The sequence below is a fragment of the Elioraea thermophila (ex Habib et al. 2022) genome, assembly GCF_003336755.1.
GTDB lineage: Bacteria > Pseudomonadota > Alphaproteobacteria > Acetobacterales > Acetobacteraceae > Elioraea > Elioraea thermophila.
Genome location: NZ_QMDI01000006.1, coordinates 163,770 through 217,639, shown reverse-complemented (window position 1 = coordinate 217,639; position 53,870 = coordinate 163,770). Strand labels below are relative to the sequence as shown.

The 53,870-nt window shown below is 71.3% G+C and carries 59 protein-coding genes, 1 tRNA gene and 1 pseudogene (2 of these 61 cut by a window edge); 27 read left to right on the top strand and 34 right to left on the bottom strand.

The window, feature by feature from the left end; translation table 11 throughout:
* The 7 genes in view from DWB05_RS10880 to DWB05_RS10855 are tightly spaced (at most 30 nt apart) and all read right to left on the bottom strand, a layout consistent with a single transcriptional unit that may run on beyond the window.
* Positions 1–314 carry the 5' end (the start) of an NTP transferase domain-containing protein gene (locus DWB05_RS10880; RefSeq protein WP_114377227.1) on the bottom strand. Its footprint begins 1,324 nt before the window's first position, so 314 of the gene's 1,638 nt are visible here — the first part of the coding sequence; its start codon is at positions 312–314; its stop codon lies beyond the left edge, outside the window.
* On the bottom strand, positions 311–1,036 hold the full coding sequence (locus tag DWB05_RS10875) for an XdhC family protein (protein WP_114377226.1): 726 nt from the start codon (positions 1,034–1,036) through the stop codon (positions 311–313). Before DWB05_RS10875 ends, DWB05_RS10880 begins: the two co-directional genes overlap by 4 nt.
* Positions 1,033–1,356: an XdhC family protein gene (locus DWB05_RS10870; RefSeq protein WP_114377225.1), complete on the bottom strand. Its 324-nt coding sequence runs from the start codon at positions 1,354–1,356 to the stop codon at positions 1,033–1,035. The genes DWB05_RS10875 and DWB05_RS10870 overlap by 4 nt, the downstream gene beginning before the upstream one ends.
* A complete protein-coding gene (locus tag DWB05_RS10865; protein WP_114377224.1) occupies positions 1,353–2,558 on the bottom strand; it encodes a vWA domain-containing protein in 1,206 nt (401 codons plus the stop codon). Before DWB05_RS10865 ends, DWB05_RS10870 begins: the two co-directional genes overlap by 4 nt.
* A 30-nt stretch (positions 2,559–2,588) precedes the next feature.
* Positions 2,589–3,494, bottom strand: coding sequence for an AAA family ATPase (locus DWB05_RS10860; protein ID WP_114377223.1), 906 nt, complete (start codon positions 3,492–3,494; stop codon positions 2,589–2,591).
* 9 nt (positions 3,495–3,503) lie between these two features.
* A complete protein-coding gene (locus DWB05_RS15250; RefSeq protein ID WP_269815575.1) occupies positions 3,504–3,635 on the bottom strand; it encodes a hypothetical protein in 132 nt (43 codons plus the stop codon).
* Positions 3,632–4,231, bottom strand: coding sequence for an SRPBCC family protein (locus tag DWB05_RS10855; RefSeq protein WP_114377222.1), 600 nt, complete (start codon positions 4,229–4,231; stop codon positions 3,632–3,634). The genes DWB05_RS15250 and DWB05_RS10855 overlap by 4 nt, the downstream gene beginning before the upstream one ends.
* A gap of 137 nt (positions 4,232–4,368) precedes the next feature.
* On the opposite strand from DWB05_RS10855, the gene DWB05_RS10850 reads away from it, so the two are divergent.
* The 4 genes from DWB05_RS10850 to DWB05_RS10835 all read left to right on the top strand — a co-directional run bounded on the left by DWB05_RS10850 (position 4,369) and on the right by DWB05_RS10835 (position 9,648).
* Positions 4,369–5,802 (top strand): sodium:proton antiporter, encoded by a 1,434-nt coding sequence (locus DWB05_RS10850; RefSeq protein ID WP_114377221.1) that lies wholly within the window; start codon positions 4,369–4,371, stop codon positions 5,800–5,802.
* A 94-nt stretch (positions 5,803–5,896) separates the two neighbouring features.
* On the top strand, positions 5,897–6,820 hold the full coding sequence (gene prpB, locus DWB05_RS10845) for a methylisocitrate lyase (protein ID WP_114377220.1): 924 nt from the start codon (positions 5,897–5,899) through the stop codon (positions 6,818–6,820).
* A gap of 14 nt (positions 6,821–6,834) precedes the next feature.
* On the top strand, positions 6,835–7,209 hold the full coding sequence (locus tag DWB05_RS10840; protein ID WP_114377219.1) for a YraN family protein: 375 nt from the start codon (positions 6,835–6,837) through the stop codon (positions 7,207–7,209).
* A 66-nt stretch (positions 7,210–7,275) separates the two neighbouring features.
* On the top strand, positions 7,276–9,648 hold the full coding sequence (locus DWB05_RS10835; RefSeq protein WP_114377218.1) for a xanthine dehydrogenase family protein molybdopterin-binding subunit: 2,373 nt from the start codon (positions 7,276–7,278) through the stop codon (positions 9,646–9,648).
* Here DWB05_RS10835 and DWB05_RS10830 read toward each other — a convergent pair.
* The 7 genes from DWB05_RS10830 to DWB05_RS10800 form a co-directional block, all read right to left on the bottom strand.
* Entirely contained in the window at positions 9,621–10,007 is a 387-nt protein-coding gene (locus tag DWB05_RS10830; protein WP_114377217.1) for a gamma-butyrobetaine hydroxylase family protein, read from the bottom strand. The genes DWB05_RS10835 and DWB05_RS10830 overlap by 28 nt on opposite strands.
* On the bottom strand, positions 10,007–10,231 hold the full coding sequence (locus DWB05_RS10825) for a Trm112 family protein (protein ID WP_114377216.1): 225 nt from the start codon (positions 10,229–10,231) through the stop codon (positions 10,007–10,009). Before DWB05_RS10825 ends, DWB05_RS10830 begins: the two co-directional genes overlap by 1 nt.
* A 9-nt stretch (positions 10,232–10,240) precedes the next feature.
* Entirely contained in the window at positions 10,241–10,912 is a 672-nt protein-coding gene (locus DWB05_RS10820; protein WP_198669143.1) for an LON peptidase substrate-binding domain-containing protein, read from the bottom strand.
* Positions 10,913–10,926: 14 nt separating this feature from the next.
* Positions 10,927–11,859 (bottom strand): thioredoxin, encoded by a 933-nt coding sequence (gene trxA / locus DWB05_RS10815; protein ID WP_114377214.1) that lies wholly within the window; start codon positions 11,857–11,859, stop codon positions 10,927–10,929.
* A 102-nt stretch (positions 11,860–11,961) separates the two neighbouring features.
* Positions 11,962–12,483: a prolyl-tRNA synthetase associated domain-containing protein gene (locus tag DWB05_RS10810; RefSeq protein WP_114377213.1), complete on the bottom strand. Its 522-nt coding sequence runs from the start codon at positions 12,481–12,483 to the stop codon at positions 11,962–11,964.
* 32 nt (positions 12,484–12,515) lie between these two features.
* Positions 12,516–12,821, bottom strand: coding sequence for a hypothetical protein (locus DWB05_RS10805; RefSeq protein ID WP_114377212.1), 306 nt, complete (start codon positions 12,819–12,821; stop codon positions 12,516–12,518).
* Positions 12,822–12,902: 81 nt separating this feature from the next.
* A complete protein-coding gene (locus tag DWB05_RS10800; protein ID WP_114377211.1) occupies positions 12,903–14,138 on the bottom strand; it encodes a UbiH/UbiF/VisC/COQ6 family ubiquinone biosynthesis hydroxylase in 1,236 nt (411 codons plus the stop codon).
* A 189-nt stretch (positions 14,139–14,327) separates the two neighbouring features.
* Between DWB05_RS10800 and DWB05_RS10795 the strand changes: the two genes are divergently transcribed.
* Positions 14,328–14,666, top strand: a complete 339-nt coding sequence (locus tag DWB05_RS10795) for a P-II family nitrogen regulator (protein ID WP_114377210.1) — start codon at positions 14,328–14,330, stop codon at positions 14,664–14,666.
* Between the two features lie 25 nt (positions 14,667–14,691).
* Entirely contained in the window at positions 14,692–15,993 is a 1,302-nt protein-coding gene (locus DWB05_RS10790) for an ammonium transporter (protein ID WP_114377209.1), read from the top strand.
* A gap of 92 nt (positions 15,994–16,085) precedes the next feature.
* Here the strand turns inward: DWB05_RS10790 and argB are convergent, their stop codons facing one another.
* Genes argB through rpmH form a run of 6 tightly spaced genes read right to left on the bottom strand, consistent with a single transcriptional unit; the run spans position 16,086 to position 20,248 of the window.
* Complete coding sequence (argB, locus tag DWB05_RS10785) at positions 16,086–17,006, bottom strand: acetylglutamate kinase (protein ID WP_114377208.1); 921 nt, start codon at positions 17,004–17,006, stop codon at positions 16,086–16,088.
* A gap of 50 nt (positions 17,007–17,056) precedes the next feature.
* Entirely contained in the window at positions 17,057–17,725 is a 669-nt protein-coding gene (gene yihA / locus DWB05_RS10780) for a ribosome biogenesis GTP-binding protein YihA/YsxC (RefSeq protein ID WP_198669171.1), read from the bottom strand.
* Positions 17,725–19,506 (bottom strand): membrane protein insertase YidC, encoded by a 1,782-nt coding sequence (gene yidC, locus DWB05_RS10775; RefSeq protein WP_114377207.1) that lies wholly within the window; start codon positions 19,504–19,506, stop codon positions 17,725–17,727. The genes yihA and yidC overlap by 1 nt, the downstream gene beginning before the upstream one ends.
* Positions 19,507–19,519: 13 nt before the next feature.
* Entirely contained in the window at positions 19,520–19,759 is a 240-nt protein-coding gene (yidD, locus tag DWB05_RS10770; RefSeq protein ID WP_114377206.1) for a membrane protein insertion efficiency factor YidD, read from the bottom strand.
* Positions 19,756–20,073 (bottom strand): ribonuclease P protein component, encoded by a 318-nt coding sequence (gene rnpA / locus DWB05_RS10765; protein ID WP_114377205.1) that lies wholly within the window; start codon positions 20,071–20,073, stop codon positions 19,756–19,758. Before rnpA ends, yidD begins: the two co-directional genes overlap by 4 nt.
* Before the next feature lie 37 nt (positions 20,074–20,110).
* Positions 20,111–20,248: a 50S ribosomal protein L34 gene (rpmH, locus tag DWB05_RS10760; RefSeq protein ID WP_114377204.1), complete on the bottom strand. Its 138-nt coding sequence runs from the start codon at positions 20,246–20,248 to the stop codon at positions 20,111–20,113.
* Positions 20,249–20,409: 161 nt separating this feature from the next.
* Here rpmH and DWB05_RS10755 point away from each other — a divergent pair, with 161 nt between their 5' ends.
* Together DWB05_RS10755 and DWB05_RS10750 are read left to right on the top strand one after the other, a co-directional pair.
* Entirely contained in the window at positions 20,410–21,156 is a 747-nt protein-coding gene (locus tag DWB05_RS10755) for a TVP38/TMEM64 family protein (protein ID WP_232818507.1), read from the top strand.
* Complete coding sequence (locus DWB05_RS10750) at positions 21,149–22,585, top strand: dihydrolipoyl dehydrogenase family protein (RefSeq protein ID WP_114377203.1); 1,437 nt, start codon at positions 21,149–21,151, stop codon at positions 22,583–22,585. The genes DWB05_RS10755 and DWB05_RS10750 overlap by 8 nt, the downstream gene beginning before the upstream one ends.
* A 9-nt stretch (positions 22,586–22,594) precedes the next feature.
* On the opposite strand, the gene apaG is transcribed toward DWB05_RS10750, so the two are convergent.
* Together apaG and metZ are read right to left on the bottom strand one after the other, a co-directional pair.
* Positions 22,595–23,002, bottom strand: a complete 408-nt coding sequence (apaG, locus tag DWB05_RS10745) for a Co2+/Mg2+ efflux protein ApaG (RefSeq protein WP_114377645.1) — start codon at positions 23,000–23,002, stop codon at positions 22,595–22,597.
* 4 nt (positions 23,003–23,006) lie between these two features.
* Entirely contained in the window at positions 23,007–24,230 is a 1,224-nt protein-coding gene (gene metZ / locus DWB05_RS10740; protein ID WP_114377202.1) for an O-succinylhomoserine sulfhydrylase, read from the bottom strand.
* A 101-nt stretch (positions 24,231–24,331) separates the two neighbouring features.
* On the opposite strand from metZ, the gene DWB05_RS10735 reads away from it, so the two are divergent.
* Both DWB05_RS10735 and hrpB read left to right on the top strand, forming a co-directional pair.
* Positions 24,332–24,405: transfer RNA gene (locus tag DWB05_RS10735), tRNA-Gly, on the top strand.
* 2 nt (positions 24,406–24,407) lie between these two features.
* Positions 24,408–26,879: an ATP-dependent helicase HrpB gene (gene hrpB, locus DWB05_RS10730; protein WP_114377201.1), complete on the top strand. Its 2,472-nt coding sequence runs from the start codon at positions 24,408–24,410 to the stop codon at positions 26,877–26,879.
* On the opposite strand, the gene DWB05_RS10725 is transcribed toward hrpB, so the two are convergent.
* Together DWB05_RS10725 and DWB05_RS10720 are read right to left on the bottom strand one after the other, a co-directional pair.
* Positions 26,845–28,020 carry an MFS transporter gene (locus DWB05_RS10725; RefSeq protein WP_114377200.1) on the bottom strand — a complete coding sequence of 392 codons (1,176 nt, stop codon included), beginning with the start codon at positions 28,018–28,020 and terminating at the stop codon, positions 26,845–26,847. The genes hrpB and DWB05_RS10725 overlap by 35 nt on opposite strands.
* 99 nt (positions 28,021–28,119) lie before the next feature.
* Entirely contained in the window at positions 28,120–28,452 is a 333-nt protein-coding gene (locus tag DWB05_RS10720; RefSeq protein WP_114377199.1) for a hypothetical protein, read from the bottom strand.
* Between the two features lie 141 nt (positions 28,453–28,593).
* Between DWB05_RS10720 and DWB05_RS10715 the strand changes: the two genes are divergently transcribed.
* Both DWB05_RS10715 and DWB05_RS10710 read left to right on the top strand, forming a co-directional pair.
* On the top strand, positions 28,594–29,274 hold the full coding sequence (locus DWB05_RS10715) for a winged helix-turn-helix domain-containing protein (protein ID WP_114377198.1): 681 nt from the start codon (positions 28,594–28,596) through the stop codon (positions 29,272–29,274).
* A complete protein-coding gene (locus DWB05_RS10710; protein WP_114377197.1) occupies positions 29,271–30,680 on the top strand; it encodes a sensor histidine kinase in 1,410 nt (469 codons plus the stop codon). Before DWB05_RS10715 ends, DWB05_RS10710 begins: the two co-directional genes overlap by 4 nt.
* A gap of 18 nt (positions 30,681–30,698) precedes the next feature.
* On the opposite strand, the pseudogene bfr reads toward DWB05_RS10710, so the two are convergent.
* The 3 genes and pseudogenes from bfr to DWB05_RS10695 all read right to left on the bottom strand — a co-directional run bounded on the left by bfr (position 30,699) and on the right by DWB05_RS10695 (position 33,256).
* Positions 30,699–31,199 (bottom strand): annotated as a pseudogene (bfr, locus tag DWB05_RS10705) (bacterioferritin).
* A 137-nt stretch (positions 31,200–31,336) separates the two neighbouring features.
* Positions 31,337–31,552, bottom strand: coding sequence for a (2Fe-2S)-binding protein (locus DWB05_RS10700; protein WP_114377196.1), 216 nt, complete (start codon positions 31,550–31,552; stop codon positions 31,337–31,339).
* Positions 31,553–31,726: 174 nt separating this feature from the next.
* Positions 31,727–33,256: an amidase gene (locus DWB05_RS10695; RefSeq protein WP_114377195.1), complete on the bottom strand. Its 1,530-nt coding sequence runs from the start codon at positions 33,254–33,256 to the stop codon at positions 31,727–31,729.
* A gap of 203 nt (positions 33,257–33,459) precedes the next feature.
* On the opposite strand from DWB05_RS10695, the gene DWB05_RS10690 reads away from it, so the two are divergent.
* The 4 genes from DWB05_RS10690 (at position 33,460) to DWB05_RS10675 (ending at position 36,616) form a co-directional block, all read left to right on the top strand.
* Positions 33,460–33,669, top strand: coding sequence for a TOBE domain-containing protein (locus DWB05_RS10690; protein WP_114377194.1), 210 nt, complete (start codon positions 33,460–33,462; stop codon positions 33,667–33,669).
* A 114-nt stretch (positions 33,670–33,783) separates the two neighbouring features.
* Complete coding sequence (locus DWB05_RS10685; protein ID WP_114377193.1) at positions 33,784–34,830, top strand: iron ABC transporter substrate-binding protein; 1,047 nt, start codon at positions 33,784–33,786, stop codon at positions 34,828–34,830.
* Positions 34,827–35,837 (top strand): FecCD family ABC transporter permease, encoded by a 1,011-nt coding sequence (locus tag DWB05_RS10680; RefSeq protein WP_114377192.1) that lies wholly within the window; start codon positions 34,827–34,829, stop codon positions 35,835–35,837. The genes DWB05_RS10685 and DWB05_RS10680 overlap by 4 nt, the downstream gene beginning before the upstream one ends.
* Positions 35,834–36,616, top strand: coding sequence for an ABC transporter ATP-binding protein (locus DWB05_RS10675; RefSeq protein WP_114377191.1), 783 nt, complete (start codon positions 35,834–35,836; stop codon positions 36,614–36,616). The genes DWB05_RS10680 and DWB05_RS10675 overlap by 4 nt, the downstream gene beginning before the upstream one ends.
* Positions 36,617–36,661: 45 nt before the next feature.
* Here DWB05_RS10675 and hpf read toward each other — a convergent pair whose 3' ends face one another.
* The 7 genes from hpf to DWB05_RS10640 form a co-directional block, all read right to left on the bottom strand.
* Positions 36,662–37,264, bottom strand: coding sequence for a ribosome hibernation-promoting factor, HPF/YfiA family (gene hpf / locus DWB05_RS10670; protein ID WP_114377190.1), 603 nt, complete (start codon positions 37,262–37,264; stop codon positions 36,662–36,664).
* Positions 37,265–37,331: 67 nt separating this feature from the next.
* Positions 37,332–38,822, bottom strand: a complete 1,491-nt coding sequence (gene rpoN, locus DWB05_RS10665; protein WP_114377189.1) for an RNA polymerase factor sigma-54 — start codon at positions 38,820–38,822, stop codon at positions 37,332–37,334.
* A gap of 24 nt (positions 38,823–38,846) precedes the next feature.
* Positions 38,847–39,629: an LPS export ABC transporter ATP-binding protein gene (lptB, locus tag DWB05_RS10660; RefSeq protein WP_114377188.1), complete on the bottom strand. Its 783-nt coding sequence runs from the start codon at positions 39,627–39,629 to the stop codon at positions 38,847–38,849.
* Positions 39,626–40,510 (bottom strand): LptA/OstA family protein, encoded by an 885-nt coding sequence (locus DWB05_RS10655; protein WP_114377187.1) that lies wholly within the window; start codon positions 40,508–40,510, stop codon positions 39,626–39,628. Before DWB05_RS10655 ends, lptB begins: the two co-directional genes overlap by 4 nt.
* Positions 40,507–41,187: an LPS export ABC transporter periplasmic protein LptC gene (lptC, locus tag DWB05_RS10650; RefSeq protein ID WP_157967171.1), complete on the bottom strand. Its 681-nt coding sequence runs from the start codon at positions 41,185–41,187 to the stop codon at positions 40,507–40,509. Before lptC ends, DWB05_RS10655 begins: the two co-directional genes overlap by 4 nt.
* Positions 41,188–41,198: 11 nt before the next feature.
* Positions 41,199–42,203, bottom strand: coding sequence for a KpsF/GutQ family sugar-phosphate isomerase (locus DWB05_RS10645; RefSeq protein ID WP_114377185.1), 1,005 nt, complete (start codon positions 42,201–42,203; stop codon positions 41,199–41,201).
* 88 nt (positions 42,204–42,291) lie between these two features.
* Positions 42,292–44,310 carry a 4Fe-4S dicluster domain-containing protein gene (locus DWB05_RS10640; protein WP_198669142.1) on the bottom strand — a complete coding sequence of 673 codons (2,019 nt, stop codon included), beginning with the start codon at positions 44,308–44,310 and terminating at the stop codon, positions 42,292–42,294.
* A 77-nt stretch (positions 44,311–44,387) separates the two neighbouring features.
* On the opposite strand from DWB05_RS10640, the gene DWB05_RS10635 reads away from it, so the two are divergent.
* The 11 genes from DWB05_RS10635 to mobB form a co-directional block, all read left to right on the top strand.
* Positions 44,388–45,119, top strand: a complete 732-nt coding sequence (locus DWB05_RS10635; protein ID WP_114377184.1) for a biotin/lipoate--protein ligase family protein — start codon at positions 44,388–44,390, stop codon at positions 45,117–45,119.
* Positions 45,116–45,676, top strand: a complete 561-nt coding sequence (locus tag DWB05_RS10630; RefSeq protein WP_198669141.1) for a DUF6505 family protein — start codon at positions 45,116–45,118, stop codon at positions 45,674–45,676. The genes DWB05_RS10635 and DWB05_RS10630 overlap by 4 nt, the downstream gene beginning before the upstream one ends.
* On the top strand, positions 45,673–46,701 hold the full coding sequence (locus tag DWB05_RS10625) for a DUF6352 family protein (RefSeq protein ID WP_114377183.1): 1,029 nt from the start codon (positions 45,673–45,675) through the stop codon (positions 46,699–46,701). Before DWB05_RS10630 ends, DWB05_RS10625 begins: the two co-directional genes overlap by 4 nt.
* Positions 46,702–46,703: 2 nt before the next feature.
* A complete protein-coding gene (locus DWB05_RS10620; protein ID WP_114377182.1) occupies positions 46,704–47,213 on the top strand; it encodes a DUF3305 domain-containing protein in 510 nt (169 codons plus the stop codon).
* The gene (locus DWB05_RS10615; RefSeq protein WP_114377181.1) at positions 47,206–47,931 is read left to right on the top strand and encodes a DUF3306 domain-containing protein; all 726 of its coding nucleotides are present in this window, start codon (positions 47,206–47,208) and stop codon (positions 47,929–47,931) included. The genes DWB05_RS10620 and DWB05_RS10615 overlap by 8 nt, the downstream gene beginning before the upstream one ends.
* A 169-nt stretch (positions 47,932–48,100) precedes the next feature.
* Complete coding sequence (locus tag DWB05_RS10610) at positions 48,101–48,706, top strand: TorD/DmsD family molecular chaperone (protein ID WP_232818506.1); 606 nt, start codon at positions 48,101–48,103, stop codon at positions 48,704–48,706.
* A gap of 102 nt (positions 48,707–48,808) precedes the next feature.
* Positions 48,809–49,015: a twin-arginine translocation signal domain-containing protein gene (locus DWB05_RS10605; RefSeq protein ID WP_114377179.1), complete on the top strand. Its 207-nt coding sequence runs from the start codon at positions 48,809–48,811 to the stop codon at positions 49,013–49,015.
* Positions 49,016–49,046: 31 nt separating this feature from the next.
* Positions 49,047–52,001, top strand: a complete 2,955-nt coding sequence (locus DWB05_RS10600; RefSeq protein ID WP_114377178.1) for a formate dehydrogenase subunit alpha — start codon at positions 49,047–49,049, stop codon at positions 51,999–52,001.
* A gap of 25 nt (positions 52,002–52,026) precedes the next feature.
* Positions 52,027–52,623 (top strand): formate dehydrogenase FDH3 subunit beta, encoded by a 597-nt coding sequence (fdh3B, locus tag DWB05_RS10595; protein WP_114377177.1) that lies wholly within the window; start codon positions 52,027–52,029, stop codon positions 52,621–52,623.
* Between the two features lie 68 nt (positions 52,624–52,691).
* Positions 52,692–53,744: a formate dehydrogenase subunit gamma gene (locus DWB05_RS10590; protein ID WP_114377176.1), complete on the top strand. Its 1,053-nt coding sequence runs from the start codon at positions 52,692–52,694 to the stop codon at positions 53,742–53,744.
* 73 nt (positions 53,745–53,817) lie between these two features.
* Positions 53,818–53,870: the 5' end (the start) of a molybdopterin-guanine dinucleotide biosynthesis protein B gene (gene mobB / locus DWB05_RS10585; protein WP_114377175.1), read on the top strand. The gene runs 466 nt beyond the window's last position; only the first 53 of its 519 coding nucleotides appear in the window; the start codon lies at positions 53,818–53,820; the stop codon falls past the right edge of the window.

The following is a 53,870-nucleotide window of genomic DNA, read 5'->3' as shown; positions in this document are numbered from 1 at the left end:
TCGACGCGCGCGCGATCGACCCGAAACAGGCCGCGCGCGGTCGCGTGCAGGTTGACGCGGCCGGTGGCGGCCCGGCTGCGCGAAATCCCCCCGCCGAGACAGGCCCGGGCGATGCGGTCCGCCGCCTCGTCCTCGCCGACATCGGCGGGCTCGAGCCGCGCACAGATCACGCGCGCGATCCCGGCCGCACGGAGGGCGGCGACATCCTCCGCGCTCAGCACGCGGCCCTTCTTCAGCACGCGCCCGCTCGCGCGCAAGGAATGGGCGAGGATCGCGCCCTCGGCGTCGTCGGTCGGAACCTCGTCGAAGATCACGCCGCCGCCTCTGCCGGCGCGCGCGCGACGAGGGCCGCACCGCGACGCACGGCGACGATCTCGGCGAGGATGGCGAGCGCGATCTCGGGCGCGGTGACCGCCTCGATGGCAAGCCCCACCGGGCCGCGGATCCGCGCCAGCGTCTCGGGCGCATGCCCGAGTGCGGCGAGGCGGGCGAGCCGCGCGGCGTGGGTGCGGCGGGAGCCGAGTGCCCCGATGTAGAAGGCCTCCGTGCGCAGCGCGGCATCCAAAGCCGGGTCGTCGAGCTTCGGGTCGTGGGTGAGGGTGACGACGGCGCTGCGCCGGTCGGGGGCAAGCGCGGCCATCGCCTCGTCCGGCCATCGATCGTCCAGCGTGACGGTGGGGAATCGTTCCGAGGTCGCGAAGAATCGCCTGGGGTCGATCACCGTCACCGCGAAGCCCAGCAGCGGCGCCATGGCGGCGAGGCCCTGCGCGATGTGCACCGCGCCGACGATGATCAGGCGAAGGGGAGGGTTGTGCGGATGGAGGAACCAGCGTTCGCCCGCGTGCTCGACCACCCGCGCGGCATCGTCGCGTAAGGCCTGTCGCGCCGCCGCGACGACCGCCTCGGGCACGGCGTCGCCCTCGGCTCCCGCCTCGTCGATCAGGGCCTGCGCGCCGTCCGTGAGCCGCGTGACGACGGCCACGGGTCGTTTCGCCGCCCGTGCCGCCTGCAGCGAGTCGAACAGTGCGCGCCTCATGCGAGCTTCTCGACGAACACGGTGACGGTGCCGCCGCAGGCGAGCCCGACTTCCCAGGCGCGCTCGTTGGTGACGCCGAACGTGAGCAGCTGCGGCCGCCCGCTCGCCATCACCGCGCGCGCGGCCTCGGCCACCGCGCCTTCGATGCAGCCGCCCGAGACTGAGCCGGCAAGGCGGCCGGAGGCGGTGATGGCAAGCCGAGATCCGGGCGGGCGCGGCGAAGAGCCCCAGGTCTCGACCACGGTGGCGAGGGCCACCGTTTCGCCTTCCGCCACCCAACGCCCAGCGATGGCGAGCACGTCCTCCGTTTCCTCCGTCATGCCGCCTTCCTCCGCGGACCGGCCGGTGCGGAGAGGATCCGCACCAGCGCCTCGATGCTCTCGATATTGTGCGCGGGCCGGAAGTCGTCCACGTGCGGCAGCATGGCACGGATCCCCGCCGCGCGAGGTTCGAACCCCTCGTAGCGCAAGAGCGGGTTGAGCCAGATCAGGCGGCGGCAGGAACGGTGCAGCCGGTCCATCGCCTCGGCGAGACCCGTCCCGCCCTCGCGGTCGAGCCCGTCGGTGATCAGCAGCACCACCGCCCCCTGGCCGAGCACGCGGCGTGCCCAGTCGCGGTTGAAGCGCGCGATCGCCTCGCCGATCCGCGTCCCACCCGACCAATCGGGGACCAGCGCGGCGACCATGGCGAAGGCCGCTTCCGGGTCGCGGTGACGCAGCGCGCGCGTGATGTTGGTGAGCCGCGTGCCGAACAGGAACACGTGCGTGCGGGTGCGCGTCGAGGCGACGGCGTGCAGGAAATGGAGCAGCATCGGCGCGTAGCGGCCCATGCTGCCGGAGATGTCGCAGAGCGCGACGAGAGGGGGCGTGCGCGTGCGCCGCCTCTGCCGCGCGATCTCGACCAGCGCCCCGCCTTCCCGCAGCGATTTGCGCAGTGTCGCGCGCAGATCCGCCCGCGGCCCTTGCGGGTCGGGACGGAAGCGGCGCGAGGGAATGGCGTCGAGCGGCAGGCGAAGGCGGCGGATCGCCTCGCGCGCGGCGCGGATCTCGGCCTCGCCCATCGCCTCGAAGTCCATCCGGCGCAGCCGTTCCTGATCCGACACGGCGAGGAAGGCGTCGATCCGGGTCTCCTCGCGCTGAGGTGGCGCTTCGCTCCGCCGCCGTGTCGTTTCGGCGAAAGCTTCCGAGGCACGGCGGGACCCCGGCTTGGCCTTCGTTGGCTCGGCCGGGCGGCGCAGGCCCTCGAGGGCGGCCATCATCGCCTCCGCCGCGTCGCGGTCGGGGTTGCGCCAGAACAGGGCGAAGGCGGCGTCGAACACCTCCCACTGCTCGCGCCGCACCGCCATCACTGCGCGCAACGCGGCGTGCACGTCGGCCCGCCGGGTGAGGTCGATGTGGCCGAGCGCCTCGGTGGCGTCGAGGATCTGGCCCGGGCCGACGGGCAGCCCGGCGCGGCGCAAGAGGCGCGCGAAGTGCATCACGTTGAGGGGGATGCGCCCGGACCGTTCGCCGGCCGCGATCATCCCGCCGCCCTCCCGCCCGCGTCGCTTTCGCTACTGCGCGCGCGCTTCCGCCACCAGGGCCGCCGCCTGTTCGCCGCGGATGCGCGCGATGTCGTCCTGGTACTTCAACAGCACGCCGAGCGTCTCGTCGACGCGCGCGGGGTCGAGTTCGGTCGCATCCAGATGCGCGAGTGCGGCACACCAGTCGATCGTCTCGGCCACGCCGGGCATCTTGAACAGGTCCATCCGGCGCAGGCGCTGCACGAAGGCGACCACCTGGTGCGCGAGGCGTTCGCCGGCCTGCGGCGCTTTCAGTGCGAGGATGGCGCGTTCGCGCGCGGCATCGGGGAAATCGACCCAATGGTACAGGCAGCGGCGGCGCAGCGCGTCATGGATCTCGCGCGTGCGGTTGGAGGTGATGATCACCACCGGCGGTTCGGCGGCGCGGATGGTGCCGAGTTCGGGGATGGTCACCTGCCAGTCCGCCAGCAGTTCGAGCAGGAAGGCCTCGAAGGGCTCGTCCGCGCGGTCGAGCTCGTCGATCAAGAGCACGGCAGGGCCGCCTTCTGGGCTGATCGCCTGCAGGAGGGGGCGTTCGATCAGGAACCGGCGGTCGAAGATGCCGCGCGCGAGGCGGTCCTTGTCGCGCTCCCCGGCCGCTTCGGCGAGCCGGATCTCCAGCAGTTGGCGCGTGTAGTTCCAATCGTAGAGGGCCGAGGCGAGATCGAGCCCATCGTAGCACTGCAGGCGAACGAGGCGACGCCCCAGCGTGCGCGCCAGCACCTTGGCGATCTCGGTCTTGCCCACGCCCGCCTCGCCCTCGAGGAACAGCGGCCGCTGCATGGCCAAGGCGAGGTGCACGGCGGTGCCGAGCGCGCGGTCGGCGACATAGTCGCCGCGCGCGAGCAGCGCGATCGTCTCGTCGACGCCGGAAGGGATGGAGGTGGTTCCGTCCATGCGCGTTCTCTAGCCGAGCGCGTGGCCAAGCGCGAGGAACAGCCCCGTCAGCACGATGACGAGGGCAACCCAGGCAGGCAAGGGCAGGCGGCGGCCATCCGGTGGCGTTTGCCGGGATGGCCCGGCCGCCGGCTCGCTCACAGCACCATCATCAGCACGATCAGCACCCAGACCGCGATCGAGATTTTCACCCACAGCGGCTGGGCGGCGAGTTCCGCCTTCCAATCGATGCCGGCGACGCCCTTGGCTTGCGCTTCGGCCGCCGCGGGGGGCGCCTCTTCCGGCGCGGGCGGGGGCGGGGCGACGCGATTGGCGAAGCGGGTGAAGAACTGATCGCTCAGGTTCTTCGCCGTGCTGTCGATCAGCCGTGCCCCGAGTTGGGCGATCTTGCCGCCGACCTGAGCGTTGACGTGGTAGGTGAGGATGGTGGCGTCGGGGCCGTCCTCGGCGAGCCGCACCCGCGCCGTGCCCTTGGCGAAGCCGGCGACCCCGCCCTGGCCTTCGCCGGTCAGCGTGTAACCGTTCGGCGGGTCGATGTCGGAGAGGGTGACGGTGCCGGAGAAGCGGGCGTACATCGGCCCGATCTTCAGCGCCAAGCGTGCATTGTACTGGTTGTCGCCCGCAGCTTCGATGAATTCGCAGCCTGGAAGGCTGTCCTTCAGCACGGCAGGGTCGTTCAGGGCCTGCCAGACCTTGTCCCGCGGCGCAGGGATACGCCGCTCGCCCGTCATTTCCATGGGTGAACCTCGCTGCGGGAGTGGGAGCAAAGCCCTATAGCCCTGAGGGGAAGGACCGGCAAGGCAGGCTCGCCCTTGTCGCCGATCACCGGCGCGCTAGGGTGCCGGCCCGTCAACGAAACGTCCCCTCCGTCGTGATGCCCCCGCTTCCCCGTCTCCGTCCGCCTGCCGTGGTCGGGCTCGCCCTCGTCGTCCTCGTCGGCCTCTGCTCTCCGGCCGCGGCGGCGGAGAGCGCGATCGACGCGCGCACCCTCTCGCTGTGGTGGGTGGTGCCCTTCGCCGGCGTGCTGCTGTCGATCGCCATCATCCCCCTCGTCGCGCCGCATCTGTGGCATCGCGTGTACGGCCTCGTCATGCTCGGCTGGGCGCTCGCCTTTCTCGTGCCGGCGACGATCCGGTTCGGCTTCGATGCGGTGGTCGATGTCGTCCTGCACACGGTTTTCCTCGAATACATCCCGTTCATCATCCTGCTGTTCGCGCTGTTCACGGTGGCGGGCGGCGTGCACGTGGCGGGGACGCTGCGCGGCACGCCGGGCACCAACACGGCACTGCTCGCCATCGGCACCGCGATCGCCTCGCTGACCGGGACGACCGGAGCCTCGATGCTGCTGGTGCGCCCCGTGCTGCGGGCCAATCGCGACCGCAAGCACCGCGCGCACACGATGATCTTTTTCATCTTCCTCGTCTCCAACATTGGCGGAGCGCTCACCCCGCTCGGCGACCCGCCGCTGTTCCTCGGCTTCCTCAAGGGGGTGTCGTTCTTCTGGCCGACGCAGCACCTCTTCGCGCCGATGTTCCTGCTCGTCGCCCTGCTGCTGCTCGCCTACCACACCATGGACGTGCGCTACTTCCGGCGGGAGGCCGATGAGATCCGCGAGGTGGCGGGCCCCGTGGAGCCACTGCGGATTCAGGGCGGGGTGAACATCCCGCTCCTGATGCTCGTCGTGCTCGTCGTCCTGATGGAAGGCGTGTGGCACCCCGGCGCGGTGACGTTCCTCAAGCAGGAGATCGTGATCGAGGTCGTGGTCGGCGATTTCCTGCTGCTGGCGATCGCTGCCTACTCGATCTGGGCGACGCCCGTTCTGGTGCGCAACGCCAACGGCTTCACCTGGGGCGCGATGATCGAGGTGGCGAAGGTGTTCGCCGCGATCTTCGTCACCATCATCCCGGCCATCGCCATCCTGCGCGCAGGCCCTGAGGGCGCGCTCGCCTGGCTCGTGGCCCTCACCAGCAACCCCGACGGCACGCCCAACCCCGCGATGTACTTCTGGCTGACGGGCGGCCTCTCTTCCTTCCTCGACAACGCACCGACCTACCTGATCTTCTTCAATCTCGCCGGCGGCGATGCCGAGGTTCTCATGGGCCCGCTCGCCAAGGTCCTCGGCGCGATCTCCGCCGGCGCGGTGTTCATGGGGGCCAACTCCTACATCGGCAATGCGCCGAACTTCATGGTGCGCGCCATCGCCGAGGAGCAAGGCGTCAAGATGCCCTCCTTCTTCGGCTATTGCGGTTGGGCGGCGGTGTTCCTCTTGCCCTGCTTCGCCCTGCTGACCGTGATCTTCTACCGCTGAGGCCGCTGCCGGCACGATCGCCCGCATGGCGCGGGGCTTTGTCCTGCGCCGCGGCCTTCGCTAGGCTCGTTCTCGCGCAGAAGGAAAGGCCGCCATGCCCTATCTCGACGCCGCAACGCTGCCGACCGAACCTGCCGGCACGCGCTTCCGCGCCCTGCTCGCGCGCGGGGGCATCCTGCAGATGCCGGGGGCGCATAACGGGCTTGCCGCCATTCTCGCGCGCGACGCGGGGTTCGAGGCGCTCTACCTCTCGGGAGCGGCGATGAGCGCCTCGATGGGCCTGCCCGACTTGGGGATCCTCACCGTCGACGAGGTCTGTTTCTTCATCAGGACCATCACGCGCGCCTCGGGGCTTCCCGTCCTGGTCGATGGCGACACCGGCTATGGCGGCGTGCTGAACGCGATGCACATGGTGCGCGCCTTCGAGGAGGCCGGCGCGGCCGCGGTACATATCGAGGACCAGGAACTGCCGAAGAAGTGCGGACACCTCAACGGCAAGAAGCTGGTCGAACCGGCCGAGATGGCGGCCAAGGTGGCGGCGGCGAAGCGTGCCGCGCGGCATCTGTTCGTCATCGCCCGCACGGACGCCGCCGCCGTCGAGGGCTTCGAGGCAGCGGTGGCGCGCGCGAAACTCTATCTCGAGGCCGGAGCGGATGCGATCTTTCCCGAGGCGCTGACCAGCCGCGAGGAGTTCGCCCGCTTCGCCGAGGCGGTGGACGCACCCCTGCTCGCCAACATGACGGAATTCGGCCGCACGCCTTACATGTCGGCCGCCGAGTTCGAGGCCCTGGGCTATCGCATGATCATCTGGCCCGCCTCCAGCCTGCGCGTGGCAGCGAAGGCGGTGGCCGAGCTCTACGCCACCATCCGCCGCGACGGCGGCACCACCGCCATGCTCGATCGCATGCAGACGCGGGCGGAACTCTACGCCGCGATCCGGCTTGCCGAGTACGAGGCGCTGGACGGTTCGATCGCCGCCACCGTGCTGCCGCCCGAGCTGCGCCCGGCCGCCGAGTAGCGGCCCGGGTGCCGATGGAGACGACGCGTCGTCGCGGTGCGGGCGGGGAACGTTACGGCCGCGCGGCGGAGGAGCGCTGCGCTGCCGCGTTGGCGGCGGAGGGCTTCACCGTGCTGGCGCGACGCCGTCGCACCGCGGCGGGCGAGATCGATCTCGTTGCGCGACGAGGGCCGCTCACCGTGATCGTCGAGGTGAAGGGGCGGGCGCGCGCGGCCGAGGCGGCCTTCGCCCTCTCGCCCCGGCAACGCGGCCGGCTTCTTGCCGCCGCCGAAGCGCTGATGGCCGAGGAACCGACGTGGTTCGGCGAGGAGATCCGGTTCGACCTGATGGTGGTGGGGCGCGACGGCACGGTGCGCCGCATCGCCGATGCGTTCCGCGCGGAAACCTGAGCCTGGCCCTGGCCAAGTCTGCAGTTCGATCGCATCTGTCATCGGCGCGATGACGAGGGGAGAGACATGCCCGAAAGCCCGCTGCCCGAGCCCGGCCTTGGGGGGATGGTGATCGGCGCGGCGCTGCGCCGGTTCGAGGACCCCCCACTGCTCACCGGCCAGGGCCGCTACACCGACGACGTCAATCTCCCTGGCCAGCTCTTTGCCCAGTTCGTGCGCAGCCCGCATGCGCACGGCATCCTGCGCGGGATCGACCTCGCCGCCGCGCGGGCGATGCCGGGTGTGGTCGCGGTCATCACCGGCGAGGAGCTCGCGCAGGCGGGCTACGGCAGCCTTCGCTGCACGATGGCCTTCACCAACGCGGATGGGTCGCCGATGCGCGGACCCGAACGACCCTCGCTCGCCACCGACAAGGTCCGTTTCGTCGGCGATCCGGTCGCCTGCGTCGTCGCCGAAAGCCGCGCGGCGGCGCGCGACGCGGCGGAGGCGGTGTTGCTCGACATCGAACCCCTGCCGGCGGTGACCGAAGCCTCGGCCGCCGTCGCGCCCGGCGCACCCGTGCTCTACGACAGCCATCCGGACAACGTGGTGCTCGACTTCCATTACGGCGATCGCGACGCCGTCGCGGCCGCCTTCGCCGCGGCCGCCCACGTCGTGCGCCTTGCCTTGCGCAACAACCGCGTCGTCGTCTGCGCGATGGAACCGCGCGCGGCCGTCGCCGAATACGACGCCAAGGGCGAACGCTTCATCCTTCATGTCGGCTCGCAAGGGGTGTGGGGACTGCGCAACCAGCTCGCGGATGACCTCCTGCGCGTGCCGCGCGAGCGGGTGCGCGTGCTCACCGGCCATGTCGGCGGCTCATTCGGCATGAAGGCCTCGGCCTATCCGGAATACGTGCCTTTGCTCCACGCGGCGCGGCTCACGGGCCGGCCGGTGAAGTGGACGGACGAGCGCACGGGAAGCTTCGTCTCCGATCAGCACGGGCGCGATCATGAGGTGGTGGGCGAACTCGCGCTCGATGCCGAAGGGCGATTCCTTGCCGTTCGCCTGACGGCCTTCGCCAACATGGGGGCCTATCTCGGCACCGTCGCACCGCTCATGGGCACGCTCAACTTCGTCAAGAACGTGCAGTCCGTCTACGCGACGCCGCTGATCGAGGTCGTGACCCGCTGCGTGGTGACCAACACCTCGCCCGTCTCCGCCTATCGCGGTGCGGGGCGGCCCGAGGGCAACTATTTCATGGAACGGCTGATCGAGGAGGCGGCGCGGGTGACGGGCATCGACTCGGTGGACCTCAGGCGCCGCAACCACATCGCCGCCGACGCGTTTCCGCATCGAACGGCAGCCGGAACGGTCTACGACAGCGGGGATTTCGCCCGTATCCTCGATCGCGCCCTCGCCACCGCCGATTGGGACGGGTTCCCGGTACGGCGCGCCGAGGCCGCACGGCGCGGGCGGCTCAGGGGGCGGGGGATTGGGCAGTATCTCGAATGCACCGCGCCGCCGGCGAAGGAGATGGGCGGCATCCGCTTCGATGCCGACGGCGGCGTGACCATCATCACCGGCACGCTCGATTACGGGCAGGGCCACCGTACCGCCTTCGCCCAGCTGCTGTGCCACACCCTCGGCGTGCCGCCCGAGCGCATCCGCCTCGTGCAGGGCGATTCCGATGCCCTGATCGCGGGCGGCGGCACGGGGGGATCGAAGTCGCTGATGGCCTCGGGGTCGGCGCTGTTGGAAGCGGCGGAGATCGTCATCGCCCGCGGCCGGAAGGCGGCGGCGCATCTCCTCGAGGTGGCGGAGGACGACATCGCGTTCGCGAGAGGTCGCTTTGCCGTTGTGGGCACGGATCGTTCCGTCTCCTTGCTCGATCTCGCCGCCATGCTGCGGGATGGCCGGCTGGCCGGCGAGGGAGTGCCCGCCACGCTCGACGTCGATCACGTCTTCGACTCCGCTCCCTCGGCCTTCCCGAACGGCTGCCACGTGGCGGAAGTCGAGATCGACCCCGAGACCGGCGTGGTCGACGTCGTGTCGTACGTTTCGGTCAACGATTTCGGCACGGTGGTCAATCCACTGATCGTGGCGGGCCAGGTGCACGGCGGCGTCGGACAGGGCATCGGGCAGGCCCTGTTCGAGCACGTCGTGTACGACGAGGCGGGGCAGCTGCTCTCGGGCAGTTTCATGGACTACGCGCTGCCGCGGGCGGCGGATGTTCCGCCGATCGGGGTCGCGTATCATCCGGTGCCGGCGCGCACGAACCGGCTCGGTGCGAAGGGGTGCGGCGAGGCGGGCTGTGCGGGCTCCTTGCCCGCGGTGATGAACGCGGTGCTGGACGCCCTCCGCCCGCTCGGCGTGACGCGCCTCGACATGCCGGCGACACCGGAGCGCGTCTGGCGGGCGATCCGCGCGGCTCAGGCCGAGGGGTCGGCGGCGCGATAGACCTTGCGCGGGTGGCGCGATTTGCCGGCCGCTTCCAGCTCCTCGAGGTAGCGGGCCCAGCGCGCGGCGTGATCGCGCCCGAGCTCGTAGAGATAGTCCCAGGAGTAGATCCCGCTGTCGTGCAGGTCGTCGAACACGATGCGCACCGCGTAGTTGCCGACCGGCTCGAGCTTGAGGATGCCGACCTCGGCCTTGCCCCACACGAGCACCTTCTGGTCGGGCGCATGGCCCTGCACCTCGGCCGAGGGGCTTTCCACCCGCAGATATTCCGCCGGCAGCACGAACCGCGCGCCGTCGTCGAAGGTGACGGTGAGCGTGCGCTCGGCCTTGGAGACGCGCAGTTCGACGGGCTTCGGCATCACGCCTCGGCGGCCGGGTCGCCGAGGCCCTTCGGCAGCGGTGCGGGTGCGTCGAGCGGGCGGGCCTCCTCGGGCAGCATGATCGGTACCCCGTCGCGGATGGGATAGGCGAGGCCCGCTCGTTCGCTGATCAGTTCGTTGCGCTCACGATCGTAGCGCAGCGGCCCCTTGGTGACGGGGCAGACGAGGATCTCGAGCAGGCGTGGATCGATCTCGTCGCTCATCGCATCGCCTCAGGAGAGCGGCGAGCGCGGCCCCCCTTCCGATCCGCCATGGGCGCCGATCTCGATCAGGGTGAGCAGGAGATCGGCGCGGTCATCGACGGTCGGCGCCTCCAGGAGGGCCTGCTTCTCGCACGGCTCGAACGGACAGACCATGGAGAGGGTGGTGACGAGGGTGGCGTTCGACATCTCGCGCACCGCCTGCCAATTGGCGTCGATCCCGCGCGCACGGAAGAAGGCGCGCAAGCCGCGCTCGAGACGGGCGCGATCGAGTTCGGGCCGCTGCGCGAGGTCGAGATCCTCGGCGAAGGCGGAGTAGTCGACGCGCACCCGCCGGTAGCCGCGACGCATCGGCAGTTCGGCCACGATCTCGAAACGGATGATCCCCGTCAGCGTGATCAGGAGCCGCCCGTCCTCCGTCTCGGCGAAGGAGGAGAGGCGGCCGAGGCAGCCGACGCGATAGAGGGCGGGGCCGGTCTCGCCCGGCGGTTCCGCGGGGTTCGGCTGCACCATGCCGAACATGCGCCCTTCCGCCAGCGAATCGAGCGTCATGGCGAGGTAGCGCGGTTCGAAGATGTTGAGCGGCAGCCGCCCCTGCGGCAGCAGGAGAGCGCCGGTGAGGGGAAACACCGCGATCTCGCCCGGCAGGTCCTCGTAGGCCGGGTGCCAGGCGGAGGCGGTCATCACCGGAGTCGGGCTCAACTGAACAGGAGCGACGAGAGGCGTCGCCGCGCGGCCACCGTCACCTCGTCGGTCAGCCCCCAGGCCTCGAAGAACTTGAGCAGCTGCAGCCGTGCGGCCTCGTCGTTCCACTTGCGATCCCGCCGGATGATCTGCAGCAGCTGCTCGGCCGCCTCCTCGCGCTTGCCGAGGGCATTCAGCGCGATCGCATAGTCGAAGCGCGCCTGATGGTCGTCGGCGTTGCGCGCGAGCCGCGCCTGCAGCTCGGCAAGCTTGGCTTGCGCCTCGCGCCCCTGCTCGGCGAGCTCGAGCGCCGATTTCACGCCCTGGATCTCGGCATGCGCCTCGATGTTGGAAGGCAGGGTGGCGACGAGGGCGCGCGCCTCCTCGAGCCGGCCCTGCGCGATCAGCGCCCGCCCGAGCAGGCCGATCGCTTCGGCGTTGTCCGGCTGTTCGGCGAGCAGCGCGCGCAGGATCTCCGCCGCCTCGTCGTGTGCGCCGCGCGCCGCCGCCTCCTTCGCCGCCGCGATCAGCTCCTCGGCCGGCATCGCCCCGCCGGCGAGCTGCACCAGCCGCTCGACCCAGGCCTTGACCTGGCTTTCCGGCAAGGCACCCTGGAACCCATCCACCGGCTGGCCCTGGTAGAAGGCGTAGACGGTGGGCACGGACTGGATGCGCAGCTGGGCGGCGAGGCGCTGGTTCTTGTCGATGTCGACCTTGACCAGGCGTACCTTGCCGCCGGCGGAGCGCACCACGCGCTCGAGCACCGGGGTCAGCTGCTTGCAGGGCCCGCACCAGGTGGCGAAGAAGTCGACGATGACGGGAACCTCGCGGCTCGCCTGGATGACGTCGGCGACGAAGGTGGCTTCCGTCGAGTCCTTGATCACATCCGCCGCCGCGCCGCCGTTGCGCGGGCTGGTGTTGCCTTTCGGGTCGAAGATGATTTCCATGCCGCCTTCCGCGCGCCTTCCGTTGGGTGAGCCGGGGAGGGGCCCGGCGCGCCTTCGATAACATGAGGTGGGAAGGCGCGCGAACAAGCCCCGCCGGCAGGGTCAGGCGGCGCGATCGAGCGCGTCGAGATCGACAAGGCGCGGGGCGTGGCCGACCCGGTCGAGGAAGGCGCGGAAGCCCTCGAGCGCGACACCCGTCGTCGCGCGGTTGGTCAGCGGGTGGGCGTTGATCCGGGCGAAGTGGCCATCGAGCAGGGCGGAATCGACCACGAAGGCGACCCCGCGCGCCGTCTCGTTGGCGAGCGCGAAGGGGGTCACCGAACCCGGTTCCACCCCGAGGATGGCGCGCATGTCCTCGGCGGACGCGAAGCTCATCCGGGGGGCGGCGAGCGCGCGGGCGAGCGCGTTGACCGACACGTTGCGGTGCTCGAGCATGGTGACGAGCCAGAACGCGCCGGCCTTGTCCTTCAGGAACAGGTTCTTCACGTGCGCGCCGGGCAGGCGTTCGGTGAGCCCCAAAGCCTTCGTCTCCGCCACCGTGAACACCGGCTCGTGCCAGATCGTCTCGTGCGCGATGCCCCAGGCGTCGAGCCGGGCGAGGAACTCTTCGGGGGTGAGCGCCATGGGGCGGACCATGCCACGGCGCGCACGAACGGTCAGCGCCCGAACGGCACGGTGAGGCCGAAGGAGAAGTGTCCGTACGGGGCGGGCGGATGGACCGGGTAGGGCCGCCAGGCAGGGTAGGCGTAGGCGCCCGGTGGGATGACGACGACCGGCGGCGGCCGCCGGGGCGGGACGATGATGACGGGCGGCGGCGGGCCGTAGCCCGGGATCACCACCACGTTGGGTGGTGGGCCCCAGCCGCGGTGGGGCTTGCCGTGGCGTCCCCACCAGGGGTCGGCCGAGGCTGGGGTGGCGGCGATCAGGCCGAGGGCGGCGAAAGCGGCGAGGAACGGGCGCATGGGCGGCCTCCGCGATGGGCGACGTCGCATGCGACCATGCGCCGACGGCAGGGCGGAGGCGCAAACGTGGCAGGACTGCCTTCAAGCCGCCCGCAGCGCGCCGAGCGGCGAGAAGCCCATCGCGGTGCGCATGAACACCCGCTTCAGCCCGGGCATCCGGTCGACCGCAGCGAGGCCGAGGTCGCGGATCAGGCGGAGGGGCGCGAAATCGGTCGAGAAGAGCCGATCGAGCGCGTCGGTGGCGGCGAGCATCAGCAGGTTGGCCGGCCGCCGCTCCGCCTGGTAGGCGGCGAGCAGGTCGCGCGCGCCCGGGTCACGCCCCGCCCGTACGGCGTCGATCACGAGGCGCCCGAGCGCGCCCACGTCCCGGAAGCCGAGATTGAGCCCCTGGCCGGCGATCGGGTGGATGCCGTGCGCGGCATCGCCGACCAGGGCCAGGCGGGTGTCGGTGTACCGATGCGCCAGCAGCGCGCCCAAGGGATACCGCCAGCGCAGCCCGACCGGCGTCACCGCGCCCCAGTGGTCGCCGAAACGGCGGCGGAGTTCGCGGGCGAAGCGGGGGGGATCGAGGCGCCAGATCCGCTCCGCCTCCGCCCGTCGCTCGGTCCAGACCACCGCCGATGTCCGCCGGTCGCCCCCCTCGCCCGGCAGGGGCAGGATGGCGAAGGGGCCGGCGGGCAGGAAGTGTTCGATCGCCACATGCTCGTGCGGCCGGTCGTGCCGGACCGCGCAGACCATGGCGTCCTGCCCGTAGTCCCAGCGCGTGACGGGAATGCCCGCCGCCGCGCGCGTGGCACTCTCCCGCCCCTCCGCCGCGACGAGAAGCTGCGCGGTGATCGTCGTGCCGTCGTCGAGGCGAAGCCCCACACCGGTCGCATCGCGCTGCAGGAGGGTGGCCCGCGCGGGGGCGAACACGGCGAGGCCCGGGATGCGCGGCAAGTGGGCATTGAGTGCGATTCGCAAATGCCGCGCCTCGACCATCCAGCCGAAGGCATCGACCTCGGCCTCGGGGGCGTCGAAGGTCAGGGTGAGCGGGCTCGCGCGCTCCCCCGGCCGCCCGTCCGACACCCGAATACGGGTGATCGGGCAAGGGTTTGAGCCGAGCCGGGCCCAGACCCCGGCCTCGGCCAGCACGTCGCGCGAGGTGCGGGCGATGGCGTAGGCGCGGCCGTCGAACTCCGGGAGTTCCATCGGTGGCAGGGCGGCGCGGTCGATCACCGCCGTCGGCACGCCGGCTTCGGCGAGCAGGCAGGCGAAGGTGGCGCCGACGGGGCCTGCCCCGAGCACGGCGACCGCGACGGAAAGCGTGGCGGGCATGCCCTCGAGTGTCGGGGCGGCGGGCAGGAAATCAAGCCGCGCTCCGCAATCTGCTCATTTCTTGTGCAGCCGGCCGGTCAGGTCGGACGGGAGACCCGGCGCTTTTCGCCGCCGGCGGCCGGCGCGTGCGCCGTGGCACGGCTCTTGGATCGCATCGAACGCCGAACAACCGGCGGAGATGGACAGGCGATGAAACTCATCATGGCGATCATCAAGCCGTTCAAGCTCGACGACGTGCGCGAGGCGCTCACTCCGCTCGGCGTGCAGGGGCTGACGGTTTCCGAAGTGAAAGGTTTCGGTCGGCAGAAGGGCCAGACCGAGATCTACCGCGGGGCGGAGTACCACGTGAACTTCCTGCCCAAGGTGAAGATCGAGATCGTGGTCGAGGACGCGATGGTGGACGCGGTGTGCGAGGCGATCGCGCGCGCGGCGCATACCGGCAAGATCGGCGACGGCAAGATCTTCGTGCTCGATGTCGGTCGGGCGATCCGCATCCGCACCGGCGAGACCGACGCCGCCGCCCTCTGATCGGACCTCTGGGGAGTAAGGATCGATGACGAAACGTGTGCGTCTGCCGCATGTGCTCGGCCTGGGCCTTGCGGCGGCCATCCTCACCGCCGCCGGGCCCGCCTTCGCCAACGGCGAGGAGGCGAAGATCGACTCCGGCGACATGGCGTGGATGCTGACCTCCACCGCGCTGGTGCTGATGATGACCGTGCCCGGCGTGGCGCTCTTCTACGCCGGCATGGTGCGCAAGAAGAACGTTCTCGCCACCATGATGCAGTCCTTCGCCACCTGCGCGCTGATCAGCATCGTCTGGATGGTGGCGGGCTACTCCTTGGCCTTCTCCGGCGACGGCGCCTATATCGGCGATCTCGGGCGGCTGTTCCTCTCCGGCATGATCGAGGCGTGGGACAAGCCGAAGGAGGACATGACCATCACCGAACCGATGTTCATGGTCTTCCAGATGACCTTCGCGATCATCACCGCCGCCCTGATCACCGGCGCGGTGGCCGATCGCATGAAGTTCTCCGCCCTCCTGCTCTTCCTCGCCCTGTGGTCGCTGCTCGTCTACAGCCCGGTCGCGCACTGGGTGTGGGGCGGCGGCTTCATGAGCGAGGACGGCGTGCTCGACTTCGCCGGCGGCACGGTGGTGCACATCAACGCCGGTGTGGCCGGGCTCGTCGCCTGCCTCGTCGTCGGTAAGCGCAAGGGCTACGGCACCGAGAACATGGCGCCCTACAATCTCGGCCTTTCCGTCATCGGCGCCTCGCTGCTCTGGGTGGGCTGGTTCGGCTTCAACGCCGGTTCCGCCGTCGCCGCCGACGCCAACGCCGCGCTGGCCATGGCGGTCACCCAGATCGCGACCGCCGCCGGCGTGCTCGCCTGGATGTTCGCCGAGTGGGCGGTGAAGGGGAAGCCCTCGGTGCTGGGTGCCGTGTCCGGTGCGGTGGCGGGGCTCGTCGGCATCACGCCGGCGGCGGGCTACGTCGCCCCGATCGGCGCGCTGATCATCGGCGCGGCGGCGGGCCTGCTCTCCTGGTGGGCCTCGACCGAACTGAAGAAGATGCTGAAGTACGACGACAGCCTCGACGTCTTCGGCGTGCACGGTGTCGCCGGCATCGTCGGTGCGATCCTCACCGGGCTGTTCGCGGTGGAGGCGATCGGCGAAACCGCGGGCGGCGTGGGCCAGATGCTGATCCAGGCCTACGGCGTTGCCGTCACCATCGTCTACTGCGCCATCGTCTCCTTCATCCTGCTCAAGATCGTCGACCTGATCGTCGGCCTGCGGGTGAGCGAGGAGGAGGAGGTCGAGGGGCTCGATACGGCGCTGCACGGCGAGCGCCTCGCCTGAGCGGTCGAGGGGGCGGGCCGGGGTGCCGGCCCGCCCGCCACCCTTGCGAAAGGTCCGCGCCCGGGCCGGCTTCGGCCCGGGCGCGGTCCGTTTCAGGGCCGGATCAGCGTGCCCGCCCCCTGTTCGGTGAAGAGTTCGAGCAGGATCGCATGCGGCACGCGTCCATCCACGATCACCGCCGCCTCCGCCCCCGCGCGGACGGCGGCGAGGCAGTGTTCCACCTTCGGGATCATGCCGCCCGAAATCGTGCCGTCGGCGATCAGCCGTTCGGCTTCGGCGGCGGTGAGTTCGGGGATGAGTTTCTTGTCCTTGTCCAGCACCCCCGGCACGTCGGTCAGCATCAGCAGGCGCTTCGCTTTGAGCGCGCCCGCGATCGCGCCGGCCACCGTGTCGGCGTTGATGTTGTAGGTCTTGCCGTCGGGGCCGAGGCCGACGGGAGCGATCACCGGCACGATCTCCGCCCCGCGCAGCGCCTCCAGCACCCTGGTGTCGATCGCCTCCGGTTCGCCGACGAAACCGAGATCGAGCACGCGCTCGATGTTCGAATCCGGGTCGCGCTTGGTGCGGGTGAGCTTGCGCGCGCGGATGAGCCCCGCATCCTTGCCGGAGATGCCGACCGCCATCACGCCCGCGCGGTTGATCAGCGCGGCGACCTGCGAGTTGACGGTGCCGGCGAGCACCATCTCCACCACCTCGACCATCTTCTCGTCGGTGACGCGCAGCCCGTCGACGAAGGTCGATTTGATGTCGAGCCGTTCCAGCATCGCGTTGATCTGCGGGCCCCCGCCATGCACCACCACCGGGTGCAGGCCGGAGAGCTGCAGCCAGGCGACGTCGCGGCCGAAGGTGACGGCGAGCTCGTCGTCGCCCATCGCATGGCCGCCGTACTTGATGACGACGGTGGCGTTGTCATAGCGCAGCAGGAAGGGCAGGGCCTCGGAGAGGATCCGCGCCCTCTCCTCGCCGGTGTGTTCCCGCGTCTCGTTTCGCGCCGCGCCGCGTCCGTCCGCCATCGCCCCCTCCGCCGAAGTCCCGCGCGCCTTAGGCGTCGCGCGCGGGCGGGTCAAGCGCGGGCCAGCGAAGCGAGCTCTGCGCGCAACTCGGCGATCCCGGCCCCGGTCTCGGCGCTGGTGGCGAGCACGAGCGGGTGGGCGGCGGTGTGGCCGCGCGCCACCGTCTCCGCCCGCCGCCGCATCGCCTCCAGCACGGCGGGCTTCACCTTGTCGGCCTTGGTCAGCGCGATCTGGTAGGCGACCGCCGCCTCATCCAGCACGCGCATCGCCGCCTCGTCGGCCGGCTTGAAGCCCACGCGGGCGTCGATCAGCAGCACGACACGCCGCAGGGAGGGGCGGCCGCGCAAATAGGCGAACATCGTGCCCTCCCAAGCCTCGCGCACCGATTTCGCCACCTCCGCATAGCCGTAGCCCGGCATGTCGACGAGAAGAAGACGTGAGGCGAGATCGAAGAAGACGAGCTCGCGCGTCCGCCCCGGGGTGGCCGAGACGCGGGCGAGCCCCCGCCGCCCGGTCAGCGCGTTGAGCAGCGAGGATTTGCCGACATTGGAGCGGCCGGCGAAGGCGACCTCGGGCAGGCCGGGCGGGGGGAGCTGGTCGAGCGTGCGGGCGGCGGCGACGAACCGGGCCTCGGCGGCGAACAGGAGGCGCCCCGCCTCGATCAGCGCGGCGCGCGCCGCCTCGTCCTTCGCCTCGGCCAGCCCCGCGGGAAAGGCGATCACGTCTTCGCCGGCTGCGGTGCCTGCGCCGCCATCCGGCGCATGATCAGCCACTGCTGGGCGATGGAGAGGATGTTGTTCCACGACCAGTAGATGACGAGCCCGGCCGGGAAGGAGGCCAGCATGAAGGTGAAGATGAAGGGCATCAGCATGAACACCTTCTGCTGGATCGGGTCCGGCGGTGCGGGATTGAGCTTCTGCTGCAGATACATCGTCACCCCCATGAACAGGGGCCAGATGCCGAGGTGCAGGAACGGCCCGATGATGGGGATGACCGTGGGGTCGAACGGGATGAGGCCGAACAGGTTGAAGATGTTCGTCGGGTCGGGCGCGGAGAGGTCCTGGATCCAGCCGAAGAACGGCGCGTGCCGCATCTCGATGGTGACGAACAGCACCTTGTAGAGGGCGAAGAACACCGGGATCTGCAGCAGGATGGGCAGGCACCCCGAGACGGGGTTCACCTTCTCGCGCTTGTAGAGCGCCATCATCTCCTGCTGCATCTTGGTGGGGTCGTCCTTGTACCGCTCCTTCAGCTCCTGCATCTGGGGGGCAAGGAGCTTCATTTTGCTCATCGAGCGGTAGGACTTGTTGGCGAGCGGGAAGAACAGGATCTTCAGGAACAGGGTGAAGATCAGGATCGCCACCCCGTAATTGCCGGTCAGTTCGTGCAGCCAATGGAGCGCGGCGAAGAACGGGCGGGTGAGGAAGTAGAACCAGCCCCAGTCGATCGCCTTGTCGAAGCCCGGCACGTTGAGCTGGGCGGCGACACGATCGATCACCGCCACCTCCTTCGCTCCCGCGAACAGGTAGTTGCGCGAGGAGGTGGAAAGCCCCGGTCCGATCACCTTGTCGCCGGCGAGGAAGTCGATCTGGTAGCGCGGCTGCGCACCCTCGGTGATGACGCGCCAGGTGAAGGTGGTGGTCTGCGTCTGGTCCGGGATCAGCGCGCCGAGCCAGTACTTGTCGCTGAAGCCGGCCCAGCCGCCGCGCCCTTCGTGCTGGAAAGAGATGCCGCCGCGGTTCTGCGCCTCCTTGCGCGCATCGTCGTAGGTCTGTTCGGTGAGCCTGCCGTCGAACACGCCGGCGAGCCCCTCATGCGAGATGAAAAACCCGCCGGTCTGCGGCGTGTATTCGCGCCGCACGCGGGCCCAAGGGTTCACCGCCACCGTTCCGGCTCCGCCGTTGATCACCCGCTGTTCGACCGTGAACAGGAAATGGTCGTCGATGGCGAGGATGATCTCGAACCGCTGGCCCTGCCCGTTGTCCCAGGAGAGGGTGATCGGCCGCCCGGGGGTCAGCACGTTGGCCGAGGTCTGCCAGATCGTGTCCGGGCCGGGCACGACGACGTCCCCGCCCGCCGCCGCCCAGCCGAACTGCGCGAAATAGGCCTCCGGCAATCCCCGCGGGGTGAACAGGCGCACGCGATCCGAATTGGGGTCGGGGGTCACCCCGAAGCGGCGCAACGAGACGTCGTCGATCACCGCACCGGCGAGGTTGATCGAGCCTTCGATCTCGGGCGTTTCGATCCGCACCCTGAGCGAGGCCGGCACGGAGGGGGGAGCCGCCGCCGGGCCCATGCCGGGCGCGGGCGCGGCGAGGGAAGGCGCCGCACCAGGGGCCTCGGCGGCCATGCGCTCGGCCTCGATGCGGGCGATCTCCTCCAGTTCCGCCTGTCGGGCGCGCTCCGCCTCGCGGATCGGCTGGTTCCAGAAGATCTCGAACAGGAACAGGATGACGATGGAAATGCTGATCGCGAGGATCAGCCGCTTCTGGTCGACCATCTCGTCCGCGCCTTCAGGGGCTGTCGCAGCGTCGCGGCGGCACCGGGTCGTGCCCGCCCGCGCACCAGGGGTTGCAGCGCAGGATGCGCCAGGCGGCAAGCCCCGCCCCCTTCACCGCGCCGTGGGTGGCGATCGCCTCCTTCGCGTACTCGGAACAGGAGGGGACGAAACGACAGTGGGCGCCGATCACCGGTCGGATGGTCCACTGATAGGCGGTGATGCCGCCGCGCAGCAGATGGGCGAGCGGGCTCATGCCGCGCCGATCCGCGCGAGGCCCTGGCGCAAGTCTTCGACCAGGGCGGCGAAGGGGCGATCGAGCGTGGCGGTACGGCCGACCAGCACGAAGTCCCAGCCCGCGGGGCCGGGGCGAAGCACGACATCGGCCGCCGCGCGCAGCCGCCGCCGCGCCCGGTTGCGCTCGACCGCCCCACCCACCTTGCGCGAGCAGGTGAAGCCGAGCCGGGTCGCCGCGCGCCCCTCGACCTTCAACCCCTGCAGCACGAGACCGGGCATCGACGCCTTCCGTCCTTTCGCCGCCACCGCCAGGAACTCCGCGCGACGCTTCATCCGCTCGGGGCGCGAGGGCCGGCCGGCGGCAGCGGGGTCAGGCGGAGAGGCGCTTGCGTCCCTTGGCACGGCGCGCGGCCAGCACCTTGCGCCCGCCCACCGTGCTCATGCGCGCGCGGAAGCCGTGCCGGCGCTTGCGGACGAGCTTGCTCGGCTGATAGGTGCGCTTGGTCACGACACGAACTCCATCCCTTCGCGATACGCGGGAAAAGCGATGACGCGGCGCGCCGCGCCCCGAGGCCAGACGCACCCGCTCCGTTCGCGGGGGGCTATAGCCGCCGGACAAGAGGGGGGTCAACGCCGGCCACCGCCGGCCTGCGCTGCAGCGGTGGCGGCATGACCCGCCGTTCTTCCGGCCGTCCGCGCGACTGGCGCGCCATCCGCCTGCGCTGGGCGCTGCTCACCATGGTGGCGGCACTGGCTCTCGGGCTGGTGCTGAGCGGCGCCCATGAGCACCTTTCGCTCGACACGCTCGCCGCCCGGCACGCCGCGCTGCGTGCGGCGGTGAGGGAGGCGCCCGTCCCGGCGGGCGCTGTCTTCGTCGTCGCCTATGCGGCGGTTGTCGCGGCCTCCCTTCCGGTCGGCGCCGTCTTCACCGTGGCGGGGGGCGTGCTGTTCGGCCTCTGGTGGGGCACGGCGCTCTCCGTCACGGGGGCCTCGCTCGGCGCGATCGCCATCTTCCTCGCCGTGCGCACCACCTTCGCGCCGACGATGGCGCGGCGGGCACCGCGCCTCCTCGCCCGCCTCCGCCCGGGGCTCGAGCGCGACGGCGCCTTCTACCTCCTGTTCCTTCGCCTCGTGCCCCTGTTTCCCTTCTGGCTGGTCAACATCGCCCCCGCCTTGGTCGGCATGCGGCTTGGCCCCTATGCGCTCGCCACCCTGGTGGGCATCGTGCCGGCCGCCTTCGTCTATGCCGGGCTCGGGGCGGCCGCGGGCGAGGTGCTCGCCGCGGGAGGAAGACCCGATCTCGATCTCGCGCTGTCGCCCGCCGTGCTGCTGCCGCTCGTCGGGCTCGGCGTGCTCGCCTTGCTCCCCGTCGCTTGGCGGCACGTCGCGGCCCGCCGCAGGCTGCGCGATGGCTGAGGCCGATCTCGTCGTCATCGGCGCCGGCGCGGCGGGGCTCTCGGTCGTCGCCGGGGCGGCGCAGCTCGGCGCGCGCGTGGTGCTGATCGAGCGCGCCGCGATGGGCGGGGAGTGCCTGAACGCGGGCTGCGTCCCCTCCAAGGCCCTGCTTGCCGTCGCGCGCCGTGTGGCGATGGCGCGGCAGGCGGCACGGTTCGGGATAAGAACGGAAGGCGGGATCGACCTCGCCGCCGTGATGGCCGAGGTGCGTCGCGCCGTCGCCGAGATCGCGCCGAACGATTCCGCCCATCGCTACCGGGCACTGGGCGCCCGCGTCATCCACGGAGAGGCGCGCTTCTCGGGGCGGGATCGCGTGGTGGTGGGGGACGAAACGATCATCGCGCGGCGAATCGTCATCGCCGCCGGCACGCGCCCGGCGATCCCCGCGATCCCCGGGCTGGATCAGGTGGCTTTCCTCACCAACGAGACGCTCTGGTCGCTCGATGCGATGCCTCGCCACCTGATCGTGCTCGGCGCGGGCGCGATGGGGCTCGAGATGGCGCAGGCCTTCGCCCGGCTCGGCGCCCGCGTCACCGTGCTCGAGGTGGGGCGGGCGCTCGCGCGCGAGGAGGCGGAACTGGTCGGGGGGCTTCTGCTCGCGCTGCGCGAAGATGGCGTCGCGGTGCGCGAGGGCATGCGACTGCTGCGCGTCGAGCCCGATCCGGCGGGCCTCGCGGTCGTCCTCGCGGCGGGCGAGGGCAGGGAGGAACGCCTTGTCGGTTCCCACCTCCTGCTTGCCACCGGGCGGGTGCCGAACCTGGAAGCGCTCGGGCTCGAGCGTGCCGATGTCGAAACGACACCGCAGGGCATCCGCGTCGATCGTGGCTTGCGCAGCGTCTCCAATCGCCGCGTGTTCGCCGCCGGCGACATCGCCGACATCGAAGGTGTGGGGCCGCAGCGCTTCACCCACGCCGCCTCCCACCATGCCGGCGTCATCCTGCGCCGCGTGCTGTTCCGCTTGCCCGCAACGGTCGCCTGCGAAACGATCCCGCGCTCTCTCTACACGGATCCGGAACTCGCCGCCGTGGGCCTCACCGAGGCCGAGGCAAGGGCGCGGGGGATCGCCGACCTCGCCATCCTGCGCTGGCCGATCGCCGAGACCGATCGTGCGGCGACCGAAGGCGTGCGGCATGGCCTGATCAAGATCATCGCCAGCCGGCGCGGGCGCGTGCTCGGCGCCAGCGTGCTCGCCCCGCACGCGGGGGAGATGATCGGTCTGCTGGCGCTCGCCATTCGCCGCGGCGTGTCGCTTGCCACGCTCGCCGATCTCGTCCTGCCCTATCCGACCTACGCCGAGAGCATCAGGCGCGCGGCGGGGAATTTCTTCGCCCCGCGTCTTCTTGCGCCCGCGACACGACGGCTCGTACGGGCGCTTTCCCGCCTGCCCTGAGCGGGCGCGTCAGTTCAGCCGTGCGGGGCGCTCCGTCACATCCAGCGCGAAGGGCGGGATCACGACGTCGAAGGCCTCGCCCGTCGCGCGCACCACCATGTGGTAGAAGCCGCGCATGAAGCCCGAGGGGGTGGCGAGCGGCGTGCCCGAGGTGTAGCGGAACGCCTCGCCTGGAGCGAGCACCGGCTGTTCGCCGACCACGCCCGGCCCGTGCACGCGCTGCGTACGCCCTTGCGAATCCGTGATGATCCAGGTGCGGCGGAGCAGCTGCACCGTCTCCGCCCCTTCGTTGGCGATCGTCACATGATAGGCCCAGACCCAACGGCCCTCGGCGGGCTCGGACTGGTCGGGCAGATACTCGGGGCGGACGGTGACGCGGATGCCGCGCGTCACTTCCGTGTAGGACGGCCCCGACACGTTGTCACTCCGCCGCCGCCGCGGCACGGGCGGCGTCGAGTGCCTGCGCGACGTCCTCGATCAGGTCGCGCACGTCCTCGAGCCCGATGGAGAGGCGCACCAGGCCGTCGCCGATGCCGAGCCGCGCGCGCTCGACGGGGCCGATCCTCTGGTGCGTCGTCGTCGCCGGATGCGTCGCCAGGCTCTTCGCGTCGCCTAGGTTGTTGCTGATGTCGATCAGACGCAGCGCATCGAGGAAGCGGAACGCCGCCGGCTTGCCGCCGGCGAGGTCGAAACTGACGATGGTGCCGCCTCCGGCCATCTGCCGCATGGCGAGCGCGTGCTGCGGATGGTCCGCCCGCGCGGGATACAGAACGCGCGAGACTTCCGGCCGGGTCGCCAGGAAATCGGCGATCGCGGCGGCCGAGGCCTGCATGGCGGGCAGGCGAACGGGAAGCGTCTCCAGCCCCTTCAGCAGCACCCAGGCGTTGAAGGGGGAGAGGGCGGGCCCCGTGTTGCGCAGGAAGGGCTGCAGCGTCTCCTCGATCCAGGCGCGGGAGCCGAGCACCGCGCCGCCGAGGCAACGCCCCTGCCCGTCGATGTGTTTCGTCGCCGAATAGATCACCACGTCCGCGCCGAGCGCGAGCGGGCGCTGCAGCAGCGGTGTGGCGAACACGTTGTCCACCATCACGATCGCCCCCGCCCGGTGCGCGAGGTCGGCGACGAGCGGCAGATCGATCACCTCGAGGCAGGGGTTGGACGGCGTTTCGAGGAACACGGCCTGGGCCGGCCTTGCCAGCGCCTCCCGCCACTGCGCCTCCTCGGTGCCGTCGACGAAGACGGTTTCGATGCCGAACTTCGGCAGCAGGGTGGAGACGATCCAGTGGCAGGACCCGAACAGGGCGCGCGAGGCGACGACGCGGTCTCCCGCCTTGAGGTGGGCAAGCAGGGCGGAGGCGACGGCCGCCATCCCCGTCGCGGTGGCCCGGCAGGCCTCGGCACCTTCGAGGGCGGCAAGCCGGGCTTCGAACATGGCGACGGTGGGGTTGCCGAAGCGGCTGTACTGGAAGCGCGCGACCTCGCCGAGGAAGGTCGCTTCCGCTTCAGCCGCGCTGTCGTAGACGAAGCCCGAGGTGAGGAAGAGGGCCTCGGCGGTCTCCATCCATGGGCTGCGCGCGAGCCCACCGCGCACGGCGAGGGTGGCGGGGCGATCTTGGCGCTTGGGGGTGGGGGCATCGTCGGCGGCCATCACGGCGCGAGGCTTGCGGCCGGAGGGCGCGGAAATCAAGCATGCCGGCCGCGGTCTTGTCGGCGCCGAGCCCGCCGCCTATACAAAAGCGCGGTGAGCGGGCGGGTATGATGTAATGGTAGCCTGCCAGCTTCCCAAGCTGGATGCGCGGGTTCGATTCCCGCTACCCGCTCCACCGTGACCTTCCCCGTACTCCCCGACGCGACGCGAGATCTCCCCGTCGTCGAGGTGCTGCCGGCACTCGCCGAGGCGCTCGATCGCGGCAATGCCGTGCTCGTCGCCCCGCCCGGCGCGGGCAAGACGACGCTGGGCCCGCTCGCCCTGCTCGACGCACCCTGGCGGGCGGGACGGAAGATCCTCGTGCTCGAACCGCGCCGCCTCGCCGCCCGCGCCGCCGCGCGACGCCTCGCCGAACTGCTCGGCGAACCGCTCGGCCGCCGCGTCGGCCTCGCCACCCGGCTTGAGCGCGTGGTCTCGGCGGCGACCGAGATCGAGGTCGTCACCGAGGGCCTGCTGGTGCGCCGCCTGCAGGCCGATCCTGGCCTCGAGGGGGTGGGCGCGATCCTGTTCGACGAGGTGCACGAACGCTCGCTGGAGACCGACCTCGCGTTGGCACTCGCGCGCGAGGTGCAGGCCGCCCTGCGACCGGATCTTCGCCTGGTCGCGATGTCGGCTACGCTGGACGCGGCGGCCTTCGCGCGGCTGCTCGACGCGCCGGTCATCGAAAGTGCGGGCCGAAGCTTTCCCGTCGACGTCGTCTGGGCCGCGCGCGACCTCGCCGAGCCCCGCGAGCTCGCCGAGGCGGCAACCGCCGCCATCCGCCGCGCCCTCGCCGCGACCGCGGGGGATGTGCTCGTCTTCCTCCCCGGCATGGCGGAGATCCGCCGCGTCGAGGCCCTGCTCGCCGAGGATCCGTCGCTCGGCGCCGTCGTCCGCCCGCTGCACGGCGAGCTTTCGCCTCAGGCGCAGGACCTCGCCCTTCGCCCCGATGCGGCGGGGCGGCGCAAAGTGATCCTCGCCACCGCCATCGCCGAGACCTCGCTCACCGTCGAGGGCGTGCGTGTGGTGGTGGACGGCGGCTTCCGCCGCGCCCCGCGCTTCGACCCGGGGAGCGGCCTCACGCGGCTGGCCACCGAGCGGATCTCGCGCGCCTCGGCCGAACAGCGGGCCGGGCGGGCCGGGCGTCTCGCTCCCGGCGTGTGCTTTCGGCTGTGGACGGAGGCGCTGCACCGGGGCCTCGCGGTGCGCGATCGGCCCGAAATCCTGGAGGCCGACCTCGCCCCCCTCGCGCTTGATCTCGCCGCCTGGGGGGCGGAGCCCGCGGCACTCGCCTTCCTCGACCCCCCGCCGGAGGGGGCGTACGCCGCCGCGCGCGATCTGCTCCGGCGCCTCGGCGCGCTCGATTCGCGGGGCACGATCACCGCCAAGGGCAGGCGGATGGCGCGGCTCGGCGCCCACCCGAGGCTTGCCGCCATGTTGGTCGAGGCGCAAGCCGAAGAGGCGGGGCTTGCCTGCGATCTCGCCGCCCTGATCGAGGAGCGCGATGCGCTGCGGGTCGCGCCGGGGGAGGTGCCGCCTGCCGACATCCGGCTTCGCCTAGGCCGGCTGTCCGGCCCCGCCGCACGGGCCGCGGCGCTGCACCGGCGGCGCTTGGGCCTGCGCGAGGGCGGCGACGGCGCGCCGCCCGATCGGGCGGGAGCGCTGATCGCCCGCGCCTTTCCCGACCGGGTGGCGATGGCGCGGGCCGAGCGCGGCGCCTTCCTCCTCGCCTCGGGGCGCGGGGCGAGGCTTCCGCCCACCGATCCGCTCGCCGGCGAGCCCTTCCTCGCCGTCGCTGCCCTCGACCTCTCAGGACGGGAGGCGCGCATTCGGCTCGCCGCTCCCCTCTCCCGCGCGGAGATCGAGCGGCTGTTCGCAGCCGACATTGTCAGCGAGGAGACGGTGGCCTGGGACGAGGCGGCGGGCGCGGTACGAGCACGACGCCGGCGCAGCTTCGGCGCCCTCGTGCTCGAGGAGAGCGCGATCCCCCGCCCCGACCCGGCGCTCGTTGCCCGTGGCCTCTGTGTCGGGCTGCGGGCGCGGGGCCTCGCCTGTCTGCCCTGGACGGAGGCCGCGCGCAACCTGCAGGCGCGCGCCGCCCTGATGCGCGGGCTCGATCCTGCCTGGCCGGATCTCTCCGACGAGGCGCTGCTTGCCACGCTCGAGGACTGGCTCGCCCCCTTCCTCGCCGGCCTCTCGCGCCTGGAGGAGCTCGGCGGGCTCGACCTCGTCGCCATCCTGCGCGCCATCCTCGGCCCGGAGCGGGCTTCGGAGCTCGACCGCGCGCTGCCAAGCCACATCGTCCTGCCGGGCGGGGGGAGGGCGGCGATCGACTATGCGCGGAGTCCCCCCACCCTCTCCGCCCGCGCCCAGGCCCTCTTCGGGCTCACCGCCGCTCCCCGGCTCGCCGGCGGGCGGGTCCCCCTGCAGGTCGAACTCCTCTCCCCGGCCGGGCGGCCGATCGCGGTGACGGGCGATCTCGGGGCGTTTTGGCGCGGTGGGTGGGCGGAGGTGCGCAAGGCGATGCGCGGCCGCTACCCCAAGCACGCCTGGCCGGAGGATCCCTCCGTCCCGCTCAGCCCCGGCGGGAGGCAAGCCAGCCGGCCATGATGAGGGCAGGAAGCGCGAAGGCCGCCCACGACATCCGGTAGCCGACCAGGGAGGCCGAGAGGCCGAACAGGGCGGGCAGCACGATCTGCCCGATCTGGACGAAGAACAGCACGCCCCCCGTCGCCGGCCCCGCCCTGCCGGGCGGCGCAAGCCGCGCGACCTCGGCCAGCATCAGCCCGTGAAAGGCCATCACCGTGGCCGAACCGAGCAGAAGGGCGACGAGGATCACGCCTTCGCCCGCCCCGCGCGGCAGGGCGGCGAGGGCGCCGAAAGCGGCCGCGGTGCCGATGCCGATGCCTGACAACACGATTCGCGTCGGCACGATCCGCCCCCCGAGCCAGCCCCAGAAGATTCGGCCCGGGATCGCGATCAGCGTCGCCAGGCTGAACAGGGCGCCGGCGGCGGCGAGGCTGCGCCCCTGCACCTCGACCAGGTAAACGACCGCGAAGGTCATGTGCACGATCTGCAGGCCGACATAGACCACCGCCATCGCGGTGAGCGGGGCGAGAGCGGGCGCCCAGACCATGCGCAGCGTCTCGCCGAAGGCGGCGATGCGTAAGGGGGCGGAGGGGTCGCGGTCGGCGTCGCACCGCGCCCGCCAGGGCTGCAAGGCCACGGCGAGCGCCCCGCACAGCAGGCCCGAGAGCAAGAGCGCGCCACGCCATCCGGCGGCTTCGGCGAAGGCCGGCGCAAGCAAGCCCGTCAGCGCCGCGCCGAGAGGCACGCCCGTCTGCTTGATCGAGAAGTAGAGCGGCTGTTGGGCGGTGGGCACGACGCGCGCCAGCACATGGGAGGAGGCCGGGGTGGAAACGACGGAGCCGACCCCGACCAGCAGGGCGCCGAACGCGACCGGGCCCGCCCCACCCGGCGCGCCGATGGCGAGCCCCGCTCCGGCGAGGGCGAGCGCGACCTGAGCCACCCGGAACCCGCCCCAGCGCCTGAGCGGCGCGGCGACCGCGACCGACCCAGCCATCGCCGCCGCCGAGGCGAGCGCCGCGTAGGTGCCGGCGTGCGAGGGATCGACGCCGAGGTCAGCCCCGATCGCGGGGGCAAGCACCGGCACCACCCCGCGGGTGTAGGTGGCGAAGGTCTGCTGGACCAGCATCGCCAGGGTGGCGGTCAGCGCGAGCGAGAGATGCACCGGGCGGCCTCGAGGAGGAGCCGCCACGCTAGGACCGTTCCGTCGCCTTCGGAACCCGTGCTCCCCGCAAACCGCCCCGGCGAGCGGCCCTGGGCCTGGTCAGCCGGCGAGGCGCGCCCTGCGCTTCGGCTCCGCGGCCTCGCCGGCGGCGGAGACGCTGCGCGCCACCGCCGCCCCGGCCTCCGTCGTCACCGTCGCGCTCATCTGGGCGAGCGATCGGAACCAGGCCTCCATCAGGCGCGCCTGATCGACGCCGAACTCCTCCACCCGCTCCGCCATCCAGCGGGTGAACACTTCGCCCGCCTGCACCGGCGAGGCGCAGCGGGCGAGCTCGCCGAACAGCTTGATCCGGCTTTCCACCATGTGCAGGCCCATGGCGAGCCACGCTTCCGCCAGGCCGGGGCCCGCTGCGTTCCCGGTCTCGTGCTGCATGACCAGGCCCTCCGTGCTGTTGCCGTGTGGCAGGGACGCTAGCGGAAAACCCTTACTCATGCCATGGCGATCGCCCGGCAAGCCTTCGGCTGCCGCGCAGTCGACCCTATACTTCGGGCCCGGTCGCAAGGGCCGCGTGAGATGCGAATCCTGCTCGTCGAGGACGACCCCGAGGTTTCCCGCTTCGTCGCCAAGGGCCTGCGCGAATCGGGCCACGTCGTCGACCCGGTGGACAACGCCCGGGACGGTCTCTTCCTCGCCGCCTCCGAAACCTACGACGTGATCGTGCTCGACCGCATGCTGCCGGGCGGCATGGACGGGGTGCGGCTCGTCGAGACGCTGCGCGCGACGGGCTCGCGCGTGCCGGTGCTGTTCCTTTCGGCGCTCGCGCAGGTGGACGAGCGGGTGCGCGGGCTGAAGGCCGGCGGCGACGACTATCTCACCAAGCCCTTCGCCTTCGCCGAACTGCTGGCGCGCATCGAGGCGCTGGCGCGTCGCCCGCGCGGCGAGGCGCCGGTGACGCGGCTGGCGGCGGGCGATCTCGAGATGGATCTCCTCGCTCGCACCGTGCGGCGTGCGGGGCAGGTGATCGAGCTCAAGCCGCGCGAGTTCCGCCTGCTCGAGGTGCTGCTTCGCCACGCCGGCCAGGTGGTGACGCGCACCATGCTGCTCGAGGCGGTGTGGGACTACCATTTCGACCCGCAGACGAACGTGATCGACGTGCACGTCTCGCGCCTGCGCCAGAAGGTCGACAAGGGCTTCGCCTATCCGTTGATCCACACCGTGCGCAACGCAGGCTACATGCTGCGGGCGGACACGTGACGGCCGCGCCGGGCCGGGCCGAGGCGGGCGAGTCGGGCTGGCGCACGATCCGCTCCATCGGCTTTCGCATCGCCGCGCTGCATGCGGCGCTGATGGCGCTTTCCGCCGGTGCGCTGGTCGCCGTCCTGTGGTGGAACACCGCCGGCTATCTCGACCGCCAGGTGGAGCGCGGCCTGCGCGGCGACATCGCGGCCTTCGCCGCCGATCACCGCGCGGGCGGGCTGGCCGCGGTGGCGACCGCGATCGAGACGAGGATCGCCGAGGACAGCGACAACGAGGCGATCTACCTCCTGCTCGACGCGCGGGGGGCGAAGCGGGCGGGCAATCTCGACGCTTGGCCGGCATTCCTTTCTCCCGACGCGGAGGCGGGCGAGGGTCGCCTGACCCGCGAGGGCACGGAGACGACGGTGCGTGCGCGCGCCCTCGCGTTTGCGGACGGCTCGAGGGTAATGGCCGGGCGCGATGTCGGGGCGCGGCGTCAGTTGCAGGCCCTGGTGGCGGAGTCCGTGTTCTACGGGCTGGCACTTGCCGTCGTGCTGGCCGCTTCGGGCGGGCTTCTGGTGGCCCAGGTGTTGGCGCGCCGCACGGCGCCGCTGCTCGCCACCGCCGCCGCGATCGGCCAGGGCGACCTCGCCCGCCGCGCCCCACTCTCCGGCAACGACGACGAGTTCGATCAGCTGGCGCGAAGCTTCAACGCCATGCTCGACCGCCTGGCCGGGCTGATGGAGGGGGTGAGGCAGGTGTCGAACGCCATTGCGCATGATCTGCGCACGCCGATCGCGCGCACCCGGGCGGGGCTCGAGGACGTGCTGCACGGCGCAGCCGAGCCCGCCGCTCTGAAGGCCGGGATCGAGCGCGGCATCGAGGAGCTCGATCGGGTGATCGACCTCTTCCAGGCGCTCCTGCGCATCGCGGAGATCGAATCCGGCGCCCGCCGCTCCGCCTTCGCTCCTTTCGATCTCGCCCAAGCCGTGGAGGACGTCGCCGCCCTCTACGAGCCGCTGGCCGAGGCGAAGGGGATCCGCCTGGAAACGCGCGTCCCGCCAGCGCTCAAGGTCGTCGGCGATCGTGACTTGGCGGCGCAGGCGGTGGCCAACCTGCTCGACAACGCGATCAAGTTCACGCCCGAGGGCGGGCTGGTCATGGTGCGCGTCGCGCTGGCGGGGGCGTGGGCGGAGGTCTCGGTGACGGATACCGGACCCGGCATGCCAGAGGGGATCCGGGCGCGGGCGACGGAGCGCTTCTTCCGCGCCGAGCCCTGCCGTTCGACCCCGGGCTTCGGGCTCGGGCTCGCCCTCGTCGAGGCGGTGGCGCAGCTGCACGGCGGGCGGCTTGAGCTCGGTCCCGGCGACGAGGGGCAGGGCCTCGCCGCGCGGCTGCGCCTTCCGACCGAGAGCGCCGCCTGAACCCCGGGGCTTGCGCCGTCAGGCGTCCTTGTCGCCCTCCGCCGCTCCGGCGTGGCCGGAGTTGAGCTGGATGTAGTTCTGGATGCCGACGCGCGCGATCAGGTCGAACTGGGTCTCGACGAAGTCGATGTGGTGCTCCTCGTCGCGCAGGATGGCGGAGAAGAGGTCGCGCGAAACAAAGTCGCGCACGCTCTCGCAATACGGGATGGCCTCGCGCAGATCGGCCACCGCCTTTTCCTCCAGTTTCATATCACAGCGGAGGATCTCCTCAACTGTCTCGCCGATCAGGATCTTGTTCAGTCTTTGCACGTTCGGCACGCCCTAGAGGAACAGGATGCGCTCGATGATCCGATCGGCATGCTTCATCTCTTCGATGCTTTCCTTGTACTCGTAAGCGCCGAGCTTCGTCACACCCCAGTTTATGAGCATCCGGGAGTGAAGGAAGTACTGGTTGATCGCGGTCAGTTCATTGGTCAGCACCGTGTTCAAGTATTCGATGACCCTGGGGTCGCCTTTCATTCTTCGCTCCGTCAAGACGTTGGGCGTTTACGCTACCGAACGATCAACGCCGCCGCTCCGGGGTTCACGGCGATGGTCCGAAGGTGCACGGGAGCCAGGGGTGGCCCGGACGATGGCCAGCCGCACCACGACCGCGGTCACGCCGTCGGCCTCACCTGCGGCGCGGGCTGGGCACAGGCGCCGCTTCGGCATCCGAGATGGGCGGCGAGGATCTCCTTGATCGCCGCCCCGCACCGGCCGCAGTCGGGCCGGCAGCCGCAGCGCTCCCACACACCCTTGCAGCAGGTTGCACCGTCCTCGGCGGCGCTGCGAATGGCGCGGTCGGACAGAGCGTTGCAGAGGCAGACGAGCATGACGGCGGTCGGCGTCCCTAACTGTCGTCCCGTGAATGCGACTCGCTCGCATTCGCATCCTCACGCCTACCACGGCTTGCCTGTCCGAAGCCAGATCGAATCCCGCTCCGAAAAGCGACGGGGCGGACCGAAGCCCGCCCCCTCTCATAACGCCGTGCCGGAAGGCGGCGACGGTCAGGCCGCCTCCTTGGCCTCCTCCTTCACTTCTTCCTTCGCCTCCTCCTTCGCCTCGGCGGCGGCGGGCGGGGCGTCGCCCTCGTAGGCCGGAGGGGCGCGGAAGCCGCGCACCGCCTTCTCCATCAGGGTGGCGAGATGGATCGCCTGGCGGTCCTGATAGGGCCCGGCGACGATCTGGACCCCGATGGGCAAACCCCCCTTCATCGCGCCGATCGGCGCCACCGTCGCCGGCAAATAGGCAAGGGTGGCGATGCCGGCCCAGAACAGCTGCGTCGTCACGGGCTGCGGCTGGCCGTTCACCAGGATGGTGCGCTCGTGGCGCTGGCCCTCCTGGTCGTGCGGCACGGCCGGCGTCGCCGCGACCGGGCAGAGCAGCACGTCCCACTCGCGGAAGAAGGCAGCGAAGGCGCGGCGGATTTTCAGCCGGGTCTCGTTCAGACGCAGCCAGAGGCGATGCGGCAGCGTGTTGCCGCGCGCCATCAGCGCCACGTAGTCGTCGCTCGCCTCGCCGTGCTTGCGCGCCTCCTCGGCCCAGAATGCCGCCTGCTCGTCGGTCAGCCGCATCGAGGTCGCCGCGCGCAAAAGCAGAATGTAGGTGCGCCAGAGTTCAGCCCAGTCGACCTCCGGACGGGCGGCGAGATCCACCTTCGCCCCTTCCTTCTTGAAGGTGCGTGCCAGCGCCTCGATCTTCTTGGCGTATTCCTCGTCAACCGGGGCGACCGGGCAGTTCGCCATGATGGCGACCTTGAGCCCCTTGATCCCCGGCAGGCGCGGCTTGGGCAGGGCGACCTTCCAGCCGACGGCATCGATCTCGTCCGGCCCCGCGATCACGTCGAGCGCGGTCATCAGGTCAGCGCCCCCGCGGGCGAGCGGCCCGATCACCGACATGTCGGTCTCGCCGAGCGTGCCGAGGCCATGGCCGCGCGGCGAACACACGCCCCAGCTCGGCTTGTGCCCGTAGACGCCGCAGTAGTGCGCGGGGTTGCGGATCGAGGCGCCGATGTCGGAGCCGAGCTCGAGCCCGGTCAGCCCCGCCGCCAGCGCCGCCGCCGACCCACCCGAGGAGCCGCCCGGGGAGCGCGCATGGTCCCAGGGGTTGTTGGTCTGCCCGTAGACCGCGTTGTAGGACTGCCAGTCGGCCAGCAGCAGCGGCACGTTCGTCTTGCCGAACACCACCGCGCCGGCCGCGCGCAGGCGCGCCACCGCCAGCGCATCCTCCTTCGCGATGTTGTCCTTGTTCGCCGGGTCCCCCCAAGTGGTCGGAAGCCCCTCGACGTCGAACGACTCCTTCACCGTCATCGGCACGCCGTGCAGCGGCCCCGCGATGTCGCCGCGGGCGAGGCGGCGGTCCAGCAGCGCGGCGTCCTTGCGGGCGCGCTCGACATCGAGCGCGACGATCGCGTTCAGCCCCGGGTTGAAGGCCTCGATCCGCTTCAGGTAGAGCTCGAGGAGTTCGAGTGCGCCGATCTTCTTCTGGCGGATCATGGCGGCGAGCTTCGTCGCCGAGGCGAACGCGATCTCGTTCATGCGGCTTGGTCTCCGGGGGAGTTGGGCGAGCGCGCACCAATGGCGGCAAACCGTCCGCCGCGCAACCCGGGCCAAGCGCATGGTTCGCCTGCGCCAAGCCGCGACCTGTCACGCCCGCGAGAGGCGAGGTTGCCCGCCATGGCGGGGCATCGCCACGTCCGGCCGTGCAAATCGCGCCCTGCAACGATCGGAGGCGAAAGTCGATGAAGATTTCCGCCCGCAACGTGCTGTCCGGAACGGTGAAGGAGGTTCGCGAGGGCGCGGTGACGGCCCATGTCGTGATCGACATCGGGGGCGAACGGACCATCACCGCCGCCATCACCAAAGAGGCCGTGCCGGAGCTCGGGCTTGCGCCCGGCAAGCCGGCGCACGCGGTGATCAAGTCCTCCGACGTGCTGGTCGCCGTCGACTGACCTCTCCGACGGCCCGGAAGGCGCAACATCCTTCCGGGCTGCTTGTCGCCGCCCCCTCGGCGCGTGATATGGATCGCTGGCCATATCGACGGCAGACGGGGAGAGACGGGATCGATGATCGCCAGACGCTCGCTGCTCGCCACCGCGGCCGCGTGCGCCGTGGTTGGCCCGGCCGCTTCTGCCCCCCGCGAGGTGGTGGACGACGCCGGCCGTCGCGTGCGCCTGCCCGAGCGCATCAGCCGCGTGTTCCCGGCCGGGCCGCCGGCCGCCATCGCCCTCTTCGCCCTCGCCCCGGACACGCTGCTGGGCTGGACCAACGCCTGGCGTGAGGCCGACCGCGCCTTCGTCGACCCGCGCTGGGCCGACCTTCCCGTCGTCGGGCGTCTGACCGGCCGGGGTGGCACCGCCAACCTGGAAACCGTGCTCTCCCTTCGCCCCGACTTGATCCTCGACTATGGGTCGGTCGATCGCACCTACGCCTCGCTTGCCGATCGGGTGCAGGAGCAGACGGGGATTCCCGTCGTGCTGCTCGATGGGCGCTTCGATGCGATCGCGGCGAGCTTCCGCGCACTCGGGCGCGTGCTCGGGCGCGAGGAGCGGGGCGAGGCCTTCGCCGCCTATGCCGAGGCCGTGCTCGCCGATCTCGATCGCCGCATCGCCGCCATTCCCCCGGCCGCACGGCCCAAGGTCTATTACGGGCGCGGCCCGAACGGGCTGCAGACGGGGCTGGCCGGGTCGATCAACGTCGAGACCCTCGAGCGAGTGGGTGCTCGCAACGTCGCTGCCGCGCTGGGCCGCGGCGGTCTCACCGACGTCACCATCGAGCAGATCCTGCTGTGGGATCCGGAGGTGGTGGTCACCACCGACCCGACCTTCTTCCGCGCGGTGCGCCACGACCCGCTCTGGCGCGGCGTGTCGGCGCTGCGCAGCGGGCGGGTGCACCTGTCGCCGCCGCACCCCTTCGGCTGGATCGACTTTCCGCCCGGCCCGAACCGGCTGATCGGCGTGCGCTGGCTGGCCAAGGTGCTCTACCGGGATGCTTTCCCGGAGGACCTGCGCGAGCCGGTGCGCGACTTCTATGCCCGCTTCTACCATCGCGCGCCGTCGGAAGCGCAGCTCGACGCCCTCCTCGCCACGCTTGTGCCCCTGCCGCCGGCGTGAGCCGAAGCGTCTTCGGCCTTTCGGTCGCGCTCACCGCCCTTCTCGGCGCGATCCTCCTCGCCTTCTCGGTCGGCCGCTTCCCGGTCTCGCCCGCCGACCTCGCCGCCGTGCTGTGGGGCCTTTTCAGCGGGGCGGAGCATGGGCGGCCGGCGGCGGTGGCGACCGTCATCCTCTCCGTGCGCGGGCCGCGCGTGCTGGCTGCCGTCGCGGTGGGAGCCGCCCTCGCTTCGGCCGGGGCGGCCTATCAGGCGCTGTTCCGCAACCCGCTCGTCTCGCCCGACATCCTCGGCGTCTCGACGGGGGCTTCGGTCGGCGCCGCCTTGGGCATCCTGCTCGGGCGGGATCTCGCGGTGATCCAGCTCCTCGCCTTCCTGGGCGGGCTCGTCGCCGTCGGCTGCGTGGTCGGGGCGGCGTCGCTCTTCCGCGGCCACGACCCGATCCTGCTGCTCGTCCTCGCCGGCATCGCGGTCGGCGCCCTGTTCGGGGCGGTGGTGTCGCTGATCAAGGTGGTGGCCGACCCCTACAACCAGCTTCCCGCCATCACCTTCTGGCTGTTGGGCAGCCTCTCGGGCACGGTGGCGCGCGATCTCGCTGGCACTGCCCCCGTCATCCTCGCCGGGCTCGTCCCGCTCGCCCTTCTTTCCTTTCGCATCGACGTGGTGAGCCTCGGCGAGGAGGAGGCGCGCGCGCTCGGCGTGGAGGCGGGGCGGGTGCGGCTCATCGTGATCCTGTGCGCGACCGTCATCACCGCCTCCGCCGTCTCGCTCTCAGGCACCATCGGCTGGGTGGGCCTCGTCGTGCCGCACATGGCGCGCTTCCTGGTGGGGCCCGGCTTCGCCCGCCTGCTGCCCGCCTCCGCCCTGCTCGGCGGAGGGTTCCTCCTGCTCGTCGATACGCTGGCGCGGACCGCGGCGCGGATCGAGATCCCGCTCGGCGTGCTGACGGCCTTCGTCGGCACCCCGGTGTTCGTCTGGGTGCTCGCCCGCGCGCGGCGGAGCTGGTCGTGAGTCTGGCCGCCGAGTCACTCGCCTATGGCTGGCCGGGGCGAACCATCGGGCGCGGCCTCTCCTTTGCGATCGAGCCCGGCGAGGTCGTTGCCCTTCTGGGGCCGAACGGCACCGGCAAGACCACGCTGATCCGTACCCTGCTCGGCCTTCTCGCCCCGCATGCGGGCCGGGTGACGATCGAGGGGCGGGATCTCGCCCGCCTCTCGCGGGCAGAGGCGGCGCGCCGGCTCGCCTATGTGCCGCAGGCCGTGCCCTCGCCCTTTCCGTTCACGGTGGCGGAGGTGGTGCTGATGGGACGGGCCGCCCATCTCGGGCCCTTCTCCCGCCCGGGCCGGCGAGATCGCGCCGCCGCCGAGGCCGCGATCGCCCGCGTCGGCATCGCCCATCTGGCCGACCGCCCCTTCACCGCCGTCTCGGGGGGCGAGCGGCAACTGACCCTGATCGCGCGGGCACTCGCGCAAGGAGGGCGGGTGATGGTGCTCGACGAACCCACCGCCAGCCTCGATTTCGGCAACCAGGTGCGCGTGCTCGAGCTGATCGCCTCGCTCGCCCGCGACGGGGCGGGGGTGCTGTTCACCACCCACGACCCGGACCATGCCTTCCTGGTCGCCGACCGCGTGCTTCTGCTGAAGGACGGCACACTGCTCGCTGCCGGCACGCCCCGCGAAACGATCACCGAAGAGACCCTGTACGCCCTCTACGGGGTGGGGGTGCGCATCGTCGAGGTGGCGGACGGGGCGGGGCGAAGGCTCGTCTGCCTGCCCCGGGCGGCGGCCTGAGCGCCGGCCGCCGTCGCTTGCGGCCCCGTCCTCGTCGCGTTCGCCTCAGCCCTTGGCGGCGGAGGCGTCGATCCAGCCGATGTTGCCGTCGTCGCGGCGATAAACCACCGAGAGGCAGCCGGTCTTGCGGTCGCGGAACATCAGCACCGGCACATGCGCGAGATCGAGCCGCATCACCGCCTCGCCCACGGTGAGGGTCTCGATCTCCGTCGGCATCTCGGCCACCACCGTGGCGTGATCGCCGTTGAGGTCCATCGTCTCCGCCTCGCCGGCGGAGACGAGTTCGGAGACGGGCTCGGGCGAGAGCACGAACTGGCGCGCCTTTTCGGGCCGTTCGCGGTTGGCGAGGTCGCGCGCGTGATCGTTCACCTTGCGCCGATAGCGGCGCAGGCGCTTGGCGAGGTGTTCGGCCGCGGCGTCGAAGGCGGCGTGGGCGTCCTGCGCCTCACCCTCGCCGCGCAGGATGATGTTGCGCCCCGCATGCATGGTGATGTCGCACATGAAGAAGCTGCGGGCGCGCGAGAACACGACGTGCGCGTCGAGGGCGTGGTCGAAATACTTCGCCGCGATCGCGTTGAGCTGGTCGGACACGTAGGTCGAGAGTGCCTCGCCCACGTCGACCTGCTTGCCCGAAACGGTGATGTGCATGGCGTTCGTTCATCCTTCCTTCTGGTGGGCACGCCGGGAAGAAGGTGTGGCGGGCCCAGGGGCGCAGTCAGGCCGGGACGGCCTTCTCCCGCCGCCGCTGCACGGAGGAGGGGATGCCGAGCCCCTCGCGATATTTCGCCACCGTGCGCCGCGCGATGTCCACTCCCTCCCGGCGCAGGACCGCGACGATCGCATCGTCGGAGAGCACGTTCTCGGGGTCCTCGGCGGCGATCAGCGCCTTGATGCGCGCCCTCACCGCTTCGGCCGAATGCGCCTCGCCACCCGACCCGCCGACCGCGTTGGAGAAGAAGAACTTCAACTCCAGCACGCCGCGCGGAGTGGCGATGGACTTGTTCGCCGTCACCCGACTGACGGTGGATTCGTGGAGGTCCACGGCCTGGGCGATGTCGCGCAGGATCAAGGGCTTGAGGTGGGTGATGCCGTGGCGGAAGAAGGCGTCCTGGCGGCGGACGATCTCGGAAGCGACCTTGAGGATCGTGGCGGCGCGCTGGGCGAGGCTTTTGACCAGCCAGGTGGCGTTCGCCCAGTGCTCGGCGATGAAGGCGCGCTCCTCCTTGCTGCGGGCCGCCCCCAGCACCTTCGCGTGGTAGGCGCCGTTGGCGATCACCCTCGGCAGGGTTTCCGGGTTGAGTTCGACGATCCACCCCCCGTCGTCGGAGGCGCGCATCAGCACGTCGGGGATCACGGTGGCGGCGGGCTCAGGGTCGAACCCCGCGCCGGGCTTCGGATCCAGCCGTTTGATCTCGGCGATCATCTCCGCGAGATCCTCGGCATCCACGCCGCAGACCTCGCGCAGGCGCTTGAGGTCGCGCTTGGCGAGCAGGTCGAGATTATCGAGAAGGGCGGCCATCGCCGGGTCGTAGCGGTTCAGCTCGCGCAGCTGGATCTCCAGGCACTCGCGCAAAGAGCGTGCGAACACGCCGGGGGGGTCGAAACGCTGCATGCGCGCGAGCACCGCCTCGATCCGCTCGCGCGGGCAGGCAAGGCGCGTGGCGAGCCCGTCGAGGTCGAGCACCAGCCGCCCCGCGCCGTCGAGGCCGGCGATCAGGCAGGCGCCGATCAGGCGATCGGTGGCATCGTCGAAGGTGAGGCGAAGCTGTTCGGCGAGATGTTCGCGCAGCGACCGGCGCTGGGGTGCGAGGTCGCCGATGTCGCGCTCGTCCTCCTCGAAGTCGGGCCGCCCGCCGCGGCCGGCCACGCCGAGACCCGGAGCGTAGGCGCCATCGGCGGCCGTGCCGGCATCGTAGACGTTGCCGAAATCGGCATCGAGCGGCGGGCCGTCGCCCGCTTCGATCGCCTCGCGCTGCGGCTCGCCCAACGGGGGCAGCGGCTCGGGCTCGGGCGGGGCGGGGGCGGTGCTGCCGTCGAGAATGGGGCTCTCGTCGCGCTCGAGCAGCGGGTTGCGTTCGAGTTCCTGCTCGACCCAAGCCTGCACTTCCAAATTCGAGTACTGGAGGAGCTGGATCGCCTGCCGCAGCTGCGGCGTCATCACCAGCGTCTGGCCGAGGCGGAGATCGAGCCTGGGCGCGAGCGCCATCGCCCTCGTCCTCCTCGCGCGCGGTCAGAGCCGGAAACGGTCGCCGAGATAGACCCGGCGCACCCCGTCGTGGGCGACGATGTCCTCCGGAGCGCCCTCCATCAGCACCTGGCCATCGTGCAGGATATAGGCACGGTCGATGATCTCGAGTGTTTCGCGCACGTTGTGGTCGGTGATCAGCACGCCGATGCCGCGGTCCTTCAGGTGGGCGACCAGATCGCGGATGTCGCCCACCGCGATCGGGTCGATCCCGGCCAGAGGTTCATCGAGAAGAATGAAGGATGGGTGAGTGGCCAAGGCCCGCGCGATCTCCACCCGCCGCCGCTCGCCGCCCGAAAGCGCGATCGCGGGGGTGCGCCGCAGGTGACTGATGGAGAATTCGGCCAGCAGATCGTCGAGGATCGCCTCGCGCCGCTCGCGATCCGGCTCCACCACCTCCAGCGTGGCGCGGATGTTGTCCTCCACCGAGAGACCGCGGAAGATCGAGGCTTCCTGCGGCAGGTACCCGAGGCCGAGGCGCGCGCGGCGGTACATCGGCAGATCGGTGATGTCGACCCCGTCGAGGAGGATCCGCCCCTCATCCGGGCGGACGAGACCGACGATGAGGTAGAAGCAGGTGGTCTTGCCGGCGCCGTTCGGCCCAAGCAGGCCGACCGCTTCGCCGCGGCGCACCGAAAGCGACACGTTCCGCACCACCGGCCGCTTCTTGAACCGCTTGCCGAGGTTCGACGCGACCAGCCCGGGGCTGCCGGGCAGCACGGTGAGCGGGCCGGGCCCCGCGGCGGATGTGGGCGAGGGGGCGTTCATCGCCCTCTCTCCAGGGCGGGAGCGGGCGGGCGACGCTCCTCCGGCACCAACATGCCGGCGACCCTGCCGCCCGGTGTGGGCAACAGCCGCGACACCCCGGTGCGAAGGTTCACTTCGGCGACCGCACCGTTGAGCTGGTTCTGGCCACGGGTGATGCGCACGGCGCCGAACAGCCGCGCCACCCCTTCGGCCGGCAAGTAGACCCCGCGATCTCCGCGCACGACGTCGGTCTCGGTAGTGATGCGGACGTCGCCCCAGGCCTCGGCCCGCTCGAGCCGCCCTGCCCCGGGAACCGGCGTGCCGCGCACCGTCTGGGCGGGTGTCGCCGTCTCGCGTTCGGCGAACCAGGCGGCGATCGTATCGGCCTCCAGCTTCCGGTCGGGCGCGGTGACGACCGCCTGGCCGCGCGCCACAGCCATCCGCGTCACGGACCAGTATTCCAAGGCATCGCGGGCGGTCACCGTGTCGGTGCCGTTGGTGAGCGCGAGTGACCGTCCCGTCAGCACCAGCACCTTGCGGTCGAGGTCGTAGATCGCGCGGTCTCCCTGTGCCCGGTCGTTGCCGGCGACGATGCGCACATTGCCCTCCGCCTCCAGCCGCCAGACCTCGGAGGCGCCGCCGAACGGCGAGCCGTCCGCGGCGCGGGCCTCCGCACCCGCGCGCGGCCGGTAGCGGGCGAGCAGGCGGTCGGCGAACACGGTCGTCCCGTCCCGGGTGGCCCGGGCGTTGCCGCGGGCGATCACCACCTGGTCGTCACGGCGCCACTCGATCGCGCCATCCGCCAGCACTTCGACCGGGCCTTGGCCGGCAAGGCCCAGGTCCTGCGCCGCTGCGGAGCAGGCGAGGAGCAGGACGATGGCGGCAAGGCCGAAGCGGGTCACGGCGAACCCTCGGCGGTGCGCAGCAGCATGCGCGCCGGCCCGGGAAAGATCACCACCGCGCCCTTTTCCTCCAGGCGGAAGCCCGGCGCATCGATGCTGCCGGCCGGCCCCTGCACCACTACCGGCTCGTCGCCCTCGGCGCGTCCGGCGGCGAGGTCGATCCGCGCCTTCGCCGTACGCACCTCATAGCCCGCATCGTGATGCAGCACGACCTCGTCCTCGAGATCGAGCAGGCGCGTCGTGCGGTCGAACCGACCGGACCGGGCCTCCAGCGTGAGCCAGGTCCCGTCCTCGAGCGTGACGTCGCCGCGCGGGGCCGCCAGCTCGATGACCACCGATCCGTCAAGCTGTTCCGCCTTTTCGGCGGTCAGCGTGAAGGGGCGGCCACGGTCGTCGCGCCCCACGTAGCGGGCGTCGAGCACGCGGGCACTGTCCGGCATCGCCTCCGTCGGTTTGCGGTAGGCCACCCGCATGCGCTCCTCGGTGCCGGTGATCTGCGGCCAGGCGAGGATCAGGGCCAGAGCCGCCAGGGCGGCGAGCGGGAGGGCGCGCTTGAGCACACCGACCGCGAAGCGGCGGCGAGCGATGGCGGTGGCGTCGGGAACGAACGGGCGTGCCCGCAGAGACGGCACGCGCACCCGGCGGGGGGCGGGCGGGACGGGCCGGGCTGTCCCCATGGCGGCGGCCTTCATGCGACCCCGGCGCGGAGCAGGTCGTGCACGTGCAGGATTCCCACCGGCCGGCCGTCCTCGACCACGAACAGGGCGGTGATGCGGCGGTCGTTCATCTCGCGCAGGGCCTCGACTGCCAGGGCGTCCGGCGCGATGCTGCGCGGAGATCGTGTCATAACCTGTAGCGCCGTGCGGGACAGCAGATCGGGGCTCATGTGACGGCGCAAATCGCCGTCGGTGATGATGCCGACGAGACGCCCCGCCCCGTCGGTCAGACCGAGGCAACCGAAGCGATGGGCGGTCATGCGCACGATCGCCTCGTCCATGCGGACGGTTTCGGGAGCGAGCGGGACCTCCTCGCCCCCGTGCATCAGATCGCGCACGCGCAGGAGCCGGCGGCCGAGCCGCCCACCCGGGTGCAGGACGCGGAAATCCTCCGCCCCGAAGCCCTTGCGGGCGAGCAGGGCGACGGCGAGCGCGTCGCCCAAGGCCAGCATCAGCGTGGTGGACGTCGTTGGGGCGAGGCCGAGCGGGCACGCCTCCGCTGCCGGGGGAAGGATCAGGGCGACGTCGGCGTGGCGGGCGAGCGTGCTCTCCTCCCGCGAGGTGATGGCGACGAGCGGGATGGCGAAGCGGCGGGTGTGCGAGACGAGGTCGGTCAGTTCGCTCGTCTCGCCCGAGTTGGAGAGGGCGAGCACGGCATCCGCCGGCGTCACCATGCCGAGATCGCCATGGCTCGCTTCGGCCGGGTGGACGAACTGGGCGGGGCTGCCGGTGGAGGCGAGGGTGGCGGCGATCTTGCGGGCGACGTGCCCCGACTTTCCGATGCCGGAGACGATGATCCGCCCCTGCACCGCCTCCAGGAGATCGAGAGCGGCGACGAAACGATCGTCCAACGAGCGCGCCAGACGCTCGAGGGCGGCAGCTTCGGTCTCGAGCACGCGGCGTGCGGCGGCAAGGTCGTCGCCGCGGCGGGCCCGATCGGGTGCGCGGTCCGGCTGGCGGAGGGCTGGGGCGGACATCGCCCGTGATGTAGGGCCGGCATCCGCGCCGGGTCAATCAACCGTCGGGTAGCGACTGGCAAGACTTGTGCCAGCGAGGGGCGGCCCCTCAGACGTCGTCGCCGGTCAGGATCTTCGGCCGCGGCGGCCCGGCATAGGGGTCGATCCCCGATGTCTCGGTCACCGCGATCACCCGGCAGTCCTCGCACATGCGCATCAGTTCGAGGTTGGCCGCGTTGCCCTTGTACATCCAGTGGCTCGCCGCGAGTTTCGCCACCACCCGCTCGATCGAGGACTTCACGCCGAAGGGCTTGCCGCAGCGGATGCAGGCGAAGGGCTCCTCCTCCTTGATCACCCGCGGCGTGACGACATCCGCGCCCACGTTGAGGCGCGGGACGAGGGTGATCACCTTCTCCGGACACGTCGCGGCGCAGAGGCCGCACTGCACGCAGGCATCCTCGACGAAGGAGAGCTGAGGCCGGTCCGGGTTGTCGCGGAGCGCGCCCGTGGGGCAGGCGGACACGCAGGAGAGGCAGAGCGTGCAGCCTTCAGCGTTCACGGCGAGGGTGCCGAAGGGCGCCTTCTCGGGCAGGGGCACGATGTCGACCGGGGCGGGGGCGGCCTTGGCGAGCTCGCGCAAGGAAAGCTGGGCGAGGCTGCGCTTGTCGCCCATCGGCGCGAAGGTCCGCAGCACCGCCACCCCCTCGCGTTTCGGCAAGGCGGCGAGGGCGGCGGCGAGCGCATCGGGGTCCGAGGCCTCGATCGTCCCCACGCGCCCCTCGCCGAAGCCCCAGGCGCGGAGCACGGTGTCGGCGAGGGCGAGCGTGCGATGGAGGGCCTCGAGGTCGGCGCGGGCGCGGGCGGGCAGCAGCACGCGAAGCTCGGCAGCGCCGTAGGCGAAGGCGGCCGCCACCGTCTCCAGCCCGAGCGCGGTCACCTCGTTCAGCGCGAAAGGCAGCACGCGCGCGGGCAGACCGTCGCCGAACCGGGCCAGGGCCTCGATCAGCGGCTCCCCGTGCTCGACCTCGTGGATCAGCAGCACCGGACGCTCTCCCCCCGCCTCGCGATAGGTGAGGAGGAGGGCGCGCAGGCGCCTGAGCAGCGCGTCGGCCGGCGGCAGCGCGTAGGAGGCGGCGCCCGTCGGGCAGACGGCCGAGCACGACCCGCAGCCGGCGCAGATCATCGGATCGAGCGCGACGGCATCGCCGTTCGGCCGGATCGCGCCGACGGGGCAAAGGTCGAGGCAGCGCGTGCACCCCGTCTTGCGCGACCGGGAATGGGCGCAGAGCGCCTCGGTGAAGGCGACGAAGCGCGGCTTGTCGAAGGTGCCGACGAGATCGGCCGCGGCAAAGATCGCCCGCTCCACCGCCACCGGGTCGTTCGGGTCGGCGCGCAAGTAGCCCGGACGCTTGTGGGGCGCGGGAAAGAGGGGGGTGAGGCCCGAGAGGTCGAGGATCAGGTCGGCCCGGCTCTTCGCCCCGTTGCGCGCGGGGCCGAAGACGAGGCTCGCGCGCGAGGAAGGCGAAGGCGCGGCATAGTCGTCGACGACGAGCTCGAAGGCGCCCAAATGCCCCGAAGCGCGCACGATCCGCCCCTTCACCACCGGGAACTCGGTCGCGCGCGGCGGTGCGACGTCCTTCGGGTCGGCGAGCAGCACGGTGAGATTGAGCTTCGCCGAGAGCCGCCGCGCCGCCTCGATCGCGCGCTCGTCCCGCCCGTAGACGAGCGCCACACCCTCCGAGCGATAGGTGACGATCGGGGTGGGCGGCATCGGCACCTGAGCGGCGGCGATCAGCGCCGCCATCTTCGGCCCGGCGCGGTCGGCCTCCGCCGACCAGCCTGCCGTCTCGCGCAGCCGGACCGTGTCGACCGCGTGCCCGGACTTGGCTTCGGCGGCGGCGTCGGCGAACACCGCGCGCTCCTGAACGCAGCCGACCAGCACCTCGCCCTTGGCGAGCGCGGCGGCGAGCCGCGGCAACTCGGCGCGGCAGAGCTGGCGCGCCGTCTCCAGCCGCGCCCCTCGGCAGCCCTTGGCGAGCGCGCGCTCATCGAGCGGCATCGTGCCTTCGCAGGAGCAGACGAAGACCGTCCGCTCGCCTCGGGGATCGCCTTGCGTGCCGTCGGCCATGCCCCCGTTCCTCCCGCGCCTGTGAAACCCACCCGGCGCGGCATATATGACGAAGCCGCGACCGGGGACAGGGAGCGATGGGGACGGAGATCCTGACACCGCCGCTCGACCTGCCGCCTCTTTATCGGGAGGTGGCGCTGCGCGAAGGGGGCGATGCCTTCGCGCAGGCCTGCGCGATCGCGCCCAGGGCGGGGGCGGGCACGCTCGTCTGGTCGCGCTCCTACCGACGCTTCGACGTCGCGGTGGTGCTCGAGCCGGACCGCCCGCTCGGCCCCGCACGGCTCGCCCTGCATGCCGGCATGGTCGCGCTCGCCGACATGCTCGCCGTGCACGCCCCGCCCGAGACCCCGCTCGCCTTCCTCTGGCCGGACCGGATCGAGATCGACGGGGCGGCGGCCGGCGGGGTGCGACTTGCCTGGGCGGAGGCCGCGGAGGGGGAGGTGCCCGCCTGGCTCGTCCTGCATGCCGGGCTGCGCGTGGCCTTCGACGAGGGGGTGGAGCCCGGCACGCGGCCCGATCTCACCTCGCTCATCGAGCAGGGCTTCGAGCCGGTGGAGGTCGGCCGACTCGTCGAGTCCTATGCTCGGCACCTGATGGCCTGGCTGCACGAGTGGCAGGAGCGCGGCCCCCGCCCGCTCGCCGAGGCCTACCTCGCCCGGCTCGCCGCACCGCAGGCGGCGAAACGGGGGATCGATCCCGCCACCGGCGATCTCATCCTGCGCGACGAGACGGGACGGGACGAACGCCTGAGCCTCGCCGCCGCGCTCGCCTCCCCCTCCTGGCTCGCCGCCGCCGGAGTGGACGAATGATCGAGGCACCACGGCCGATCCTGCGCACCATTCGCCTTGACGCCTCCGACACCCTGATTTTCGAGGCCGCAGCGGAGCCGGGCGAGGTCGCGGTGGTCGGTACCTTCCTGTTCTGGGACGCCGACCTCGAGAGCCTCGCCGGCAAGGCGCGCCAGGCCTTCCGGGCGGGATTCCTCGGCACTGCGAGCTTCGGCTGGTCCACCCTGGTCAGCGTCGGCTCCGCCACGCCGGAGGAGAGGGCAGCGGCGGTCGCGTCGCTGGCACGGCTGATCCGCGACCGCCTCGGCGCGCCGGATGAGGCGTCGGCGCGAGCGGCGGCCGAGGAGGAGATCGCCCACGCCGAAAGCCTCTGCGCCGGCCATGCCCCGGGCACCCTGATCGCGCTCTCGCGCACGGCGGAGGAGGGCGGGCGGATCCGCGAACGCTTCCGCACCCTCCGCCCGCGCGGTGCGCCGCAGGCGCTGCCCGTGATCGGCGTGATCCGCGAGGAGGGCGACGAGGTTGCCCCCGAACCGGTCGATCTCGTCGCGCTGATGCGGACGGGGGGTGGGGCATGAGCCGCGACTTCTGGCTCGCCTCCGGCCATCACCTCGCCGAACGGCACGCCACGGGCGGGGTGGCGGTGACGGATGCCCTGCTCGCCGCCTGGCTCGCCCGCCCCGAACTCGTCCCGCCCGAGGAGGCCTGCGACGCCGAGCGCGCCCTGCACGCCGCCCTGCTCGCCGACCCGCGCCGCCCGGTCGCCGAGGCCGAGATCGCGGCCCTCGCCGATGCGGATGCGCGCGAAAACTGGGCGGTGTGGCTCGCCTTCCGCGACCACCTGCTCGCTCACCCGACGCTGGAGGCGGCCTACGCCGCGCTCTTCGCGCGCGACCTCTCGGCGACCCCGCCGATGTTCCTCGCCCAGCTCGTCCAGCTCATCCTGCGCAACGTGCTGGATGGCTGCGAGGACGCGTTCATGCTGCGCGCGGCGGAGCTCTTCTTCCGCCCCCAGCGCGCCTCGACCGAGGGCGGCAACCTGCTGCTCGCCGACGAGGAGGTGGTGGAGAGCGCGGCCAAGGGGGGAGGGGGCTTCGGCGTGCTCGGCGCGCTGCTGGCCGAGGCCGGGGCGAGGGCGGCGATCGAACTCGACGTGCTGAACGACGCGAACGCCGCGCAATACTGGGAGCGGTCGGATCGGCACGACTTCGTGCTCGACCTCACCTTCGGCCGCGAAGGCCAGGCGGCGCTCGCGCGCGTCATCGCGCTCTGGGTCGCGCACATGACGGGGGCGGAGGTGACGGTCGAGCCGCTGCAGACCATCCACGACGAGGCTTGGCTCTGGTACGTCGGGCTCGATGCCGAGGCCTCGGCCATCGTGGGGCGGCTCTGGCACGGCGAGGCGGTGGAGCCCGAGGCCCTCGGGCGCATCGCTGCCCTCTTTGCCCTGCGCTTTGCGGACACGCGCCTTGTCCTGCCCCAGGTCGGCGCGCGCCCCGTCTATCTCGCCCTCGCGTTCGACGTCGCGCGCCGGGTGCGGATGAAGCCGCAGAACCTGCTCGAGAACCTTCCCTTCGCGGCGCGCGGGGCGAGGGCGGCCTGACGATGGATCGCTTCCTTCGTCTTCCCGTCTCGGTCGTGGTGGAGAAGAGGGCGGCGCGGAGCCCGTGGGTCGATCACCTCTGGGTCCCCGTCGCCGTGCTGCCTGCCCCCACCGTCGCCGCGCCGTGGACGGTGCTGCGCCGCGAGGGCGACGTCACCGCCTACATCGCGGGGCAGACGGAGCTCGAACTCGCCGCCTCCGACACGCCCGGCTACAAGGCGAACCTGGAGAGCGGGCGGCCGGTGCTGTGGGTGGTGCTGCGCGCCACGCTCGACGAACCGGGGGTGGAACTGCACCGCGTGCTGGCCGATGCCGGCGAGGCGGAAAGCCTGGTGAGTGTGGGTTCCTCCGACATCATCGAGCCGGTGCCGATGCCGGGGCCGATCCGCGAGACGCTGGAGGCCTTCGTTGCGCTGCATCATCGCGAGCGGAGGTTCTTCAAGCGCAAGCGCGATCGTGCCGACCCCGAGGCGCTGGCCGCGCGGCCGAAGATCGTGGACGAGGATGGCTGAGGAGAGGGAGATCGAGGCGGGGGAGGGCCGGGGCGAGGGCTTCCTCGCCCGCTGGTCGCGCCGCAAGAGGGCGGCGCGCGAGGGCCTTCCGGTCGAGCCGGAACCGGCGGAGCCGCCACCCACCGAAGCCCCTTCCGGGACGGCGCCGCCGCACGCGACCGAGGAGGAGCCGATCGACCTCGAGTCGCTGCCGAGGATCGAGGAGATCACGGCCGAGACCGACATCTCCATCTTCTTCCGCAAGGGCGTGCCGGCAGCCCTGCGAAACGCCGCGCTGCGCCGGGTCTGGTCGCTCGATCCGACCATCCGCGACTTCATCGGCCCTGCCGACTACGCGTGGGACTGGAACACGCCGGGGGGGGTGCCCGACTTCCTCGAAGGGGTGGGCGAGACCCCGGCGATTCGTGCCCTCGTCGAGCGGATGTTGTCGCCGTCGCCGCCGGTGAGGGGGGAGGCGGAGGCCGAGGCCGAGGCCGAGGCCGAGGCCCCCGCTTCGCTGGCCGCCGCCGAGGACCGTCGCGATCTCCTCGACCCGGTCCGCCCGCCCGGCGCGCCGCCTCCCCCTCCCCTCGCGGCCCAGGCGGAGCCTGACCAGCCCGGCTCGACCACGGGCGATGCGTCGGCATCGGCGGAGGGTACAGCCGCAGCACCGGAAGCCGAGCAATCCCCGCCGCCTGCTTCGCTGCCGCGTCGCCACGGCGGCGCCCTGCCGGTGTGAAGGGGGAAGACCCCGGCGAGCCCGACCGTTTCGATCGGGATTTTGCTGCACTGCGATCACGCGCCCGCGAGGAAGGGCTCTTGGCAAGACTTCGTCGGTGCGCCTAGAGTCCCGAAAAGGATCGCGGGAAGGGAGCACCCGACGGTCCGCACGAACGGGAACGAAGACGGTGGGAGTCGAATCGCCAGTCGGGTGTTGCGCGGCGGACGAGGCCGATCTTGGCCGAGCGCGGCTCTATCGGCTGCTCGCCACCTTGCTCGTGCAGGCCCCGGGCGGCGACCTCCTGTCACGCCTCGCCGGTCTTGCCGGCGACACGACCCCGGTGGGTGCCGCGCTCGGCCGGCTGGCCGAGGCTGCCGAGGCCACGACGGCCGAGGCGGTCGAGCGCGAGTTCTTCGATCTCTTCATCGGCATCGGTCGGGGCGAGCTGCTGCCCTATGCGAGCTACTATCTCACGGGGTTCCTGCACGAGAGGCCGCTTGCGCGGCTGCGCGGCGATCTCGCGCGGCTCGGCATCGCCCGTGCGGACGGTGTCGCCGAACCTGAAGATCACATCGGCGCGCTGTGCGAGGTGATGGCGGGGTTGATCGACGGCACGTTCCCGGCCCCGGCGGGCGAGGACGGACGGTTTTTCGAGCGGCATCTGCGGCCCTGGGCCGCGCGGTTCTTTGCCGACCTCGAAAAGGCGAAGGTGGCGCGGTTCTACCGCGCGGTGGGGGCGCTCGGCGGGCAGTTCATCACGATCGAGACGGAGGCCTTGGCGCTGCCGGCTTGATCTGGATCAAATGCGTCCGGCGCGCCGCGTCGGATGGTGAGGATGGGAGCGAAAATGCCCGACCCGGCGAATCGGGAAAGGCAGGAGAGGTGGGAGAGAGCGATGAGCGAGGCGATCGAGAAGGGCGAGGCGCGGCGTCGTTTCCTGCGCGGGCTCGGCGTGGCCGGGGCGGCGGCGGTCGCCGCGCCGTTCGGCGGTGCGACGCCGGCCCAGGCGCGCGAGAGCCGGGAAGAGAAGCGGCGGGCCCGCTACCAGCCGAACTCGCCGCACGTGCAGGCGTTCTACCGCACCAACCGCTACGAGCGTTGACGCCGCGGTCGCGAACGGGGAGGAGTGAAAGATGCTGATCAAGCGCAGTGACGCTCAGGCCGCGCGCGGCGGGTTGGCCGCTTCGGTCGCCGCCCTCTCGTCCGGCGTGCTCGATCGCCGCGCCTTCCTGCGGCGTTCGGGGGTGGCTGCTGGTGGCCTCGCCGCCCTCGGCGCGCTCAGCGCCGGTACGGTGAGGAAGGCCGAAGCTGGGCCGATGCAGCCCGGCGTGCGGGTCGAGATCAAGAAGAACATCTGCACGCACTGCTCGGTCGGCTGCACGGTGACGGCCGAGGTGCAGAACGGCGTGTGGGTCGGGCAGGAGCCCTCCTGGGAGAGCCCGATCAACCGAGGCACGCACTGCGCGAAGGGCGCGGCGGTGCGCGAGCTCGTGCACGGCGATCGCCGCCTGAAGTACCCGATGAAGCTCGAGGGCGGGCAGTGGAAGCGGATCTCCTGGGCGCAGGCGATCGACGAGATCGGCGACAAGCTGCTGCGGATCCGCAACGAATCCGGTCCTGACGCCGTCTTCTTCCTCGGCTCGGCGAAGTTCTCCAACGAGGGCGCCTACCTCTTCCGCAAGTTCGCCGCCTTCTGGGGCACCAACAATGTCGACCACCAGGCGCGCATCTGCCACTCGACCACGGTGGCGGGCGTTGCCAACACCTGGGGCTACGGGGCGCAGACCAACTCCTACAACGACATCCGCAACGCCAAGACCGTGATCATCATGGGCGGCAACCCGGCGGAGGCGCACCCGGTCAGCCTGCAGCACGTGCTGCAGGGCAAGGAGAAGAACCGCGCCAACCTGATCGTCATCGACCCGCGCTTCACCCGCACCGCGGCGCACGCGACCGAGTATGTGCGCCTCCGCCCAGGCACCGACATCCCCCTGCTCTGGGGCATGCTGTGGCACATCTTTGAGAACGGCTGGGAGGACAAGGAGTTCATCCGCCAGCGGGTGTACGGCATGGAGGAGGTGCGCAAGGAGGTCGCCAAATGGAACCCTGAGGAGGTCGAGCGCGTCACCGGCGTGCCGGGCGCTCAGCTCCGTCGGGTGGCGGAGAAGTTCGCCAAGGAGAAGCCGGCCACCCTGATCTGGTGCATGGGCATGACCCAGCACACGGTCGGTACGGCGAACGTGCGCGCGGCCTGCATCCTGCTGCTCGCCACCGGCAACGTGGGCGGCGCCGGCAACGGGGCGAACATCTTCCGCGGCCACTGCAACGTGCAGGGTGCCACCGATTTCGGCCTCGATACGACGACGCTGCCCGCCTATTACGGCCTCGACGAGGGGGCGTGGCGGCACTGGTGCCGCGTGTGGGAGGTCGACTACGAGTGGATGCGCAGTCGCTTCGGCCCGCCCGGGGCAGATGACGCCACACGCAAGCGGATGATGGAGATGGCCGGCATCACCACCACCCGCTACATGGACGCCACGCTGCTCGATCCGGTGAAGGACGGCACCCGCCAGCTCGCCGAAGGCCAGCCGAACTACCGCGGCATGGTTGTGTTCGGTCACGGCGGCAATACGGTGGTGCGCATGCCGGAGGCGGTGGCCGCGCTCGAGAAGCTCGACCTTCTCGTCGTCGCCGACCCGCACCCGACGACCTTCGCGGTGCTGCACAACCGCAAGGAGAACACCTATCTGCTGCCGATTTGCACCCAGTTCGAGTGCGACGGCAGCCGCACCGCCTCCAACCGCTCGGTGCAGTGGGGCGAGAAGATCGTCGAGCCGATCTTCGAGAGTAAGAACGACTACGAGGTGATCTATCGCCTGGCCGAGAAGCTCGGTTTCGCGAACGAGATGTTCAAGAACATCACCGTCCGCGCCCGCGTGCCGGAGCCGGAGAGCGTGCTCCGCGAGATCAACCGCGGCGCGCTGAGCACGGGCTACTCCGGCATCTCGCCCGAGCGGCTGAAAGCGCACATGCGGAACCAGCGGCACTTCGACCTCGTTTCGCTGCGTGCGGGGCCGGATGCGCCGGAGGAGGTGCGCGGCGACTACTACGGCTTGCCCTGGCCGTGCTGGGGCAAGCCGGAGATCCGCCATCCCGGCACGCACATCCTGTACAACACCCACCTGCATGTGAAGGACGGTGGCGGAACGTTCCGTGCTCGCTTCGGCGTCGAGCGCAACGGCGTCAGCCTTCTCGCCGAGGGCTCCTACTCGAAAGGGTCAGAGATCCAGGACGGCTACCCCGAGTTCACCATGGCCGTTCTGAAGCGGCTCGGCTGGGACAAGGACCTCACCGCCGAGGAGCGCGCGGTGATCGAGCGGATCGGCGGCAACAACGTCGATCGCGTGTCCTGGGCGACTGACCTCTCGGGCGGGATCATCCGCGTCGCTCTCGAGCATGGCTGCTCGCCCTTCGGCAACGCCAAGGCGCGCGCCAACACGTGGAACCTGCCAGACCCGATCCCGGTGCACCGCGAGCCGATCTACAGCCCGCGCCCGGATCTCGTCGCGAAGTACCCCACGCGCGACAACTTCATGGCGCACCGTGTCATCAACTACGGGCGCACCGTGCAGCAACTCGCCGTGGAGCGGAACGTCGCCCGCGACTTCCCGATCGTGCTCACCTCGGGTCGCCTGGTCGAATACGAGGGGGGTGGCGAGGAGACGCGGTCCAACAAGTGGCTGGCCGAACTGCAGCAGGACATGTTCGTCGAGATCAATCCGCAGGATGCGGCGGAGCGCGGCATCCGCGACGGGCAGTGGGTCCTCGTCTGGGGTCCGGAGATGCCGCAGGGCAAGGCCTGCCGCGTGAAGGCCCTCGTGACGGAACGCGTCGGCAAGGGCGTGGCGTTCATGCCGTTCCACTTCGCCGGCTGGTTCATGACCGAGGACCAGCGGCGCAAGTATCCCGCCGGCACCGACCCGATCGTGCTCGGCGAGAGCGTGAACGCCGTCACCACCTACGGCTTCGATCCTGTCACCTCGATGCAGGAGACGAAGTGCACGCTGTGCCAGATCCGCGCGGCGTGACGGGGCTCAGGGAGGAGTTGCGACAATGGCCCGCATGAAGTTCCTCTGCGACGCGGATCGCTGCATCGAGTGCAACGCCTGCGTCACGGCCTGCAAGAACGAGCACGAGGTACCCTGGGGCATCAACCGCCGGCGCGTCGTCACCATCAACGACGGCAAGCCGGGCGAACGGTCGATCTCCATGGCGTGCATGCACTGCACCGACGCGCCCTGCGCCGCGGTCTGCCCGGTGGATTGCTTCTACACCACGGCGGATGGCGTGGTGCTGCACTCGAAGGACCTGTGCATCGGTTGCGGCTACTGCTTCTACGCCTGCCCGTTCGGCGCGCCGCAGTATCCGCGCCTCGGCAACTTCGGCAGCCGCGGCAAGATGGACAAGTGCACCTACTGCGCCGGCGGGCCGGAGGCGGACAACACCCCGGCCGAATACGCGAAGTACGGCTCGAACCGGCTTGCCGAAGGCAAGCTGCCGATCTGCGCCGAGATGTGCTCGACCAAGGCGCTGCTCGCCGGCGACGGCGAGATCATCGCCCAGATCTACGCCGAACGCGTGACCACGCGCGGCTACGGCTCGGGCGCCTGGGGGTGGCGCACGGCGTACAAGGACATGGTGTCGGGCTGATCGGCCCGATGGCGCGGCGGAAGCCCCGGCTTCCGCCGCCTTCGTCTCGACGCGGGAGGAATGACCGCATGACAAGCTTCGCACGGCGGCTCCGCACCCTGGCGGTAGCGTTCGCCCTCGGCCTCGGGGCGGCGATCTTCGCCGCACCGGCCATCACCTCCACCGCCCTCGCGCAAGGCGCACCCGCCTCGCCGGCCGCGGCGCAGGAGGAACTCCTGTTCCGCTACCTGCAAACGCAGCCGCAGGGCCGCCACGGCGAACTGGTCGGGCGGGTGTCCATCCCCGACCCGAAGGCGGCGACGCTGATCCAGCCGCACGGGCGGGAGTTCCAGGAAGCTTGGCGATCGACCATGAAATGGGTGGGTGCCGTCGCCATCCTCGGCATGCTGGCGGTGATCACGCTGTTCTATCTCGTGCGCGGGCGCATCCGCATCGCCGCCGGGCCCTCGGGCCGCTACATCCAACGTTTCGACGGCGTCGAGCGGTTCGCGCACTGGCTCACCGCCTCCACCTTCATCGTGCTCGCCATCACGGGGCTCAACATCAGCTTCGGCCGGCATGTCCTGCTGCCGCTGATCGGGCCCGAAGCCTTCACCGCCTGGTCCGAATGGGCCAAGGTCGCGCACAACTTCCTCGGTTTCCCCTTCACCCTGGGCGTGGTGCTGATCCTGTTGCTGTGGGTGCACCGGAACCTTCCGGATTCGACCGACCTGGAGTGGCTCGCCAAGGGGGGCGGCCTCGTCGGGCACGCGCACCCGCCGGCGAAGAAGTTCAACGCCGGGCAAAAGATCGTGTTCTGGACCACCGTGCTGGGCGGCGCGGCGATCGCGGTGACGGGCTTCATCAAGATGTTTCCGTTCCAGTTCATCGCCACCGACGTCTACGGGATGCAGCTCGCGACCCAGATCCACGGCATCGTCGGCTTCGTGATGATCGCGCTCATCCTCGCCCACATCTACATCGGCACGCTCGGCATGGAGGGCGCTTTCTCCGCCATGGGCTCGGGCAAGGTCGACCTGAATTGGGCAAAGGAGCACCACAGCCTGTGGGTGGACGAGGTGATGAACCCGACGCGCAAGGCCTCGCTGCCGGCGGGCGCCAAAGGGGCGGGCGCGGACTGATCGCCACCCGTCCTCCTCCGTTCCGTCTCGACATGGCCGGCGGGGTGCTCCCCGCCGGCTGCTTGTTCGATCCATGACCATCTTCGGCATCACCGGCTGGTCCGGCTCGGGCAAGACGACGCTGCT

What these genes read in the sequence shown, in the direction of transcription:
- DWB05_RS10875 (WP_114377226.1), bottom strand. Translation starts at nt 1,036, where the DNA reads ATGAGGCGCGCACTGTTCGACTCGCTGCAGGCGGCACGGGCGGCGAAA.
- DWB05_RS10870 (WP_114377225.1), bottom strand. Translation starts at nt 1,356, where the DNA reads ATGACGGAGGAAACGGAGGACGTGCTCGCCATCGCTGGGCGTTGGGTG.
- DWB05_RS10865 (WP_114377224.1), bottom strand. Translation starts at nt 2,558, where the DNA reads ATGATCGCGGCCGGCGAACGGTCCGGGCGCATCCCCCTCAACGTGATG.
- DWB05_RS10860 (WP_114377223.1), bottom strand. Translation starts at nt 3,494, where the DNA reads ATGGACGGAACCACCTCCATCCCTTCCGGCGTCGACGAGACGATCGCG.
- DWB05_RS10855 (WP_114377222.1), bottom strand. Translation starts at nt 4,231, where the DNA reads ATGGAAATGACGGGCGAGCGGCGTATCCCTGCGCCGCGGGACAAGGTC.
- DWB05_RS10850 (WP_114377221.1), top strand. Translation starts at nt 4,369, where the DNA reads ATGCCCCCGCTTCCCCGTCTCCGTCCGCCTGCCGTGGTCGGGCTCGCC.
- prpB (WP_114377220.1), top strand. Translation starts at nt 5,897, where the DNA reads ATGCCCTATCTCGACGCCGCAACGCTGCCGACCGAACCTGCCGGCACG.
- DWB05_RS10840 (WP_114377219.1), top strand. Translation starts at nt 6,835, where the DNA reads ATGGAGACGACGCGTCGTCGCGGTGCGGGCGGGGAACGTTACGGCCGC.
- DWB05_RS10835 (WP_114377218.1), top strand. Translation starts at nt 7,276, where the DNA reads ATGCCCGAAAGCCCGCTGCCCGAGCCCGGCCTTGGGGGGATGGTGATC.
- DWB05_RS10830 (WP_114377217.1), bottom strand. Translation starts at nt 10,007, where the DNA reads ATGCCGAAGCCCGTCGAACTGCGCGTCTCCAAGGCCGAGCGCACGCTC.
- DWB05_RS10825 (WP_114377216.1), bottom strand. Translation starts at nt 10,231, where the DNA reads ATGAGCGACGAGATCGATCCACGCCTGCTCGAGATCCTCGTCTGCCCC.
- DWB05_RS10820 (WP_198669143.1), bottom strand. Translation starts at nt 10,912, where the DNA reads ATGACCGCCTCCGCCTGGCACCCGGCCTACGAGGACCTGCCGGGCGAG.
- trxA (WP_114377214.1), bottom strand. Translation starts at nt 11,859, where the DNA reads ATGGAAATCATCTTCGACCCGAAAGGCAACACCAGCCCGCGCAACGGC.
- DWB05_RS10810 (WP_114377213.1), bottom strand. Translation starts at nt 12,483, where the DNA reads ATGGCGCTCACCCCCGAAGAGTTCCTCGCCCGGCTCGACGCCTGGGGC.
- DWB05_RS10805 (WP_114377212.1), bottom strand. Translation starts at nt 12,821, where the DNA reads ATGCGCCCGTTCCTCGCCGCTTTCGCCGCCCTCGGCCTGATCGCCGCC.
- DWB05_RS10800 (WP_114377211.1), bottom strand. Translation starts at nt 14,138, where the DNA reads ATGCCCGCCACGCTTTCCGTCGCGGTCGCCGTGCTCGGGGCAGGCCCC.
- DWB05_RS10795 (WP_114377210.1), top strand. Translation starts at nt 14,328, where the DNA reads ATGAAACTCATCATGGCGATCATCAAGCCGTTCAAGCTCGACGACGTG.
- DWB05_RS10790 (WP_114377209.1), top strand. Translation starts at nt 14,692, where the DNA reads ATGACGAAACGTGTGCGTCTGCCGCATGTGCTCGGCCTGGGCCTTGCG.
- argB (WP_114377208.1), bottom strand. Translation starts at nt 17,006, where the DNA reads ATGGCGGACGGACGCGGCGCGGCGCGAAACGAGACGCGGGAACACACC.
- yidC (WP_114377207.1), bottom strand. Translation starts at nt 19,506, where the DNA reads ATGGTCGACCAGAAGCGGCTGATCCTCGCGATCAGCATTTCCATCGTC.
- yidD (WP_114377206.1), bottom strand. Translation starts at nt 19,759, where the DNA reads ATGAGCCCGCTCGCCCATCTGCTGCGCGGCGGCATCACCGCCTATCAG.
- rnpA (WP_114377205.1), bottom strand. Translation starts at nt 20,073, where the DNA reads ATGAAGCGTCGCGCGGAGTTCCTGGCGGTGGCGGCGAAAGGACGGAAG.
- DWB05_RS10755 (WP_232818507.1), top strand. Translation starts at nt 20,410, where the DNA reads ATGACCCGCCGTTCTTCCGGCCGTCCGCGCGACTGGCGCGCCATCCGC.
- DWB05_RS10750 (WP_114377203.1), top strand. Translation starts at nt 21,149, where the DNA reads ATGGCTGAGGCCGATCTCGTCGTCATCGGCGCCGGCGCGGCGGGGCTC.
- metZ (WP_114377202.1), bottom strand. Translation starts at nt 24,230, where the DNA reads ATGGCCGCCGACGATGCCCCCACCCCCAAGCGCCAAGATCGCCCCGCC.
- DWB05_RS10720 (WP_114377199.1), bottom strand. Translation starts at nt 28,452, where the DNA reads ATGCAGCACGAGACCGGGAACGCAGCGGGCCCCGGCCTGGCGGAAGCG.
- DWB05_RS10715 (WP_114377198.1), top strand. Translation starts at nt 28,594, where the DNA reads ATGCGAATCCTGCTCGTCGAGGACGACCCCGAGGTTTCCCGCTTCGTC.
- DWB05_RS10700 (WP_114377196.1), bottom strand. Translation starts at nt 31,552, where the DNA reads ATGCTCGTCTGCCTCTGCAACGCTCTGTCCGACCGCGCCATTCGCAGC.
- DWB05_RS10695 (WP_114377195.1), bottom strand. Translation starts at nt 33,256, where the DNA reads ATGAACGAGATCGCGTTCGCCTCGGCGACGAAGCTCGCCGCCATGATC.
- DWB05_RS10690 (WP_114377194.1), top strand. Translation starts at nt 33,460, where the DNA reads ATGAAGATTTCCGCCCGCAACGTGCTGTCCGGAACGGTGAAGGAGGTT.
- DWB05_RS10685 (WP_114377193.1), top strand. Translation starts at nt 33,784, where the DNA reads ATGATCGCCAGACGCTCGCTGCTCGCCACCGCGGCCGCGTGCGCCGTG.
- hpf (WP_114377190.1), bottom strand. Translation starts at nt 37,264, where the DNA reads ATGCACATCACCGTTTCGGGCAAGCAGGTCGACGTGGGCGAGGCACTC.
- rpoN (WP_114377189.1), bottom strand. Translation starts at nt 38,822, where the DNA reads ATGGCGCTCGCGCCCAGGCTCGATCTCCGCCTCGGCCAGACGCTGGTG.
- lptB (WP_114377188.1), bottom strand. Translation starts at nt 39,629, where the DNA reads ATGAACGCCCCCTCGCCCACATCCGCCGCGGGGCCCGGCCCGCTCACC.
- lptC (WP_157967171.1), bottom strand. Translation starts at nt 41,187, where the DNA reads ATGGGGACAGCCCGGCCCGTCCCGCCCGCCCCCCGCCGGGTGCGCGTG.
- DWB05_RS10645 (WP_114377185.1), bottom strand. Translation starts at nt 42,203, where the DNA reads ATGTCCGCCCCAGCCCTCCGCCAGCCGGACCGCGCACCCGATCGGGCC.
- DWB05_RS10640 (WP_198669142.1), bottom strand. Translation starts at nt 44,310, where the DNA reads ATGGCCGACGGCACGCAAGGCGATCCCCGAGGCGAGCGGACGGTCTTC.
- DWB05_RS10635 (WP_114377184.1), top strand. Translation starts at nt 44,388, where the DNA reads ATGGGGACGGAGATCCTGACACCGCCGCTCGACCTGCCGCCTCTTTAT.
- DWB05_RS10630 (WP_198669141.1), top strand. Translation starts at nt 45,116, where the DNA reads ATGATCGAGGCACCACGGCCGATCCTGCGCACCATTCGCCTTGACGCC.
- DWB05_RS10625 (WP_114377183.1), top strand. Translation starts at nt 45,673, where the DNA reads ATGAGCCGCGACTTCTGGCTCGCCTCCGGCCATCACCTCGCCGAACGG.
- DWB05_RS10620 (WP_114377182.1), top strand. Translation starts at nt 46,704, where the DNA reads ATGGATCGCTTCCTTCGTCTTCCCGTCTCGGTCGTGGTGGAGAAGAGG.
- DWB05_RS10615 (WP_114377181.1), top strand. Translation starts at nt 47,206, where the DNA reads ATGGCTGAGGAGAGGGAGATCGAGGCGGGGGAGGGCCGGGGCGAGGGC.
- DWB05_RS10605 (WP_114377179.1), top strand. Translation starts at nt 48,809, where the DNA reads ATGAGCGAGGCGATCGAGAAGGGCGAGGCGCGGCGTCGTTTCCTGCGC.
- DWB05_RS10600 (WP_114377178.1), top strand. Translation starts at nt 49,047, where the DNA reads ATGCTGATCAAGCGCAGTGACGCTCAGGCCGCGCGCGGCGGGTTGGCC.
- fdh3B (WP_114377177.1), top strand. Translation starts at nt 52,027, where the DNA reads ATGGCCCGCATGAAGTTCCTCTGCGACGCGGATCGCTGCATCGAGTGC.
- DWB05_RS10590 (WP_114377176.1), top strand. Translation starts at nt 52,692, where the DNA reads ATGACAAGCTTCGCACGGCGGCTCCGCACCCTGGCGGTAGCGTTCGCC.